This window comes from Allobosea sp. FW305-C-101 (assembly GCF_058783685.1).
The window spans coordinates 108,911-163,712 of record NZ_JBYSYT010000004.1 but is presented as its reverse complement, the minus strand read 5'-3'; the positions used below and the strand labels follow the sequence as shown (position 1 = coordinate 163,712).

Annotated in this window: 57 protein-coding genes, 1 tRNA gene and 1 pseudogene (1 of these 59 only partly in view); 26 read left to right on the top strand and 33 right to left on the bottom strand. The window is 63.4% G+C overall.

Annotated features, from left to right (window positions below):
- The 3 genes in view from AC3WMA_RS18335 to AC3WMA_RS18325 are tightly spaced (at most 10 nt apart) and all read left to right on the top strand, a layout consistent with a single transcriptional unit that may run on beyond the window.
- Positions 1 to 862, top strand: the end of a protein-coding gene (locus tag AC3WMA_RS18335) for a TonB-dependent receptor (RefSeq protein WP_492286787.1). The gene continues 1,313 nt to the left of window position 1, outside the view; only the last 862 of its 2,175 coding nucleotides appear in the window; its start codon lies beyond the left edge, outside the window; the stop codon is at positions 860 to 862.
- Positions 862 to 1,971, top strand: a complete 1,110-nt coding sequence (locus AC3WMA_RS18330; protein WP_492286786.1) for an ABC transporter substrate-binding protein — start codon at positions 862 to 864, stop codon at positions 1,969 to 1,971. Before AC3WMA_RS18335 ends, AC3WMA_RS18330 begins: the two co-directional genes overlap by 1 nt.
- 10 nt (positions 1,972 to 1,981) lie before the next feature.
- Positions 1,982 to 2,293: a DUF2218 domain-containing protein gene (locus tag AC3WMA_RS18325; protein ID WP_492286785.1), complete on the top strand. Its 312-nt coding sequence runs from the start codon at positions 1,982 to 1,984 to the stop codon at positions 2,291 to 2,293.
- 59 nt (positions 2,294 to 2,352) lie between these two features.
- Here the strand turns inward: AC3WMA_RS18325 and AC3WMA_RS18320 are convergent, their stop codons facing one another.
- The 3 genes from AC3WMA_RS18320 to AC3WMA_RS18310 all read right to left on the bottom strand — a co-directional run bounded on the left by AC3WMA_RS18320 (position 2,353) and on the right by AC3WMA_RS18310 (position 10,421).
- On the bottom strand, positions 2,353 to 8,172 hold the full coding sequence (locus tag AC3WMA_RS18320; protein ID WP_492286784.1) for an autotransporter domain-containing protein: 5,820 nt from the start codon (positions 8,170 to 8,172) through the stop codon (positions 2,353 to 2,355).
- Positions 8,173 to 9,333 (bottom strand): D-alanyl-D-alanine-carboxypeptidase/endopeptidase AmpH, encoded by a 1,161-nt coding sequence (gene ampH, locus AC3WMA_RS18315; RefSeq protein ID WP_492286783.1) that lies wholly within the window; start codon positions 9,331 to 9,333, stop codon positions 8,173 to 8,175.
- Between the two features lie 221 nt (positions 9,334 to 9,554).
- Positions 9,555 to 10,421, bottom strand: a complete 867-nt coding sequence (locus tag AC3WMA_RS18310) for a LytTR family transcriptional regulator DNA-binding domain-containing protein (RefSeq protein WP_492286782.1) — start codon at positions 10,419 to 10,421, stop codon at positions 9,555 to 9,557.
- 356 nt (positions 10,422 to 10,777) lie between these two features.
- Between AC3WMA_RS18310 and AC3WMA_RS18305 the strand changes: the two genes are divergently transcribed.
- Positions 10,778 to 12,355: a putative bifunctional diguanylate cyclase/phosphodiesterase gene (locus AC3WMA_RS18305; RefSeq protein WP_492286781.1), complete on the top strand. Its 1,578-nt coding sequence runs from the start codon at positions 10,778 to 10,780 to the stop codon at positions 12,353 to 12,355.
- Here AC3WMA_RS18305 and AC3WMA_RS18300 read toward each other — a convergent pair.
- The 27 genes from AC3WMA_RS18300 to AC3WMA_RS18170 form a co-directional block, all read right to left on the bottom strand.
- Entirely contained in the window at positions 12,280 to 14,580 is a 2,301-nt protein-coding gene (locus AC3WMA_RS18300) for a transglycosylase SLT domain-containing protein (RefSeq protein ID WP_492286780.1), read from the bottom strand. The two genes, AC3WMA_RS18305 and AC3WMA_RS18300, sit on opposite strands and share 76 nt — an antisense overlap.
- Positions 14,580 to 15,506 (bottom strand): tail fiber domain-containing protein, encoded by a 927-nt coding sequence (locus AC3WMA_RS18295; RefSeq protein WP_492286779.1) that lies wholly within the window; start codon positions 15,504 to 15,506, stop codon positions 14,580 to 14,582. The genes AC3WMA_RS18300 and AC3WMA_RS18295 overlap by 1 nt, the downstream gene beginning before the upstream one ends.
- Before the next feature lie 77 nt (positions 15,507 to 15,583).
- Positions 15,584 to 15,967, bottom strand: a complete 384-nt coding sequence (locus tag AC3WMA_RS18290) for a GNAT family N-acetyltransferase (RefSeq protein ID WP_492286778.1) — start codon at positions 15,965 to 15,967, stop codon at positions 15,584 to 15,586.
- Positions 15,964 to 17,763 carry a hypothetical protein gene (locus AC3WMA_RS18285; protein WP_492286777.1) on the bottom strand — a complete coding sequence of 600 codons (1,800 nt, stop codon included), beginning with the start codon at positions 17,761 to 17,763 and terminating at the stop codon, positions 15,964 to 15,966. The genes AC3WMA_RS18290 and AC3WMA_RS18285 overlap by 4 nt, the downstream gene beginning before the upstream one ends.
- Positions 17,760 to 18,443: a phage adaptor protein gene (locus AC3WMA_RS18280; protein WP_492286776.1), complete on the bottom strand. Its 684-nt coding sequence runs from the start codon at positions 18,441 to 18,443 to the stop codon at positions 17,760 to 17,762. Before AC3WMA_RS18280 ends, AC3WMA_RS18285 begins: the two co-directional genes overlap by 4 nt.
- Entirely contained in the window at positions 18,443 to 19,213 is a 771-nt protein-coding gene (locus tag AC3WMA_RS18275; protein WP_492286775.1) for a hypothetical protein, read from the bottom strand. The genes AC3WMA_RS18280 and AC3WMA_RS18275 overlap by 1 nt, the downstream gene beginning before the upstream one ends.
- A gap of 86 nt (positions 19,214 to 19,299) precedes the next feature.
- Positions 19,300 to 19,815 (bottom strand): hypothetical protein, encoded by a 516-nt coding sequence (locus AC3WMA_RS18270; RefSeq protein WP_492286774.1) that lies wholly within the window; start codon positions 19,813 to 19,815, stop codon positions 19,300 to 19,302.
- Between the two features lie 12 nt (positions 19,816 to 19,827).
- Complete coding sequence (locus AC3WMA_RS18265; protein WP_492286773.1) at positions 19,828 to 20,841, bottom strand: phage major capsid protein; 1,014 nt, start codon at positions 20,839 to 20,841, stop codon at positions 19,828 to 19,830.
- 21 nt (positions 20,842 to 20,862) lie between these two features.
- Positions 20,863 to 21,999 carry a hypothetical protein gene (locus AC3WMA_RS18260; RefSeq protein WP_492286772.1) on the bottom strand — a complete coding sequence of 379 codons (1,137 nt, stop codon included), beginning with the start codon at positions 21,997 to 21,999 and terminating at the stop codon, positions 20,863 to 20,865.
- Positions 22,000 to 22,230: 231 nt separating this feature from the next.
- Complete coding sequence (locus AC3WMA_RS18255) at positions 22,231 to 22,554, bottom strand: hypothetical protein (protein ID WP_492286771.1); 324 nt, start codon at positions 22,552 to 22,554, stop codon at positions 22,231 to 22,233.
- A 31-nt stretch (positions 22,555 to 22,585) separates the two neighbouring features.
- The gene (locus AC3WMA_RS18250; protein WP_492286770.1) at positions 22,586 to 23,761 is read right to left on the bottom strand and encodes a hypothetical protein; all 1,176 of its coding nucleotides are present in this window, start codon (positions 23,759 to 23,761) and stop codon (positions 22,586 to 22,588) included.
- Positions 23,761 to 24,747 carry a hypothetical protein gene (locus tag AC3WMA_RS18245; protein ID WP_492286769.1) on the bottom strand — a complete coding sequence of 329 codons (987 nt, stop codon included), beginning with the start codon at positions 24,745 to 24,747 and terminating at the stop codon, positions 23,761 to 23,763. Before AC3WMA_RS18245 ends, AC3WMA_RS18250 begins: the two co-directional genes overlap by 1 nt.
- Complete coding sequence (locus AC3WMA_RS18240; protein ID WP_492286768.1) at positions 24,747 to 27,095, bottom strand: hypothetical protein; 2,349 nt, start codon at positions 27,093 to 27,095, stop codon at positions 24,747 to 24,749. Before AC3WMA_RS18240 ends, AC3WMA_RS18245 begins: the two co-directional genes overlap by 1 nt.
- A 9-nt stretch (positions 27,096 to 27,104) precedes the next feature.
- On the bottom strand, positions 27,105 to 28,460 hold the full coding sequence (locus AC3WMA_RS18235; RefSeq protein WP_492286767.1) for a hypothetical protein: 1,356 nt from the start codon (positions 28,458 to 28,460) through the stop codon (positions 27,105 to 27,107).
- Positions 28,450 to 28,740 carry a hypothetical protein gene (locus tag AC3WMA_RS18230; RefSeq protein ID WP_492286766.1) on the bottom strand — a complete coding sequence of 97 codons (291 nt, stop codon included), beginning with the start codon at positions 28,738 to 28,740 and terminating at the stop codon, positions 28,450 to 28,452. The genes AC3WMA_RS18235 and AC3WMA_RS18230 overlap by 11 nt, the downstream gene beginning before the upstream one ends.
- Positions 28,724 to 28,897: a hypothetical protein gene (locus AC3WMA_RS18225; RefSeq protein WP_492286765.1), complete on the bottom strand. Its 174-nt coding sequence runs from the start codon at positions 28,895 to 28,897 to the stop codon at positions 28,724 to 28,726. Before AC3WMA_RS18225 ends, AC3WMA_RS18230 begins: the two co-directional genes overlap by 17 nt.
- Positions 28,897 to 29,136, bottom strand: coding sequence for a hypothetical protein (locus tag AC3WMA_RS18220; RefSeq protein WP_492286764.1), 240 nt, complete (start codon positions 29,134 to 29,136; stop codon positions 28,897 to 28,899). Before AC3WMA_RS18220 ends, AC3WMA_RS18225 begins: the two co-directional genes overlap by 1 nt.
- A gap of 220 nt (positions 29,137 to 29,356) precedes the next feature.
- Positions 29,357 to 29,938 carry a hypothetical protein gene (locus tag AC3WMA_RS18215; protein ID WP_492286763.1) on the bottom strand — a complete coding sequence of 194 codons (582 nt, stop codon included), beginning with the start codon at positions 29,936 to 29,938 and terminating at the stop codon, positions 29,357 to 29,359.
- Between the two features lie 3 nt (positions 29,939 to 29,941).
- Positions 29,942 to 30,211, bottom strand: a complete 270-nt coding sequence (locus AC3WMA_RS18210) for a hypothetical protein (RefSeq protein WP_492286762.1) — start codon at positions 30,209 to 30,211, stop codon at positions 29,942 to 29,944.
- Positions 30,208 to 30,582, bottom strand: a complete 375-nt coding sequence (locus AC3WMA_RS18205) for a hypothetical protein (RefSeq protein ID WP_492286761.1) — start codon at positions 30,580 to 30,582, stop codon at positions 30,208 to 30,210. The genes AC3WMA_RS18210 and AC3WMA_RS18205 overlap by 4 nt, the downstream gene beginning before the upstream one ends.
- A 573-nt stretch (positions 30,583 to 31,155) precedes the next feature.
- Positions 31,156 to 32,094 carry a hypothetical protein gene (locus tag AC3WMA_RS18200; protein ID WP_492286760.1) on the bottom strand — a complete coding sequence of 313 codons (939 nt, stop codon included), beginning with the start codon at positions 32,092 to 32,094 and terminating at the stop codon, positions 31,156 to 31,158.
- Between the two features lie 602 nt (positions 32,095 to 32,696).
- Entirely contained in the window at positions 32,697 to 33,359 is a 663-nt protein-coding gene (locus AC3WMA_RS18195) for a DNA-methyltransferase (RefSeq protein ID WP_492286759.1), read from the bottom strand.
- Positions 33,356 to 33,730 carry a hypothetical protein gene (locus AC3WMA_RS18190; RefSeq protein ID WP_492286758.1) on the bottom strand — a complete coding sequence of 125 codons (375 nt, stop codon included), beginning with the start codon at positions 33,728 to 33,730 and terminating at the stop codon, positions 33,356 to 33,358. Before AC3WMA_RS18190 ends, AC3WMA_RS18195 begins: the two co-directional genes overlap by 4 nt.
- Positions 33,727 to 34,263, bottom strand: a complete 537-nt coding sequence (locus AC3WMA_RS18185; RefSeq protein WP_492286757.1) for a helix-turn-helix domain-containing protein — start codon at positions 34,261 to 34,263, stop codon at positions 33,727 to 33,729. The genes AC3WMA_RS18190 and AC3WMA_RS18185 overlap by 4 nt, the downstream gene beginning before the upstream one ends.
- Before the next feature lie 3 nt (positions 34,264 to 34,266).
- Positions 34,267 to 34,698 (bottom strand): hypothetical protein, encoded by a 432-nt coding sequence (locus tag AC3WMA_RS18180; RefSeq protein WP_492286756.1) that lies wholly within the window; start codon positions 34,696 to 34,698, stop codon positions 34,267 to 34,269.
- A 391-nt stretch (positions 34,699 to 35,089) separates the two neighbouring features.
- Complete coding sequence (locus tag AC3WMA_RS18175; RefSeq protein ID WP_492286755.1) at positions 35,090 to 35,350, bottom strand: GapR family DNA-binding domain-containing protein; 261 nt, start codon at positions 35,348 to 35,350, stop codon at positions 35,090 to 35,092.
- Entirely contained in the window at positions 35,347 to 35,562 is a 216-nt protein-coding gene (locus AC3WMA_RS18170) for a hypothetical protein (protein ID WP_492286754.1), read from the bottom strand. Before AC3WMA_RS18170 ends, AC3WMA_RS18175 begins: the two co-directional genes overlap by 4 nt.
- A 28-nt stretch (positions 35,563 to 35,590) precedes the next feature.
- Between AC3WMA_RS18170 and AC3WMA_RS18165 the strand changes: the two genes are divergently transcribed.
- From AC3WMA_RS18165 to AC3WMA_RS18105, 13 genes are all read left to right on the top strand, one after another.
- Complete coding sequence (locus tag AC3WMA_RS18165; protein WP_492286753.1) at positions 35,591 to 36,355, top strand: S24 family peptidase; 765 nt, start codon at positions 35,591 to 35,593, stop codon at positions 36,353 to 36,355.
- A 64-nt stretch (positions 36,356 to 36,419) separates the two neighbouring features.
- Positions 36,420 to 36,686 (top strand): DUF7303 family protein, encoded by a 267-nt coding sequence (locus tag AC3WMA_RS18160; protein ID WP_492287096.1) that lies wholly within the window; start codon positions 36,420 to 36,422, stop codon positions 36,684 to 36,686.
- Positions 36,686 to 36,991: a hypothetical protein gene (locus AC3WMA_RS18155; RefSeq protein ID WP_492286752.1), complete on the top strand. Its 306-nt coding sequence runs from the start codon at positions 36,686 to 36,688 to the stop codon at positions 36,989 to 36,991. Before AC3WMA_RS18160 ends, AC3WMA_RS18155 begins: the two co-directional genes overlap by 1 nt.
- Entirely contained in the window at positions 36,991 to 37,209 is a 219-nt protein-coding gene (locus AC3WMA_RS18150) for a hypothetical protein (RefSeq protein ID WP_492286751.1), read from the top strand. The genes AC3WMA_RS18155 and AC3WMA_RS18150 overlap by 1 nt, the downstream gene beginning before the upstream one ends.
- 190 nt (positions 37,210 to 37,399) lie before the next feature.
- A complete protein-coding gene (locus AC3WMA_RS18145; RefSeq protein WP_492286750.1) occupies positions 37,400 to 37,651 on the top strand; it encodes a hypothetical protein in 252 nt (83 codons plus the stop codon).
- The gene (locus tag AC3WMA_RS18140; RefSeq protein WP_492286749.1) at positions 37,648 to 38,145 is read left to right on the top strand and encodes a siphovirus Gp157 family protein; all 498 of its coding nucleotides are present in this window, start codon (positions 37,648 to 37,650) and stop codon (positions 38,143 to 38,145) included. The genes AC3WMA_RS18145 and AC3WMA_RS18140 overlap by 4 nt, the downstream gene beginning before the upstream one ends.
- Entirely contained in the window at positions 38,142 to 38,852 is a 711-nt protein-coding gene (locus AC3WMA_RS18135; protein WP_492286748.1) for an RAD52 family DNA repair protein, read from the top strand. The genes AC3WMA_RS18140 and AC3WMA_RS18135 overlap by 4 nt, the downstream gene beginning before the upstream one ends.
- A complete protein-coding gene (locus tag AC3WMA_RS18130) occupies positions 38,849 to 39,253 on the top strand; it encodes a recombination protein NinB (RefSeq protein ID WP_492286747.1) in 405 nt (134 codons plus the stop codon). The genes AC3WMA_RS18135 and AC3WMA_RS18130 overlap by 4 nt, the downstream gene beginning before the upstream one ends.
- Entirely contained in the window at positions 39,243 to 39,602 is a 360-nt protein-coding gene (locus AC3WMA_RS18125) for an HNH endonuclease (protein ID WP_492286746.1), read from the top strand. Before AC3WMA_RS18130 ends, AC3WMA_RS18125 begins: the two co-directional genes overlap by 11 nt.
- A gap of 245 nt (positions 39,603 to 39,847) precedes the next feature.
- Complete coding sequence (locus tag AC3WMA_RS18120) at positions 39,848 to 40,453, top strand: hypothetical protein (protein WP_492286745.1); 606 nt, start codon at positions 39,848 to 39,850, stop codon at positions 40,451 to 40,453.
- Complete coding sequence (locus tag AC3WMA_RS18115; protein WP_492286744.1) at positions 40,450 to 40,605, top strand: hypothetical protein; 156 nt, start codon at positions 40,450 to 40,452, stop codon at positions 40,603 to 40,605. Before AC3WMA_RS18120 ends, AC3WMA_RS18115 begins: the two co-directional genes overlap by 4 nt.
- A 231-nt stretch (positions 40,606 to 40,836) precedes the next feature.
- On the top strand, positions 40,837 to 41,256 hold the full coding sequence (locus AC3WMA_RS18110; RefSeq protein ID WP_492286743.1) for a hypothetical protein: 420 nt from the start codon (positions 40,837 to 40,839) through the stop codon (positions 41,254 to 41,256).
- Positions 41,257 to 41,442 carry a helix-turn-helix transcriptional regulator gene (locus tag AC3WMA_RS18105; RefSeq protein ID WP_492286742.1) on the top strand — a complete coding sequence of 62 codons (186 nt, stop codon included), beginning with the start codon at positions 41,257 to 41,259 and terminating at the stop codon, positions 41,440 to 41,442.
- Here AC3WMA_RS18105 and AC3WMA_RS18100 read toward each other — a convergent pair.
- Both AC3WMA_RS18100 and AC3WMA_RS18095 read right to left on the bottom strand, forming a co-directional pair.
- Positions 41,437 to 42,666: a tyrosine-type recombinase/integrase gene (locus AC3WMA_RS18100; RefSeq protein ID WP_492286741.1), complete on the bottom strand. Its 1,230-nt coding sequence runs from the start codon at positions 42,664 to 42,666 to the stop codon at positions 41,437 to 41,439. The two genes, AC3WMA_RS18105 and AC3WMA_RS18100, sit on opposite strands and share 6 nt — an antisense overlap.
- A gap of 172 nt (positions 42,667 to 42,838) precedes the next feature.
- A tRNA-Ser gene (locus AC3WMA_RS18095) sits at positions 42,839 to 42,928 on the bottom strand.
- 192 nt (positions 42,929 to 43,120) lie between these two features.
- Between AC3WMA_RS18095 and AC3WMA_RS18090 the strand changes: the two genes are divergently transcribed.
- The 3 genes and pseudogenes from AC3WMA_RS18090 to AC3WMA_RS18080 all read left to right on the top strand — a co-directional run.
- Positions 43,121 to 43,441, top strand: a complete 321-nt coding sequence (locus tag AC3WMA_RS18090; protein ID WP_492286740.1) for a hypothetical protein — start codon at positions 43,121 to 43,123, stop codon at positions 43,439 to 43,441.
- Between the two features lie 82 nt (positions 43,442 to 43,523).
- Positions 43,524 to 44,180, top strand: coding sequence for a peptide-methionine (S)-S-oxide reductase MsrA (msrA, locus tag AC3WMA_RS18085; RefSeq protein WP_492287095.1), 657 nt, complete (start codon positions 43,524 to 43,526; stop codon positions 44,178 to 44,180).
- Between the two features lie 116 nt (positions 44,181 to 44,296).
- Positions 44,297 to 44,947: pseudogene (locus AC3WMA_RS18080) on the top strand (magnesium chelatase domain-containing protein); the annotation flags it as partial.
- Between the two features lie 454 nt (positions 44,948 to 45,401).
- Here AC3WMA_RS18080 and AC3WMA_RS18075 read toward each other — a convergent pair.
- Positions 45,402 to 45,902, bottom strand: coding sequence for a helix-turn-helix domain-containing protein (locus tag AC3WMA_RS18075; protein WP_492286739.1), 501 nt, complete (start codon positions 45,900 to 45,902; stop codon positions 45,402 to 45,404).
- Positions 45,903 to 46,026: 124 nt separating this feature from the next.
- On the opposite strand from AC3WMA_RS18075, the gene AC3WMA_RS18070 reads away from it, so the two are divergent.
- The 6 genes from AC3WMA_RS18070 (at position 46,027) to AC3WMA_RS18045 (ending at position 54,074) form a co-directional block, all read left to right on the top strand.
- Positions 46,027 to 46,335, top strand: a complete 309-nt coding sequence (locus tag AC3WMA_RS18070) for a DUF6634 family protein (RefSeq protein WP_492286738.1) — start codon at positions 46,027 to 46,029, stop codon at positions 46,333 to 46,335.
- Positions 46,336 to 46,337: 2 nt separating this feature from the next.
- Complete coding sequence (locus AC3WMA_RS18065; protein WP_492286737.1) at positions 46,338 to 46,949, top strand: hypothetical protein; 612 nt, start codon at positions 46,338 to 46,340, stop codon at positions 46,947 to 46,949.
- 80 nt (positions 46,950 to 47,029) lie between these two features.
- Entirely contained in the window at positions 47,030 to 47,959 is a 930-nt protein-coding gene (locus AC3WMA_RS18060; RefSeq protein WP_492286736.1) for a DUF4357 domain-containing protein, read from the top strand.
- Positions 47,952 to 49,862 carry an AAA family ATPase gene (locus AC3WMA_RS18055; RefSeq protein ID WP_492286735.1) on the top strand — a complete coding sequence of 637 codons (1,911 nt, stop codon included), beginning with the start codon at positions 47,952 to 47,954 and terminating at the stop codon, positions 49,860 to 49,862. The genes AC3WMA_RS18060 and AC3WMA_RS18055 overlap by 8 nt, the downstream gene beginning before the upstream one ends.
- Complete coding sequence (locus AC3WMA_RS18050) at positions 49,862 to 50,218, top strand: antitoxin Xre/MbcA/ParS toxin-binding domain-containing protein (protein ID WP_492286734.1); 357 nt, start codon at positions 49,862 to 49,864, stop codon at positions 50,216 to 50,218. The genes AC3WMA_RS18055 and AC3WMA_RS18050 overlap by 1 nt, the downstream gene beginning before the upstream one ends.
- 676 nt (positions 50,219 to 50,894) lie before the next feature.
- Positions 50,895 to 54,074, top strand: a complete 3,180-nt coding sequence (locus tag AC3WMA_RS18045; protein ID WP_492286733.1) for a hypothetical protein — start codon at positions 50,895 to 50,897, stop codon at positions 54,072 to 54,074.
- Positions 54,075 to 54,802: the final 728 nt, after the last annotated feature.

Here is a 54,802-nt window from a genome sequence, read left to right as displayed (position 1 = left end):
TCTCGGCATCTACGCGCAGGCGCGATTGAAGCCGTTCGAGCGCATGCGCCTGTCCTTCGGCCTGCGTGGCGACCGGCAATGGTTCACCGGCACGGCCGGGCAGGAATTCGATAATTCCGGCCTGTCGCGCAACATCTCGGCCGAGTTCGACCTCATCCCCGAGCACCTGACCGTTCGCGCCGGCTATTCCCATGTCTGGGGCGGCGTGCAGCTGGCCGAGAACTTCATTATGAACACCGCCTGGCGCTATGGCCGCGGCGTCCGGCCGGTCCATTCGGACAACGTGATCGCCGGCCTCGTCGGGCGCTGGAACGGCTTCACCCTGGAAGGCTCGGTCTTCCGCACCGAGCTCGAGAATGCCCGCGCCGCCCGCTTCGCCGTCGCCAGCGCCACGCTGGCGCGTGAGATCGAGTCGCAGGGTTACGAGATCGGCCTCGGCTATGCCTGGGAGGACGGCTATATCCGCGGCAAATATGCCAGCGTCGATGTCCGGATCGACGGTCAGCGCGCGGATTCCGATACCGGCACCTATCTCGGCACCCCGATCGGCGACGTCTTCACCTTGACGGCGGCCCATACCTTCAAGCAATGGGGCGTGACCGTCGGCGCCGATGTCGAGATCGTGCGCGACTACAAGAAAGTCGCTCCGGGCAACCTGCCGCTCAAGGGCTACGAGGTCGTCAACCTCTTCGCCGAGTACAAGCCGCTGCAGATGCCGAACCTGACCTTCCGCGCCGAGGTCAAGAACCTGCTCGACCAGACCTATGCCGACCGGGCCACCTACGGCCAGGAATTCGGCACGGTGACGCCGCTCTACCAGACCGGCCGGGCAGTCGTGCTCAGCGCCTCGGCCCGCTTCTGATGCGCCTGGCCGGCATCCTCGCCCTGCTGGCCCTGCTGCTGCCGTCGCTGGCGAGCGGGCGGGAGCTCGTCGATCTCGCCGGTCGCACGGTCGCCGTGCCCGACAAGGTCGAGCGCATCATCATCGGCGAGGGGCGCCATCTGCCGGCCCTCGCCATCCTCGACCGGGCCGATCCCGTCGCGCGGCTCGTCGGCATGATGGGCGATTACGAGGCGGTCGATCCGATCAGCTACCAGCGCTATCGCGAGCGCTTCCCGGCGCTCGACGCGGTCAAGCGGATCGGGCGCAATACGCGCGACACCTTCAGCATCGAGCAGGCGATCTCGGCCGCGCCGCAGGTCGCGGTCTTCGGCCTGTACGGCCATGGCCCGGATACCCGCTCCGGTGAGGTCATCCGTGCGCTGGAGGCGGCCGGCGTCGCCATCGTCTTCATCGATTTCCGCAGCGATCCGCTGGTCAACACGCCGAAATCCATGGAGCTTCTCGGCGCGCTTCTCGGCCGCGAGGCCGAGGCCGCCGAATTCATCGCGGCCTGGCGGGCGGCGCTGGCCACCGTCACGGACCGGCTCGCCGCGGCCAAGCCCAAGCCCGCGCGCGTCTTCGTCGAGAGCCGGGTCGGGCTCGGCACCGGCTGCTGCGAAACCATGACGCGCGGCATGATGGGGCGCTTCGTCACGGCGGCCGGCGGCGTCAACATCGCCGACGATCTCATTCCGGGCGAGGCCGGCGTGGTCAATCTGGAATGGCTGATCTCGAATCCGCCCGAAATCTATATCGGCACGGCGATCGGCAACGGCTTGCAGCCCGCCGACGCGCCCTGGCTCGCGCTCGGCCCCGGGGTCGATGCGGCGCGGGCGCGCGAACTGCTCGCCCGCTCATTGACGCGCACCGGCATCGCCGGGCTCGACCCCGTCCGGCAGGGACGCGCCCATGCCGTCTGGCACCATTTCTACAACTCGCCCTTCAACGTGGTCGCCGTGCAGGCCTTCGCGCAATGGCTGCATCCGCAGCTCTTCGCCGATCTTGACCCGAAGGCGCTCTTGGCGACGATGCAGCAACGCTTCCAGCCCGTGCCGCTGGACGGCACCTATTGGACGAGCCTGCGCTGAGGTGAATCCCATGACTGAGACATCGAGCCGGCAGCACAGCCATGCGGAGGTCGCGACCGCCAACGCCTCGCGCTATCTCCAGCAGCTCTGCAAGCATTTCGGCCACAAGGTCGAGGCCAGTTTCGACGAGAAGGCGGGGATCGTCCGGTTCTCGATCGGCGATTGCCGGCTCCTCGCGGAAGGCGAGGTGTTGCGCCTCGTGCTCGACGCGCCCGATGCCGAGGCGCTGCTTCAATTGCAGGACGTGGTTGCAAGCCACCTCGTGCGCTTTGCCTTCCGCGAGCCGCTGATCGTCGAATGGCGGCCAGGGTCGTCCGCATAGGCGCCGCCAAGGACCGGCGAGCCGGCCCGGTGCCGCGAGGCGGGCGCTGAAGCTGCGGCTCAGAACCTGACGGCAAGCCTGGCATTGAAGGCGTGATCGCTCGCTCGCTGCGCGAGCTGGCCGTCATAGGCCATCGAAATCTCCGCATTGGATGTCAGGTTCGCCGCCAGGCTGGCTCCGAGGGTCAGCGCATTGCGCGCGATCGGCGTGCCCGCGATCGAAAACGGCGCGCCGCCGGAGAAGGCATGCTGCGACAGGGGCGTCACGTCGCCCGTCGCATGCCGCCAGCCAAGCGTGCCGCCCAGCCGCATGACCGTGTTGCCGAGATCGAAGCGCGTCTCGGCGCGCAGGCCGAGCGTGGCGAAGGTGACCGCCGTGCTCTGTGCCCTGGCGGAGAGCACGGCGACGCCGCCCGTCTCGGCGAAGTCTCCGCTGCGGAGATTGATATAGGCGAGATTGGCGAAGGGCTCGAAGGCGACCCGGCCGAGGTCGAAGCGATGGGCGATCTCGCCGAAGGCCTGAAAGCTGCGGGCGTCATAGTCCGAACGCAGCGCCTCGCCGAAGCCGGAAAAGGCAGCGGTGCGCCGCGTCACCAGTTCATGCCAGGCATAAGTGACTGCGCCGCTCAGGCGGAAGCCGCCGAGTTCCGCACCGCCGTAGAGGCCGACATGGTAATTGTCCGCCGTGCCCTGCGATCCGCGGCCCGCGACCTCGAATGTCGAGCGCGAATAGCCGGCCAGCGCGCCGATCCGCGCTCCCGATGCCAAGGGAACGTCGAAGCCGGCAAAAAGCCCGCCGCTCGATCGCGTGACGGAGGCGGCATTGCCATCGCTGCGTGCCTGTCCCCAGGAGCCGAAGCCGCGGGCCCACAGGGCAAAGCTCTCGGGAGCCGGCGCGGCGACGGCGCCTTGGCCGGAGGCATAGGCCAGCGTCGCGATGCGCGGGGCCCCGATACCGTCGAAGACGGCGCGGATACGGTCCGATACGGCGCTCCGCGCGGCCTGGCTACCCTCGATCAGGACGGTCTTGGCCGTGGCGTGAATCTCCCCGGATAGGCTGTCATAGGCGCGCCGCGCTTCCGCCGCGTCGCGCAGCTGCGTGAAGCTCAGCCAGAGCGGATGCGTATCGCCGAGGCTTTGCAGGCCGAGCGCCGTCTGGGCCTGGTTGCGCGTCTGCGCGATCGCGACGAAGGACAGGTCGTTGCGCAGCAGGGTCAGGCTGACGGTGTTCGCGTCATAGTCGAGCCGCGGATCGAGGAAGAGATAGCGGGAGCTCACCCCGTCGAAGCGGCCCTCGACGCCCTGATCGGCGGAGAGGATGGTGTAGCGCTGGTTCGGCCGGTACAGTCCGTCTTCGCCGACATGCACAACCGAGCCGCCGAAGAGGCGCGCCTTGCCGCTGGCGTGGATCAGGTCGCTCGATGCGCCGCCCGGGCTGACCTCGACCTCATAGGTCGCGCCCCGCTCGAAGCGGATATCGCCGGTGACGGAGAGCGTGCCGATCGAGTTGCCCGGGGCGATCGCCCCGCCGGCCTGGATGATGGTCGGGCCCACGGTGCCGCTGCCTTGCAGCCGCCCGCCAGCCAGAACGTCGAGGCCGCCGCCGAGCGCGCCGTTGACCACGAGCGTGCCTGCGGACACGGTGGTGGACCCGGCGAAGCCGGAGCTGTTGCCGGTCAGGGTCAGCGTTCCCCGCCCTTCCTTGACCAGGCTGCCGTTGCCGCCGATCGAGCCTCCGAGGATAAAGCCGGTGCCCGCGGCGGTCTCGATCGTGCCCGTGCCGGAAACCGTCACCGAGCGGTTGCTGGCGATGTCGGCGAGCGTCGCCAGGCGGCCGCCGCCGTCGAAGGCGAGCGTCGAACCGGCATGGCCGAGATTGGCGTCGGCGATGACGGCAAGCGTGCCGTCGCGGATCACCGTGCCGCCGGAATAGGAGTTCGTGCCGGTCAGGAGCAGCGCTCCGGCGCCCTCCTTCAGCAGGCGGCCGGTTCCCGTGATGGAGCCGGCATAGAGGCTGTCATCCGTCTGGCGGACGGTCAGGTCGGCGCTGCCAAGCGCGATCTCGCCGCCGATGCCGGCAATCAGGCGCATCGACAGGTCATGGCCGTTGAGATCGAGCTTGCCGCCGGTCAGCAGCCAGTCGGTCATCACGGGCAAGGCCGTGCTGGCGCCGGCCTGCACGGTGCCGGCGGTGATCAGCGTCCCGCCCGCCCAGCTGTTGTTGCCGGTGAGGAGAAGCGTGCCGTCGCCCCATTTGATCAGGCCGCCAACGCCGCTCACCGGGCCGGTCAGCGTCAATGTCGTGCCGGAACTCGTCTCGATGGCGCCGGTGCCGCGCAGCAGGACAGTCCGACCGGTCACCATGTTCGCGGTGGTGTGAAGCGCGCCGCTGTCGAGGGTGAGGTCGCCACTGCCTGCGCCGAGATTGCCATCGGCCGAGACCTGCAAGGTCCCGCCCGAAATGATCGTGCCGCCGCTATAGCTGTTCGTGCCGCCCAGGATCAGCAGGCCGTCGCCAGTCTTCTCCAGTCCTGCCGTACCGGTGATCGTGGCATTGATCCGCGCCGTCTCGCCGTCGAGCACCCGGATTTCCGGCGTCGTGATGACGACGCCGCCATTGTTGTAGCCATGCAGGTCGAGACTGTCCCCGGTCAGCGTGTAGTCGCCGCCTGCGAATTGCAGCCCGACGGCACTGAGCGGCCCGTTGCTGTCGTCGAGCGTGACGATGCCGCCTGGGCCGCGGAACACGCCATACGCGCCGCCCCATGACGTGGTCGTCGCGCCGCCGAGATTGAACCAGTTCGGGTCGTTGGCATTCCAGACGCCGTCCGCGCCGCCAGCCGATGTCGTGCCCCAGAGCTGCAGGATGTTCAGGCCGTTGGCGGTCACGAGGACATCGACCTTGCCGGTTTGCGAGGCATCGACGCCATAGGTGTAAGCGAATGGACCGGTCGACGGCATCGTCCCGATGATGAAACTGCCGTTCGACGGACTCAGTGCGCCGCTATAGGTGATGACGCGATGGTAGCCGATCGCGGGCTGGGTACTGCTGCCGAGATTGAGCGTGGCGTTGTTCAGAATGAGATTGCCATTGACCCGCGTCGTCGCCGAGCCCAGCGACGAGGCTCCATAGCCGTGCAGGCGGTAGTCGTAGTTGCTGCCGGCGTCGAGCGTCAGCGTGCCGTTGACGATGAGCGGGGCCGCATCCGACGGCCTGATCGTGCCGCCGCCACGGGTTGTCAGGTCGCCATTGACGATGAGCGACGTCAGGCCCGAGGGCGCGAGCGTGCCGCCGTTGTTGATCGTGGTCGCGCCGATGCTGCCGCCGCCGGCGACGATGCCGCCGTTATCGATGGCGACGGTTCCGCCGAGCTGCGCGGTAGCCGCCATCTGCAAGGTGCTGCCCGCGACCGTGGTCTGCCCGGAGAAACGGCTGCTGTCGGCGGACAGAATGGTCGTGCCGGCGAGCAGGTTGATGGCGCCTGCGCCGGAAAGCGCATGAGCAAAAGTGTAGCCGGGGGTGTTGTGGTTGAAGACGAGCCGGCCGTTGCCGGCGCCGAAATGGATGCCGCTGGTCAATGTGCCCGCTGCGGCCGCTGCCTGCCCCGCCGCCGCGCCGATATTGATGGTGCCGAAGCTGCCCGCGTTTCGGGCGAGTTCGATGGGGCGGCTGCCACCCGCGCTTACCTTGCCGCTATCGGTGACGGTCAAGGTGCCGCTGCCGGAATTGCCGACAGTCAGGGCGGTTGTTGCCAGACTCGCGCCAGCACTCACCAGTGCCGATCCCGCGCCGCCATCACCGAGAGTAAGAGCTCCGGTACCGATATGCGAGCCGTTGCCGATGATGCTGATCGTGCCGCTGCCGCCGGCCGCGGCGCCTGCACTGATCGTACCGGCCTGGACATTGCCTCCGGCAGGAACCGCCAGGCTGCCCTGTCCTTGGTTGCCGATCACGAGCAGCCCGTCCACGGTCCATCGTGCTCCGGCGCCCGCAACCGAGACGGCCGCGGACGAGACCGCACCCTCTGCGATCCCGGCCTTCGCGGCCGTCAGCTGCGTGCCGGGCGCGAAGGCGAGGGCGCCCGCCCCGATCGCCATGTTGCCGCGAAAGGCAGTTGGGGCGCCGCTGAGCGTCCAGGTGCTCGCGCCCGTTTTATTGAGATCCGAAAAGCCCAGATATTGCTCGCCCAGTCCGGCGAGGTTGAAGCCGGCATTGGTGCCGCCGCCGAGGATGAGGGTCGCGTTGCTGCCGCCATTGACCTTGCCGACGAGGTTGTACCCCGCCTGCAGCTCGACCGTGTTGCCGCTGCCATTGAGGGCGATCGCGGCGCCTTGGGAGCCGAAGACAGGGCCTTGGCTGTCGCCACCGCGCACCTCTCCGGCGATGATCAGGGACGTGCCGCCGCGCAGGACCTCGATGCCGGAACCGCCATTGCCGCCGGGGCCGTTGGACGATGTTTGCCCGAGCCCACCGCGCCCGCCCCTGACCTGTGCGCCGCTCTGGACGGTGATGGCGGCCCGGCCGTCGATGAAGATGCCGGCACCGCCGCCACCGACCGACTGCGTGCGGTTGGCGTCGCCGCCGCTGCCGCCCATCACGATTCCACCCGCTACGATGGTTGCGTCGCCGGTGACGCGGATGCCGTCGCCGCCCCAGCCGGGCAGGCCGAAAGAGCCGCCACGTCCGCCCGCGCCGCCCAGCGCCTGGCTGTCCGAGGACAGCGAAATGATCGTGCTGCCCCCGCTCGTCGCCAGGACCTCGATGCCGGAGCCGCCATTGCCGCCGTTGCCGTCGGTGCCCAGATTGCCGTTATTGGCTTGCGGCATCGGGTAGCCGTAGGTGGAGCCTGGAGGCCCGCCGCCGCCGCCCTCGCCTCCGTCGCCGCCATTGCCGCCGCGGGCGGTCGTCGCGAAGAGGTTGAGCTGCCGCCCATAGACCGAGAACAGGCCGGCGCCGCCCACGCCGCCATTGCCGCCGCCGCCGCCGGCTCCGCCATCGCCGGGGTACCAGCGCCCGGTGACCGTGCAGATGCCGCGGCCATAGCATAACGTCGTTTCATAGGCTCCGGAGCCCGAGCCTCCGTCGCCGCCATTGCCGCCGCGCCCGCCATTGCCGCCCTGCAGCATCGCACTCGTGGTCGTCACGACGAGATTGGATGGCGTGACCCAGTGGATGCCGCCCAGGATGGGGTCGATCACGAAACCAGCGCCGGGCAGCGCCAGTCCGGAACCTCCGCCGCCGCCGCCGCCACCCCCGCCGCCGCCGGCACCCCGGTGCCCGATGAAGGGGTCCCTGTAGGAGTTGCCGCCATTCGCTCCGGTCCCGCCGACGCCACCGTTGCCGCCGGTCAGATTGATCGTCTGGCTCGCTGTCAGCAGCGTGCCGGAGAAGTCGAGGCCGGCCGCTCCACCGCCGGCGCCGCCGCCGCTGCCGCCATCATGTCCCGGCGCGCCGTTCCCGCCATGCGAGGGCGAGCCGCCCGCCGAGCCGGACTGCCCGATATGCCCGGTATATCCGGGCGGGATCGAGGACAGGGTGGATGCGCCGTTGACACCACCGCCAGGGCCGCCGCCATGGCCATGCGCGCCGCTGCCGCCCTTGCCGCCGGAGGAGCCGGAGCCGGATTCCGCATTGGCCCCGCCTCCGCCCCCGCCGCCACCGCCGGCATGTGCGCTTGCGGTGCCGCCATCGCGGCCGGCCGTGGGGTGGCTGGCGCCATGGGCCCCGCCGGCCCCACCCTTGCCGCTCACCTGTCCCCAGGCCGGCAAGGCCAGTGCAAGCGGGGCGCAGGCGCCGGCCAGCGCAGCCAGAACGCGCAGCATCGCGGTCGAGGAGGCGAAGCGGCCTGATCCGCGGACGGGGCGGAGCCGGGCGATCATTTACGGCCCTGCCGGAGCCAGCTCGGCCGCCAGATCGCGGATGGCGGTTCGCAACCCCTCGAACATGGCGAAATCGACCTTGCTCGCGACGACGAAGATGCCGAGCCGGCGATTGGGCGAAAGCACGACATAGCTCATGAAGCCGCCGATGCCGCCGCTCTTGCCGAGGAGAAGCGGCACCCGGTCCTTTGGCCGGCTGACGATCCAGCCCAGCCCCATGCCTTCTGAATCCGTCACCTCGACGCCGACCAGCCGCTGGAGCCCGTCATGCGGCCGCCAGAGCGCATGCGCGAGAGTCCGCGCCGGCCGGCCAGCGGCGTCGTCGGCAAGGTGCCAGCGCATCCAGCGCACCATGTCGTCGGCGGTGGTGTAGATGCCGGCGCTGGCCTGCATCACCTCGCTCGCCTCCCAGTTCGGATCGGGCTTGCCGAACGGGTCGAGCCCGGTCATCAGCCGCGTCTTCTGCGCATCGGACAGGCGCAGGGTCGTATCCGCCATGCCGAGCGGCCGGGCGATGCGCTCGCCGACCAGTTCCGCGAACGGCTTGCCGCCGGCCTTGCCGAGCGCCTCACCGAGCAGGCCATAGCCCAGATTGGAGTAGATCGCGGTCGTGCCCGGGCGATAGGCGGGCCGGTTTCCGGCGATCCAGTCCCAGTAATAGGAGGCCTTGTAGGTCGTGAACGGATTCGGTTCGCCGGGCGGCGTCGCCGGATCCGGCAATTCGCGCGGCAAGCCCGCCGAATGGGTCGCGAGGTCGAGCAAGGTGATCGGCCGGTCGTCGAAGGCCAGCGGCGCCTTGCCGGGCGGAGCATAGCGCGCAAGCGGCGCGTCCAGCGCCAGCTGCCCGCTTGCGGCCATGGCCGCGAGCACGTCGGTGGCGAAGACTTTCGAGACCGAGCCGACACGGACGATCGAGCGGCCGTCCGGCTCCTTGCCGCTTCCAGGCGCCGTCTCACCATAGCCGGCGATGAAGCTGTCCTCGTCGCGTATGACGGCCAGGACCAGGCCCGGAGCCCGCGCATTGAGGAACATCGCGACGCCCGCCATCGACGCCGCCTCGCGCAGGGCGAGGTCCTCAGCGACGGCGCGCTGCGGGCCAGCGAGTGCGGCGATCGCAAGTGAGAATGGAAGGGCGAAGCGTGTGACCGCGCGTATCGTCATGCGTCGCGGTTTCGAGCCGTTGAGAAGAGGCGAACGGCGAAAGGGCATAGGCAGGGCAAGTCCGTTGCAGAATCCCCGCATTGAGATCGCGCGCTGGCCGAGCGACAAGCGCTCTTCGACGAACCGACATGCAGGTTCGACGAACGGCGCGGCGAGCCGAATTCATCGTGAGAAATCAGTTAAACGATCGGGGTGGGAGCCCTGCGAATCAGCGGCGGTGTTCACACGCCGAGACGATTTCGCAGCTCCTGGCGGTACGGACGCGACACCGGCCAGGGGGCCGCCACGCGGTTGAGCCCGATCGTCCAGGTTTCGCCCGCGCGCCGGTCGAGGCCGTTGACATGCTGCAGGTTGACGATCGCCGTCCGGTGGATGCGCAGGAACGATGATGGCGGCAGCATTCCCGTCCAGAGCGCCAGCGAACGCAGGTCGAGCACGGCCGAGCCGTCCTGCAGCCAGACCTTCACATAGTCCCGCGCCGAACGGACGCCAACGATGGCCTGCGGCTCGACGCCGATGGTCTGCCCCGGCCGGCGCAGATAGATCAGCGGGACGAACGGTCTTGATGCATCGGTGCGGGAGCGCCCGCCCGGAAGCGAGCCGTAGCGCGCCAGGGCAATCAGGTCGGCGCACTGGAAAAGGGCAGCTATCTCCGTGTCGAGCCAGCGCCGGGGGGTGAGGGTCGCGTCGAAGCCGATGCAGGCCCGCAACCGTCCGTCGTGGAAGACAGGAACGCTGAGCACGCTCTTGTCGTTCTGCCTGAGCATCTCGACCTGGAGCGCGCGGGCCGGGCGCGGCAGATCGGCGACGCGGTTGATCATCACGGCATGGCCCTTCACCAGGAACTGGTGGAGCCAGGCGATCATCGCCACCGGTGTGTTCTGCAGGTCCTCGACATAGGATTTGACGCCCTGCCGGCTCCATTCATGCGTGTTCCGGAAGCGCAGCAGATCGGCGTCGTACTCGAACATCCAGGCCCGGTCGGCTCCGGCCTGCGCGCCGATCTCGGCCAGGGCCGCGGTGATCGCGATATCGACAGGCTCCCGGAACAGCCACCTGGCGACGTGGTAGGGCCAGCTCGGCGCCATGCCCTCTCCGTCGGCGGTTGACGGGTGAATTTCGTAGGCGGCATCGACCGCGGGAGCTGGACACTCCATGCAAGACGGGACCTTCTGTTGGCGATCGCCCGATCCAGTCACAGCCAATCCGGCGGAAAATCAAGACGGGCCGGATCATCGTAGGGCTCGGTCTTTCATCAGCAGCAAAGCGGTGTCCCAAGCAGGGCCGCGTCTAAACTGCCGGGCGAAGATATTTGTCGCACGACCGGAACAGGTCGATCTTGATCTTTTAGGATTTCGAAAGCGCTCGACCGTAATCCTGACCGGCCCCATGCTCGGGAAGAGGTCGACATTTGACGGCTGCAGGCGATGCTCAACCCTTTTCCATGGACAGCACTCTGCTGAATGCTGTCCTGGAGCATGTCGATCAGGGCATCCTGATGGTGGATGCCCAGGGTTACGTGGCCGTCTGCAATCAGCGTGCGATCGACTTGCTCGGCCTGCCTTCCGACCTGATGCGGTCCAATCCGCTCTTCGAGGACGTGAAGAGATGGCAACTGCAGCAAGGTGAATTCGGCACGGTCACCGAGACGTTGCTTCGCGCCATCAAATACGAGGGCATCAACGTCGAGATTCTCGACTACGAAAGGCAGAGGCCGGACGGAACCGTGCTCGAAATCCGGACCAACCGCCTGCCCAATGGCGGAATGGTCCGCACCTTCACCGACATCACCGTCCGGAAGGCGGCCGAGAGCGCGATCCGCGTCAGCGAGGAGCGCCTGCGGCTGGCCTTGCAGGCGAGCCAGATGGCGGCATGGGAGCTCGACCTCGAGACGCAGTGGGTCGATCGCTCCGACAACTCCATGGCGCTGCTCGGAATCGGCTCGGGGCCGGCCTCCGACTTCATCGAGCGGGTTCATCCCGACGATCGGCAGAAGGTGACCGCCTTCTGGCGCTCGGTCATGTCCGAGGGCAGCAACGCGACCGAGGTGCGCTATCGCGCGCCCGGCGGCAGGCAGACCTGGGTGGCGCTCAGGGCCGAGCGAAAGGATGACCGGCGGCTTATCGGCCTCACCTTCGATATCGCGGATCGGAAGGTGGCCGAGGACGCCATCTGGCGGACCGCGAACCATGATCCGCTCACGGGGCTGGCGAACCGCGCGCTGTTCCAGTCCCGGCTCGAAGAGGCGTTGAAGAATGCGGAGCTTTCGGGCTCCGGCGTCGGCCTGCTGCTGCTCGATCTCGATGACTTCAAGGACGTCAACGATACCCTCGGCCATGTGGTCGGCGATCTGCTTCTTCAGGAAACGGCCCTTCGGCTCGGCAATCTCGTTGGCGAGGGAGATACCGTCGCGAGGCTGGGTGGCGACGAGTTCGCCATCGTCCTCGCCGAGGTTTCGGGGGCTTCCGAGGCAACCGCGCGCGCCAGGGCCATCGTCGATGACCTCTGCATTCCCTTCCAGCAGGAAGGGCGGGCGCTCTCGACCACGGTCAGCATCGGGGTGGCAGCCTTCCCGGAGCATCATCGCGAGCCGATCGAGCTGATGAAGGCCGCCGATATCGCGCTCTACCGCGCGAAGGAGCAGGGCCGCAGCCAGGCGGCCGTGTTCACCAGCGCCGCCCGCGCGAAGATGGAACATCGCGTCACTGTCGCCCGCGAGGTCCGTGACGGGCTGGCGGCGAAGCAGTTTCATCCGCACTACCAGCCGAAGGTCTCGCTCACGACGGGCAAGATCGTCGGGTTTGAGGCGCTGGTGCGCTGGCAGCATCCGAAGAAGGGGCTTCTGTCCCCCGCCTATTTCGGTTCCGTCTTCGCGGAACAGGCCATTTCAGCCGCGCTTGGCGAGCAGATGATTCGTCAGGTTGCCGCCGATGTTGAGCGTCGCCATTATTCAACGCTCCATTTCACGCCGGACTTGGTCTGGCCAGTCGGCAGAGCGGTCTTCCCGCGCTGCGGTTTGTAGCTATCGGGCACCTTGTAGCCACTGCCGGCGCCGGCCATCACGCCCTCAATCGCAAGCTCTCGAGCTTCGCGCTTCTGGCGGATAACTTCAGGACTATCTCCAACCTGCGGGAAATAGGTTTTCTCAGCTTGCTCGAATTCGCTGGCACTGATGGCAGCGCCCGATTCCTTACGCAGGATCGCGGTAACGAAGTTGCGCTTCGACTGCTCGAACTTTTGCTTCTCAGGGCTGACAATCTGATTGCCCACATAAGGCACGGCACCCTTGGCGGCCTCAACCTTGTTGGTTCCAACGCTCTCAAGAGCGTTGATCTGGTTGTGGCTCTCGACCATGCGGCCAGCAAAACCCGCATCCTTGCTCTGGCCCTCGGTGGGTTTGCCGGGGAGCGCGTAGGGATTGCTAGGCGAGCCCGTGACGGCGTTGCCGCCCTGAGGTGCCTTGAGCGGAACCCATTCGCCGGTTGCCTGATCCCACTGGAGAGCGACCTCGGAACCATCGGCTTGTTTCACCACCTTCGTGGCGGGGGCTTCATTTTTCCCGAGCGCCTTCTTCTTGCCCTCGATGTCGAGGCGCTTGCCTTCGGTCTCAAGAGGCGCGTTTTCAGCCTCACGCCGTGCGCGCTCCAATTGCAGGCGCTTCATCTCGACTTCGGCCGGGTCTTTGAAAGCCTGCTGCACGATCATCTGCGCAACGGCGCGTTGGCCGGGCTGGGCATAGGGCGAGTTGAGGACACGCATGGCCGAGGCCACGCGGTCAACGCCGGCCGATGGCGCGGAAGACGGCGCCGGTGCAGTCTGAGCCGGCATTGCCTGCGCCACCGTCTGGACAGCGGGCGACGGGGCTGCCGCTGCCTGAGCAGGAGCGCTTTGGCCGCCAAGAGCCGCAGCAACGCGTGCAAACGGAGACTGCGCCGGACCCTGAGCATCCGCCGCGATCTGCGCGCGCATGCCGGCGTCAGGCGAGTTAGGATCGATGACGGGAGCGGTAGGGGGCATTTGCCCTATGGCCGGGACAGCGCCGGGCGCCGGAAGATCAGCCTGAGGCATTGCTAGATCAGCCGGACGAGGCGGAGGCAGCGGCGTGGGAGCCTGTGCTACCTGCACGGGAGCGGGGGCAGCGGCGGGCAACGCAGTGCCCATCCAAGGCTGGGAAACGCCTTCCGTCTGGAAGACAGGGTCGAGAGGCGCATTGTTCGACGCAATCGCGTTAAACGTGCTCGCGTCCATCGAGGGCGGGGGCGCATCAACGGACTGCGGCGCCGCCGCGAGAGCGGGCGGATTGCTAGGCCCCAGCCAACGACCGGTTTCCTGATCGAAGTTGGGCAAAGCTCCGCCGGGCTGCATGATGGGGAGAGCTTCGTTGGCCGGGGCGGGCGGAATGGCGAATCCCGGCGCGGCCCCCGGGGCCTCTGCAATTGCCGCGTCCAGCGCCGGCAGATCAGCCTCATTCGCTGCGACCTTATTGGTCCAGCGTCGCGCGAACTCGGCTGCGGTCATGTTGGCGTTGCCGCCATTGTTGATCACGGCGTCGCGGCCGACAACATCGATTGCACGCGCATTAGGGCTGGCCAAAAGCTTGGAGGCGCCGCCGCCACCCTGCTGATGCGCGAGATAAAGCTCCCCAGCGGTCGGCGCTCGGCCGAGCGCACGCGTCAGCGTCTTGGCATTGTCAGCCGCCAACCGGGCCGCGGCATCCGTGCTCGCGATTGGGTCCATCGGGTTGGCCAAACCATAATCGCGCGCCGTGCCTTTGGTGAACTGGAACAGCCCTCGCGCGCTCGAATTAGGGTTGGCGGCGCTAGGGTTGAAGCTACTTTCGATCTTGGCAACCTGCGGGAGATAGTTCGTGGGGAGCTTGTACTCGGCTTCCTTCGTCGTGAAGACCGGAGCCAGTGCGGCAGGGGTAGCAGCAACGGCGACCGAGGGATTTGCCGTGGGCACAGCAGCGCTTGAAGCAGGGGCACCCGCGCTCGCGGCGCCCGGCAATCCCATCGCCGCAGCGTCAGCCGCAACCTGAGCCTGCGCCGCCTTCTCCTCGCGGTCTAGCTGACCAGCCTCATACCCGCCAAGGAGGGCTTCAGCGACGCGCGCAGCGCCTTGCGTCCAATGCTGGATTGGCGCGGTGCTGGAGCCACGATGGATCATCGCCTGAGCAATACGACGGCGGCGCTCGGAAGGCGTCAGCTTCTCGCCAGCGTTGCCCCAGGTGAAAGCGCTCTCTGCCATCACTGCACCGCCTTGCCGTAATCAACCGCGTCGAAGCCGCTGGGCTGACGATGGACGGCTTCAGGGTTTACCTTCTTCACGTCCTGAGCCATCACGCCGATTTCGGGGGCATCGCTGCCCTTGTACCGATAGGCGTAGACAGGCAGGCCATTATCCAGCGTGCCGACGCGCTCGATGTCCGTCTTCAGGCGCTTGTCGGAGTACTTCAGGCCCGCTGCGCCGATCGTGCCGGCGAGGCCGAAGAGGCCCCCCATCATCGCATTGTTGCTGGCCACCTTCTGCTTATAGGCGTCCATCTGCCCCTGATAGGAGTTGTAGACCGCGCCCTGATAGTCAGTGCCGGCAACTTGCGTCTGCGGCGTGCTGATGAAGTTCGGCATGCTCACCTGCGATCCGCTCATCAGCGCCGAAATCTCGTTCAGCGGCTGGTTGCGCTCTGTCAGCGCTTCCTGCACTGCCTGACCGCGACCGCTCAGCAACAACGAGTTATATGCGTCGTTCTTGCCCTGAGCGAAGTTGTTCATCTCCGCGTCGTAGGCGGCCGAACCGGGGCGCACGCCCTGATTGATGAGGCGAGCGCGCAGAGCGTCCTCTTCCCTCGCGAAACGAGGATCGAGACGCTTGGAGCCAAGCTCCATCAACCGCGCTTCGGTCGCCTCGTTCGATAGGTTGACGTTCGTTCCAAGGATGCCGCCGATCTTGGCGGACTGGTCCCGACCGATGGTCGCGAGATTATACTCGGTCTCGTCGTTGACGCCCTTCAGGCGCTGCCCTTCAGGCGACAGCGTGGTCGTGGCGGTGTAGCGCGGCACCGCATAGCCAGCGCCCGTCAGGCTATCGATCAGCCAATCATCGCCGGTCTTGTTGTAGGTCAGCGAGCCGTCCGGCCCAACTTGGTTGACCATGTTGAGCGTGGCCTGCGTCACCGCAGTGTCGCGATTCACCCCGCCCTGAGCGACTGCCGTGGCGACTGGATCTGGAGCCGGAGGCGGTTTTGGGCTTTTCAAAGGAACCAATCCTTCTTCAATACGCCAATCACGACCCCATCACGGCCTTCGCCGTAGAGGTCGCGCTTGACGCCCTCGATCTTGCCGCCCATGCGGATGGCCATGTCGATGACGTGGGGCTGTTCGGTCTCGATGGTGGCGCGGATGCAGCCGAGTTCGTCCGTCAGGTACTTGCCGACGCGCCGCAGGAAGGGCTTCGTGATGCAGCCTCGATCAGCCGCGATGCTCAGTTGCGCATCCGGCCCGGTCCAGCAATTGAACACGATCCCGGCAACGATCTTGCCGCGGCGCTCGACCCCAAGAGCAGTGAATGGCGGATAGATCGCCGCCCCAAGCCGTTCACCGACAAAGGCCGCGACCCGTTCATCCGACACGATCACGAGACGGCATCTCCGATATCGTACTGCACATCGGTGCGGATCATCTCGATCTCAGGCGGCGCGATGCCGCCGATCGTGAATTGCGACGCGACCGAGCAGGCATAGCCAGAGCCATTGACCGACTGCCACCTCTGGAAGGTCTTCTTCTCCGAGGGCTGGCCCCAGACCGAAGCCCCCCAGATAGCGGAGCCCCACACAGATCCGGACATTGCGCCGGTCGCATCCGGCGAGGCAGGCAACGCCACCTCGAAATCGTACTGACCGGAAAGCTGAGGGCTTGCCTCCGCAGGGGCTCGGTACACGATACGCGCCAAGGTCTGCGTCTTCAGCGCTGCGGGGTTCCGCATGTCATCGAACAGCGGGACGCAAATGGGCACATACGGCAGCCCTTGATCCGATCCGGAAACCTCCGCCTCGACAATCGTCCCCTCCTCGGTCCCCCAGAACATCCGAGAGCCAAAGAGCTGGAGCGTCGTGCCATCCCATGCCGAATAGAAGGTCCAGGCCCCCGTCAGGATGTTGGCGACGAACATTCCGGGCGGCGCCGTATCACCGGGCGGAATAGCCACCAGCAGCATCTGCTTCGTGGGCCAAGCCTCGCAGACCCACGGCCGGGAAGTCCGCTGAGCAACCGCCTGTGACCACTCTTCCTCAATCGGGTTTGAAATCGCAGTCGCCGTCAGAGCCTTGAAATCACGACTTACGGCCTGAGACAGCGCGATGAGCCCGATATCGGTACAGACCGCGATATCACCTCCGGCCTTGAACCACGCGTCCTTGCCTAGTGGTTTCCCGAGGCGATAGACGCCCTTCAACTGCCACGTCGCGGCCGTCGAAGGGTCAGTGCCGGTGTAGACCGCGACCTCGCCCTCGTCGGTGAAGAATGCCAGCGATGCAGAGAGGCCGTTACCCTCGTCAAGCGACCACTCGGCCACGAACATGAGCGATCCGCCGCGCTTGAAGACACCGCCGAGCGGGAATTTGGTTGCTGCGCCGCCGATGCTCTCGACCCCGAGATACCAAGCGTTCAGCGTCTCCTTCTCGACGGCCCAGATGCGGCTGTTGTGCGAGGCGAGATAGGACAAGCGAGAGACATCGACGCCCGTGATGGCGCTCGTCACCTGCACGGCAAGGCCATTTACGACCGCGGCGCCGGGGGAGCCGTTCAACGCCTCATTGTTCTGGAAGGTGCCGACTACATCGACAAGCCAGAGATAGCCGGTCGCACCACTATCGAAGACGCGAAGGATGGTGCCGGTCGCGCCTGATGTGCCGCCGGTGACCGTGCCCGTCGTGAAATTGACCGTCTGCCCGTCGTAATCGAGCTGATAGATCGCCTTGTCGTTGACCGGATACCACGTCAGGCCATCGAAGATCAGGCCATCATCCTGACCATTGACGCCAAGCAGGAAGGTCCCCCCAGCCGTCTCAAATTGCAGCCAGGACCACGCGCCGCCCGTGAGTCCGGTCACTGCCGGAACAGGAGGCACATCGGGATCGACAACGGTGGTGAAGGGATAGAGGTCCGTCGCGGTGGTGGCGAAAAACTGACTGTTGTTGCCCGCCTTGTAGGTGGCGGCCGAAGTCACTGGCTCGCCGTCTTCAGCGGTACCGTATTTCTGCGAACCTGCCCGCATCCGGCAGCCGGTCGGTGTCGGGAACCAATCACGCAGGACGCGCGCGCCTTCAGGCGTCGAGCTGGCAAGGTTTTCGTTTGCGATCCAACCCCGGCGCGGAGCAGCGAACGATTTCGATCGCGACGTTCTGCGCTTGGTCTGGGGCGCAGGCGTCCTCATGTGACGATCGTTCCGGGATAGGCAAGATCGGCGCCGTAGGTGATGCGACGGCGCCCCATTGCGAGAATGCGCGTGCCCTTGTCACGGCCGGCTTCCTCAGCGAAGGCAATCTCGAAATTCCGCAGGTGTTCGGCGTATTCCAGCCCCTTTTGGGCCTTCCAGCGCCAGACGATTCCGAGCGTTAGAAGCCGTTCGGGCAGCAGGAACGCATCGGTATCGTTCGTGAAGGCTGTCTTCCCACCCGATACGATCTGGTTGCCGATGTAGTAGTACTGGGCTGTCGTGCCGGTCGCGATGGCAGGGACAACCTGCATCTGGCCGCCAAGGATCATCCAGTAGCCAGGCGCGCCAATAAACGGGCGGAGCTGGAAATCCAGCCATTCATCCAGATCGCGCGCCTGCGTCAGCGGAGACGAGAACTGACTCGTCAGCAGATTGGCCTTGAGGGGCAGCCGGTCATAATCCGCAGGCAGCGGGAACGCAGTCGTAACCGCGTCACCCGTGAGCGTGGCCTTCTTCGTCAGCACCTGCCATTCGTGCGCCTTGGCGATGGCCGTGGCTGCTTCGTTCGCGAGATCACCAAGCTCCTGCGGGAAAGGCAGGGTCGAGCCGAAGACCGTCGCCGGCCGCGGCTGGTTGAGCTTGGTCGCGGCCGATTGGCAGGCTGACAAGACACTCATCAGCCGGCGTCTTTCTTGGCAGCGTTCTTGGCCGCCATTTCGGCGTTGAGTTCATCCGCGCGCTTGACCAGCGTGGCATGGCCGGCGCGGTTGCCAGGCGCTTCGCCGCCCTCGCTGACGATCCAATTGCGGATATCTTCGTCGTCCCAGTCTTCGAACGGGGACGGCTCGCCGGCCTCTTCGTCGGCTTCGGCGGGCTTCGCCTTGCCCTTCGGCTTGCTGGCAGCCGTCAGCTCCTCGACCTGCTTGCGCATCTCGGCCAGCTCCGCAGCCATGGCGACGTTCTCGGCCGCGATGCGCGTCACGTCGGCGCCTTCGTTGGCCTTGGCGAGATAGGCCATTGCCTGGTTCTTCATCTCGCGGCCAGTCATGCCGAGCTGCTTCAGCGGCTGGCCATCGACCGCGGCGAGAGCCTCCACCGTGTGGACGTTCATCGCCTTCAGCTCGAGGCGCTTGGCCTGCGACAGGAACGGGGCTTCGCTCAGCGGCGTGCCAGACAGATCCTGAGCCTCATTGGCCTTGAATTTCTTGTACTGCTCATTGAAGGCGATGGCGTATGTCAGCTCTTCGGACGAGCCGTCATTGCGGTGAACTCGCTTGAAGACCTCGTGAGCCGGGAAGACGCCCACGGTCTGCTTGTTGGCGGCCATGCGGACTTCGCAGACCTCCATCTCGTCATAGATGGGGCGGCCGGCCTCGCGCGACTTCGCTTCATTCTGCGTGGTGTGCATGTAGAAACGCGGCACGAGGAGATTGGACGTATCGGACATTGTGGGCTCCGTCTGAGGGATTGCGGGCAACAAAAAGCCCGCCGCAGTTCCCCGCGACGGGCCGTGTTGAAGGATGATGTCAGGCGTCAGGCGGCGACAGCGTCGTCCATCCAGGGCCGGGCGATCTCGAACTCGGCAAAGCCCGCGGACGGGGTGCCGATGGCCGAAGCGCCCTTGGCATTCTTGACGCGGTCACCAGCCACGACAGCATCGTCCACGCTGCCGGCCGTGGCCGTGGCGTAAACGTTGGCGTTGTCGACGAAGCCAGTCAGAACCTTGCCGATCGCCTTGCCCTGGATCTGATACCAGCCGTACTGGCCAGCAACATTCGCGGACATGGCGACAGCAACCGGGCCGATGGCGTCAGGCGCCAGAAGCGTGGTGGACCAATCGTCGGCATTGTAGGTCACCCACGAGCCGAGAGCGGTGTTGGCCGCGCCCGCCAGATAGATGAATTCGCCCGTGCCATAGACCGGGTCCTGCGCCCGGATGATATCCCCGAGCCACGGGCCGGGGGTCGAGCGACCGGCCGCCGAGGACGCCGGCAGGGTGGCCGCGATCGGGGGGAACCCGAGATGCGGCGTGTGAGGAACGTAAGCCATGAGTTTTCCTCCTCAAGCGGCCGGGTTGGAATCGTAGAGCTTCCAGGTGAACAGCGGATTCACCATGGTGAGTTCGCCCATGAAGCCGATGTACTGAACGACGGCGTCCTGGTTGATCGGCATCAACTTGCCGCCGATCTTGTCGAAGTTGCGCTCCGGGTGGTAGCGAAGCCGCAGCGATGCGGTTTCGAGGCCATAGGTGGTGTTCGCCGGCATGTTGGAGCCGATGCCACCTTCCTGAACGATCTCGGCCTGACGCCCCGCCCCGAAGTACTTCAGGGTCTGGAAGCCGAGCTTGCCGAGAGCGGTCTCGTCATTGATGCGCTGGATCGCGACGGTAGCGGCGTCGTAGGCCGCATAGTGCTCGGGCGACATCAGGAGCAGATCGGCGCCCCTCTTGCCGCGCGAACGCTGCGTCATGATCTGGTTGAGCATCGGGCGGATGGTCGTGGAATTGACCTGCGTTGCGCCGGAGAAGAACGAGTTGGCGTCGAAGGTCGAGGTACGCCAGATGGCGTTGTCCACGCGGCTGATGCCGCCATAGGTGCCGGCGTTGGTGACGGTCGGGACTGCGAGCTGAAGGCCGCCGAGTTCCTTGCCGCCAAAGCCGGTGCCATTGGAGTGAAGCGACGCGTCAACCACGTCCTCCAGTTCCTGCTCGGCTGCCGAGATATGGGCCTCCATCACGTCCATGAGCTGAGCGGTGCCCTGGTTGTTCAGGATCTCCTCGTTGCTGAGGGTGACCGCGACAGCGACCATCTTCGGCGTGAACTCGGCATCGTTGAAGAGTTCGACCGGGACCGGGTTGAGGAAGTCATAGCCGTTGTACCAAACGGCCGAGCCGGTCTCGTTGTAGAGCAGGCGCTCACGGATGCGCGGGCCGGAATAGGTCTGCCAGAGACCCTTCCGCTTGAGCACGGCGAGCAGAGCGTTGCTGTTGGAAACCAGATCCTGATAGCCCTTGGAGCGATCCTCCAGGGCGAGAGACAGGATTTCCTGGTTCTTCTCGACTGCGGTTAGAGCCATGATGGCCCTCCATGTTTTGGACTACCCCGATGCCGCGATGGCTTTCTTCAGGGCGTCTCGGATGGAAGAAGAGGGCTGTCGGTTGGCCGGGTTTGAGCCGGGACTTGGAGCGCCTGTGATAGAGAGGGAGCCCTTCCGGGTTTGAGCCGTCAGGTCTGGGGCCGGAGCCGGGTTCGGCTCAGGTTCGGGTGCGGGAGCCGCTAGCGGGGCTGGGTTCAGCCGCTCGGCCAGCTTGTAGGCTTCCGCGAGATCGGTGGTTTTGCCGGACTGGAGGAAGAAGGCGATGTCGTCCGCCAGTTCCTCGAAGCGGGCGTGCTCAGGCATCGCAGCGAACGCCGCGATCTGTTCGGTTGTCTGGTTCTCGCGCTGTTGGCTGAAAGTCTTGGTGACGCCGCCGATCTGCTCCGTCAGGCCGGCAATCTGGGCCTTCAACTCGCGGATCGTGGCGTCTTGCTGCGATGCATTCTGTTCGGGCGTCTGGCCGAGGATGTGAGCGGCAACATCGCGGAGCGACAGTCCCATGTTCTCGCAGACGGCATGAAGACCGCGGATCGGGTCCTGCCGCAGCAGACCCTCCAGATTGGTGTAGCGCTCCAGAGCCGCGTCGAGCGTCGTCCCGCTCTGCTTGGCCATGTCAGCGAACCGGCGAACCGGCTCGTACTCAGCGACCGTCTGGCGGTGCTTCTCGATCCCCGCTTCCATCTCCTTGATGGCGCGGGCGGTTTCGGCCTTCACCGGGTCAGGCGTAGTTGACCATGCAGCTTTGGCGTCGGCAGAGAACCGTGCAGGAGCGTCGCTGGCAGGCTGCGCCGCGGTTGCCTGAGGCTTCGGGACCTCCGCTGGTTTGCCGGGCTCCTGTGCCTTCGCAGGATCACCTTCCTTCGGGGCGAACTTGCCGGTGTCGTCGCGGGCCGGGCCTTCCGTCTTGACCGGCGCCGGCTTGTCGGCAGGCTTCTCGGTCGCGTTGACCTTCTCGGCGGCCTTGGCCAGTGCCTCACGGGTCGATAGCGGCTTCTCGGGCTCTGCCTTGGCAGGCTCAGGAGCAGGCTCGCGCTCGGTCGATACCGGGTTGGGGGTGACGACCGCTTCAGCCTCGGGAGCAGACACAGGGGCGCTATCGACGGGCGCGACTGCGCCGCCGGCATCAATATCCGACATGGTGGGGGTTCCGTCTGAGGGAGTGTGGTTAGGCGATATGCGGGCGAGGCAGAGGCGACCGAATAGGTGCCTCGTACTTCGCGGTCTCTTCGGGCTGTTTCACTGCATCCAGCAGCACATGCGAAATCCAACTCAGGGCATTTTCAGCCTTAGGGCAATTCACCCGCACCTCTTCACAGAGGAAGGTATGGAGCATCGCCCCACAGTTCGGGCAGAAATCCCCGTAAAAGGTCATGCCCGCTCCCCCCGCTCAAAGCGCGCCGTGGCTTTCTCGATGGTCTCGCGGACCTTTGCGCGATCGATCTTGGGCTTCTGACGCGGGCGGAGGCGTGCGGGGTCGTTGCCGACCTCGATCACGCCAGCCGCCTTGTATGTGGCCCGCAGAGCGGACTTGCTGTCGTAGAACTTGCCGTCGAGCTGGCTTTGAACCGGCTCCATGGCATCGCTGGCGATGCGGGGGCATGCGAGATGCGAGCGCTTCGGCGCCGGGCCGTCTTCAACGCGACGATAGATCTCCCGGCCATCGCCGAGATCGAACCATGCGTATTCGGTCATAGGCTTATCTGCCCTGCAACGGGTGATGGGTTCAGCGGATCGCCGCCGCGTACGCAGGATCGGGCGTGAAGCCGAGGGCCTTGTCCCACATGGCGGAGGAGTACGGCCCGTAAATCTGTGGCGTCAGGGGTGTGAAGTGGACGCCATCGCTCTGATAATAGGTGCTGTTCGTCGAGTTCGAGGGCACCTTGCACGAGAAGGGCTTGGCGCCCGCGACATCGATCAGTCGGCTGTCGAGAATATGGTCGATGCCCAGCGTCGCCTTCTGCGCGATCATCCGATCGGCGGCGGCGTCGAAATCAGCGTTCAACTGGGTCGCGGTCGATCGAGCGGCCTCCGTCGTGTAGCAGACGATCGAGTTCGGATAGGCGGCTTTCCATTTCGCCAGGAACGGGATCAGAACGTCGTCGATCATGTTGGGTGTGCCGCTGGCGCCGCCCATGCCGGGGTTGCCGTTGTCGTCGGCATACTTGCGGTCGTTCGACATCGCCATGAAGAGGTCGAGAACGAGCTGCTGGCCCGACGCGACCACGAGCTTTCCCTGCTGCTCGAAGTTGTCGAATATGTTGTAGCCCTGCGAATAGGTATAAGCGCCGTAGTTCAGCAGCCGGCCGCTGTCTCGGCCCATGTTGTACTGGAGCCGGGATTTCTCATGTGCCCAGCGATGGGTATAGGCATACTCAGGGCCACGAGGAGCCGTTGCTGTAGGAGCGTAGCTGAACAGCGTCGAAGAGTTTGGCGTGACGAAGGCGGTCAGTCCCGTCCCCGAGCTGACCACGCCTTGGGACCACATGCGCTTCGTAGGATCATTGAATTCGGTGTGAGTGCCGGCGCCGATCGTTGACTGAAGCAGACTGTTGCCGTCGCGGACGATGACCTGCCGGTGCACGCCGGGGTTCCACATCGGCGGAACCTCGGACGTGTTGATGTAGGAGCCCTCTGCCGTCGTCGAATTATAGCGGGCGTCCGAGAAATCAACTCCGGCCAGAACGGCAGCGGCATAGACTGCATCCGGGATAGCAAGCGTGCGCTCGTTGGTGTTCAGCGACCGGATAAGGCCATATTGCGTAGTGCCCTTTGGGACACCGAGACTGGCGCAAAGCCGAGCATGCAGGTTGCGCAGATCGGTCGCTTCAGGCGATGCGTTCTGAGCGATAGCGGCCGAGACGGCAGCGAAAGCCTGCGCGGGGCGGACGTACTGAACCATCAGGGCGCCCCCATGTAATCGAGAAGCGACTGGCGGTAGGCGGCGTTACCGATATCGTCGCGGAAGCCCATTCGGTCGATCTCGCATAGGGATGGGCGAGTTCCACCGGAGTTGTCACCGAAGGCGATGATTAGGCTATCTGAAGCCCCGAACGCGAATGGCGCGGAGCCCGTAACCGGAACTAGGCCATTGTCGACATATGCCGCCGTCGTGCTGCCTAGATAGAATGAACAGGTGCATGGCGAAACGGACAGGTCGAACTCAACGATCAGGTAGTTGAAGGCGTCGTTAGACAACTGAGGCCCGCTGGCGTTCGTCGTGGTCCGGCTATCGCCGGCCGTGGCGCTGTCGGCAATGCCGAAATCGGCAAAGACGCGGCGCCCGGTGGTAGACCCAGTGAGAGAGATCGCCATCCTGATCGTCGATGTGGACGACGATCTGGACACGTAAACGAGCGTGCGAGCGGAGCCGGTTACGGCGAGGTCCGACCGCGGCTTGACCCTCATCCATACGGTCAGCTTGCTCTTGCCGTTGATCAGCGAGTTCTTCAGGGGCGATAGCACATGCGAGGCGATGTCGGTGACGGGGCCACCGCTCGCCCCCTTTAACGGCTGAAGGGACTTGTCGCCTTTGATGATACCGAAGCCGTTGCCTGACAAATCCTCCATAGAGGAAACCGTGCTGAAGCCGATGTTGTCGTTCGTCGTCGATGGCTGGGTGACGCCTTGGCTGTCAGTGAACGTCTTCGCGCTGTCGTACCAGGCCAGAAGGCCCGTGCTCGTGAATGGCGGCGTCGGCAGAACCACCGCGCTCGGCCCGACAGGCGTTCCGCCACCCGACCCAACAACCGGCAACCCGCCAGACGCAACGACCGTCACAGGCGTTCCGAAGCCATTCGCGGCGACATCAACGGGCGTGCCAAAGCCGCTCGTCGACTCAGTGACTGGCAACCCGCCGCTGCTGACGATGACGACCGGCCAGCCCATTACGGTCGAGCCTCCGCCGCGGCAGCTTGCTTTGCCTCGATACCGGCATGCGTGGCGGCAATGCCTGCGTCAGTCTTCGCTGCGGTTGCGTCGATGCTGGCTTCGGTCGTCGCAATCGTCGCGTCGGTCTGAACCTGAATGCGGCCCATTTCCATGTTGATCTTCTCGATCTGAAGCCGGCCCAGATCCATCTTTTGCCCGTGCTCCTGCGCCGATTGCTCGCTCTGCTGCTTCGCGAAGGCGCTCTTCTCGGACATCTCAGTGCGACGGGCGTCCGACGCGTCCATTTCCTGCTGCTCTTTCACGCGGCGACTCAGGTCGGCGTCGGCAGCGTCGCTGTTGGCCTTGATGATCTTGGCCTGAGCGTCTGCTTCCTTCGCAGCGGCGTCCGCCTTGGTGCTGATCGCCTTGATCTGCGCTTCGGCCTCCTGAGCCTTGGCGGCAGCAGCGGCGGCTTCGGCCTCAGGATCGGCTTTCGGCTGGCCGGCCATCTGCTTCATCTGGTCTGCGAACTCATCGATCGCACCATCCAACTGACGCCCGGCGCGGAACTGGCTGGCGGTGTACTTGAGCGATTCAGCCAGCAGCGGCGCAATGCCAGGGCCGAACGCCTGCGTGGCGCCTGCGGCCTGATTGAGCAGGCCACCCACAGCAGTGATGAACTCGGTCGCACGCTGCTTCTGCGCATTTTCATCCGGCGCGATGGTCGAATCCGTCTCGATGTCGAGCACGAAGGGTCGAAGGCGCTGCTCGCGGAGAAGCTTCATCACCGCGTCAACCGTGACAGTGCTCTTCAGCTTGCCGATCTGCTCTCCGAGCTGCTGCAACTGCTGCTGAGCCTGGCCGATGACCTGCTGAGCCTGCTCCGGGTTTTGCTCGGCCATGGCCCGCGTCTCTGGGTCGTTCATGGCCTGCTGAAGCTGAGCCTGCATCTGCTGGGCCTGCTGCTCCAGCGGCTTGACCTGCTTGGCGATCTCCGCGTCGGTCGGCAGGTCCATCTGCGACATGTCCATGAGCGTCTTGCTCTGGAAGTTCTCCGCCATGATCTCCGCGGTGATGCGGGTCAGGTCGCGGGCAAATCGCGTCAGTTCGTCCTGCCGGTCACGAATGCGGATCGAGCCGTACTGGCTCTTCAACTCCTGAGCGCCGAGCGTCTCGGATGCCACGGTCGAGCCGCGCATGATGTCGCTGAGGCCGGTGATCTGGTACACGTCATCAATGAGTTGACGGCGAAGCTCGACAAGCTCCGCGACCGTCTTGGCGATCATCTCGACCGGCAGCCAAGCCAGCATATCGGCCAGTTTACCCTGACCAATCGGCAGACTTGCAATGCCGATCAGGAGCGCGTTCGGGTCCGTGGACTTGAAGGCCGCCTCGATAGCAGCTGTTAGTTCGGGCTCGCCGGCCGGGTAGATTGCCCTGACCTTGATAGCCTCCGACAGCGCATGGATGCGGCCGGTAAGCTCGTTGATCTCCTCCAGCTGGTCCTTGTAGAAGACCATGTCCGGCACAGGGATGAGCGTGCCGCGCTGGACAGTCGAATAGGCCGGGGCCGGGCACGGGAAGAAGCCTTCCAGCTTCAGGTGCGGCTCCACCTCATCGAGGCACTTCTCACTGCCCTCGCCAACCCAGACGACCTTGTTCTGAGAGCGGCACCACAGTTCCCAGATGCCGGCCTTCAGCTTGTTGTCGTCGATCCCGTCGTCAGCGTCCTTGCGGACCGCATATTCCAGTTTCTGGTAGGCATCGCCGGACGCTTTCTTGAAGCGCTTGCGGGCTTCCTTCTTCGTCAGCCAGGAACGCTTGGCGACCCAATCGACCTCTTTCCAGTTGCGACAGACCGAATGCAGGAAGTCGCGGCGGTCGACATGCTCGATGCATGCGCGCTCGCTGTTGGTGCCGCTTTCCTTCTTCGTCTCGTAGCGAACCCATGCCGCACCGCGGGCAATGACGGTCAGGTCATCGCGAACCAGCCGCATGATGGCGTCGATGTTCTCCTGCTCGAACGAGACGATAGAGCAGCGCTCCAGCATCTCAGATGCAGCACGCGGGAGAGGCTTACGATCCTTGAACCGCGGCACGACCACAGGAACAGGCGGCCGGGCGTAGATCGAAGGGCCAAGAACTGACACGTTGGCCCAGAAAAGCTGGAACTGCCGGTCGCGCGTGACGCTGCCAAGCCTGTCGAGATCGGCATAGAGCTTATCGATCTTATCGGCTTTATCCTGATAATCGCTATAGACCCGCTCCGCCTCGCAGATCATGTCGAGCCACGGCTTCGAGTTCTTCGGCTCTTTCGGATCGGTGGCGTCGTCAGCCACCTCGTCGTCTAGAGCTTCATCGGTCATGCGGATGTCCTAAAGTCGGATGCGCGACGCCGTGCTGTGGTCAGGCGGCGCGGGCAACCGCACCTGGCCGGGCTTGATCTTCGGCGTCATGTCGATCGCGGGCTCAGGAACCGAGCGCCACGACAGCGCGAGATAGCGAAAGGCGTCTGCGAGATGGCTCGTCCAGTCGTGGACCTCAGAGGCCCGGAAGGTCTTCTTCTCGTCGTCCCATTCGCGCCGATACTGCTCCAGCGCTGCCATGCCGATGCTCTCGGTACGGGGGTGGAAGACGCAGCGCGCCAATGTCGAGCGAGCGGCCTGGATGCCGTCCATCTTGCTCGCATCAGCGACAAGGCGAGGGTTCAGGCCGTGGGCAATCATGGCCTCCAGCCGCTGCGGCGCGCCGCTGACGGCCCAGACGCGTTGCTTGGCGTCGTGAGGAACGAAGTCGTAGCCGCCCTTCCAAGGCTTGCCGTGAACGACCTCGGCATAGTGATCCACGCCAACGCCTGATGCGGAATAGCAATCGAGGATAAGGATCTGCATGCCGACCACCTGAAACCACCAGATGGACGTGTCGTCTCTTACGCCGATGTCCCATGCCCGGTGGACGGGCTTGCCGGGGATCGGCTCAACCTCTTGAATGCGGTCTTCGCTGCGAACCGCCAGCATCTCGCGGGCGTAGAACGCTCCGAGGATGGCCGCATTGAACGAACACTCATATTCCTGCTGGAACTGCGCTCGGCCAAGGTCTTCGCCGTAGATTGCGACATACTCGGCCAGGCTTTCCTCAATCTGGGCTGGCGAGAGAGCGCCCGTGTGGTGCACGTTCGATATCTCGGCAAACCAGCGCGGGTTGTCCTTCGCCATCTGGTACATGGCGTGCGCATGATTGCGACCGCGGGGCGTGGTGATGAACGCCGCAACCCCGCCGTTCTCCTCCAGCATTGGCCGGTGGTAGGCCCATGCGCTGGGGTTGGCCAAAGCCCATTCCGAATAGGCGATGCCGACAGGGCCAGCGCCAACCGTGGCGTCATACCGATCCGAGCCGATGATCTGCCATGTCGACCCGCATTTGAGGCGGATGAACATCTCGGTATCGTTCGTGTTCTCCCTGATCTCAGGGGGGAAAGCCTCGTCAATCCTTCGCTTGCCGGTGTTCGCGTTGATCGCGGTCCAGATGGCTTTTCGGCCCTGGTTGTACTCGGGCAGGCAATGCCAGTACGAGCCGATGCGCTTGTGTGCCAGTTCGCAGAAGGCGCCTAGGACGATCTCGTCTTTGCCCCAGCGACGATGGGCTATCTCGATGGCGCGCGCGGATGGTGTGTTGACGAGGTATTCATGGAAGGCCTGCTGATACCAGCGGACCCTGCGCTCAATCTCCACGGCGCTCGTACACGGTCTTGAAGGCGATCTGGACCGGGCCGCCGTCTTCGCCTGTCACCTGCATGGGCAAGACCTTGCCCAACAGAGCCATGAACGGACCGGGGTTGGCCTTTGCCTGCGTGGTCAGATAGCCAATGAGGCCTTCCTTATCGCCAGCTTTCTCAGCGGCCTGAAGAATGGCGTCCTTGAGCAAGGCTGTGGTCTTGTTGGGCACGCCCTTGGGACGGCCGGGGCCGGGGCCGGGCAGGTTTGCGGCGCTTTTTTTAACTGCGGCGGTCATCGTTCCGCCTCTTGGCCTTCAGGTGCTGGTAAAGCGCGTTGTTCGCGAATGCCTCTTCTCGATCCAGCACTCGAATGACGCGCTTGTGGTCACCTCTCACGAAATCGAGCCGGATGAAGTCCACGACGATCTTGTCGCCTTCGACCCTCATGCTCATCACGCAGCCCCCGCCATGATGATCGAAGGCTTGTGCTTGGCCTTGATACCCGCGAGCTTGGCGGCCCATTCCTCGGCCGTGGGTAACGGCTCATCGAGCTTGAACGAAACCAGCGTCGGCATGAGCGCCGTGCCAGAGCCACCGAGCTGCCAGCCGTGAATGCCGCTTCGCAGCAGGTCCGTGCGATAGACGACGCGGTCGATCGACGCGAGGTCGTGGGTGATCTGTTCAAGGGTCATGGGGCTCTGTCCGTCTGAGGGACTGCAAACAAAAAGCCCGGCAGCCTTTGGGGCTCCGGGCGGGAAATTCTTTACCGGCTCAGGCACGAGCACGGCAACTTAGCGTGGGCATCTAGCGCTGAGACGAAAGCGCCCGGCCATCTCTGACACGGGCGCAAAACCTCACTGTGCAAATCAGTAGCCGATGGCATGATTATCGTCAAGTGGTGCCATTTGGCATTCACAGGCGGAGGCGATTGGCGATGACATTGAGAGCGCAGCGGAAGGCGCCTAGCTCCACATCGTTCGTAGGATCACGGTCACTGACACAGATGCGGGTCAAGATGCGGTTGCCATCGTAGAGCATGCCGACATCGGCCAAGGCGTCTTGCAGCTCGCGATAGGCTGAGCGAATGTCTGCTGTGCGCTCTTCCTCGGTGCGCATGATCTCGTCTGCGATGCGGCTGTCTGTTGGCGCAGGATCGCGGTCGCGTTGGAACTCCAGGTCCAGCTTGACCATGTTGGCCAGCGGGCTCGTGAAGTTCGGCAGCGTGCCGGTGATATGCTTCATGTGGCGGATGGTGCGCGTCATGTATATCTCGGCTGCACGATGCTGGCGGCTGTCGATCTGTCCGCCGAGGAAGAGACGGCCGAAAGCGTAGCCTGCGAACTGCGATGCGTTGCCCCTGCGATGGGGCTGGGCAAGGGCGACAGCCATGATCTTCTCCGGCTTCTCCGCTTTGGGCTCGCGGTAGGAGTGGACGATCTGCCCGCTGGGATAGCGGGGGACATTCTGCTTCGTGGCCGGGCCTGCCTTCGCCATGGTTCAGTCCTTTTCGATGAGGGAGCGGATGTCGTCGCGAACCTGTCGAAGCTCGTAGGCAACCACGGTGTCGGTCACATCGAATTCGGGGTCGGTGTCGCTATCCTCGAAATCCAGAATGCGAGCCGTGATGCGCTTCGCCGCCTCCTCCAGCTTGTCGTTCTGTGCCTGGGTGATGGCTTGGGTGATGAGGGGGATAGCCTCTGCCTCAGACGGCCAGCGAACCTCCAAAAGGCTTGCCAGCAGCTCCTTCGCCCTCTCTGCGCTCGTCATGGGAGGAGATCTTTTTTTGTGGCATCCGCGAGCTGACTGCCAGAACCTTCCAGCGCCTCGTCTATGACGCGCCGAAGTTCGCGCAGATCTTCCGCCTCGAAGACGAGGAACAAAGCTTCCTCGTTGAAAGAACCGTCGCGCCCGTAAGCATCGTTGATTGGGTAGCTCGCTCCGCTTTCCAGCATCTCGTCGAGGCGGTTGAACCACTCGCCGCTGTCGTATGCCGCAATGCTCTGGAGATCTCGCTGGACGAAGTCCCGCTCCAGTGTTTCGCCCTTGACATGGAGCGTGCCGAACGACCAGCGCTCGGCCTCGCAGAACAGCGTGCCTTCCGGCAGCTTCCTGAATTCATCGAGACGGTACACCCTCATGCTACTCGCTCCTGTTCGGGTTGGGGGTGGTGGGATCGGGCTTACGACAGGCGCCGCTCTGCCAAGTGCCGCCAACACGGACACACTCGACGGAGGAATCTCTTCGGCTTGGATCGAAAATCGTGCAGGTCGTCAGGCTGGTGCAGACAATCGTCCAAAAGCCCAGCCAGAAAATCATGTCGCGCCTACTCACCCTACCGCCCTCCTGGTATGAGAGGATTTTTGGAGTTGGCATCCGCTAGGTTCTGGCCAGTGCTCTCAATAGCGCTGAGCCTGAGTACCCCGACTTCCTCCAGCAGAGCTTCGTCCACCGCTGCGTCGTGGAACGTGTAATAGGCTGGTTCGCTACTCGCGCGGCGCCGCTGAACCCGAGCGCGAACGCGATCAACCAAGTCAGCTAGAGGCATTGCCTGTGGGTCGTGCTCGCTCAATTCAACGTCCTCGGGATTTTCACGCGTGATATCTCAACCCAGCCCCCGCCAGCGTCCTTCTCCCAAAGAATGCGCCAGACACCATCAGAGGTGATTTTGCGAAATCTCTTGGTCAATCTTTGAATGCCATCCCTAATCTCACTCATGCCGCGCGCTCTCCCTTGTTCCAGGTGTCGAACTGCTCGTCAGGGCTGGGAACCACGCGCTCCGAAAGCTCCTCACGGAAGATGGCGCGAGCCTCGTCAGAGAGCTGATAGCTGCCATCTCGGAGCTTGGCGGCAGCCTTGGCCACCTCGCGGTCACGCTCAGCCCTGAGAGCCTCAGGCATGGCTTCACGATCGACGACTGTCTCTCCGGTCGAGGGCTTGATGCCGAACCTCTCGCGGGCTGCATCGGCTTGGGCTTTGCGACGGGCCAGAGCCTCGGGGCTGTCGTCGGGCTCGAAATCCTTGGCCGGTGGCGGCAGGCACTCGCTCTTGCGGATGTGCTCCGCGAGGAGACGGCGCCCGCTGGTCTGGGCCTCCAAATCCTTCTGCACATCGTGCCAGGTGGGCCACCACTGGCCATCAGGACGATGCGGCCAGTTCTTGAGGGTCATGAGGACGATATCGGCCGGGAAGCGCTGGAGGTGCTCCAGCCAGATCATGCCCTCGGCTTCGCGGTCTGCGTCCGTGCGCTGGTCTCGGCCTCGGGTCATGATCCGCAGCGTGTAGAGCGCCGCTCCGATATCCTCCTCGCTGGCCGGACGAAGGGCAAACTCAACGGCGGACAGAGCCTCATTCCGCTGGGATGCCGTAGTGCATGCCCAGCTCGCCGTCTCGGTTATCGAATACGCCGGCCCGTTGGCGGGAAACATCATTCGACGCCCGAACACGGGACGCCGCCCGCTGATACGCTCCAAGCAGGCTTCCATCCGAGCGTTGGTTTCCTGCGGGGTAAGCTTGGCGAGGGCGAAGGCGGGCTGCGTACTTGCGGGCAGCATTCCTGAGCGTAGCTGGCCAATCGCATTTGAGGCCGCGGCTCCCAGGGACGCCGGTCCAGAAGTCTCCGAATTCGGCGAAACATTCGTCGCAGTGGTCATCGGTCATTCCCAGATTTTGCTTGCACCAGTCCCGCTCGTCATCGCCGGGGAAGCCGGGCGGTATCCGGCAACCCCTCGCTGCGTTGGGCGGTGGTTTGGGCTTGGCGATGGGGGGGAGGAGTTCGCCGGTCAGCGGCAAATCGGCCGGCTGGGGCTCCACCGAAGAAGCTTTAGCTTCTGAGGTGGTGGGGTATGTAGTTATATTAGGTTCTGGTTCCGCGTGCGTAGGCGCGTGCTGAATATCGCGCGAGGGCGTAACGGAAGTAACGTTACTCTCGTTACTCGTTACGGCGTTACGGGCCGCCTTTTGACGGGCGCGAAACTCAGCCTGCCGCTCAGCATTCGACTTCGCAGAGCCACGCTTGGCCTCGTCCATCTTCTCGATGGCAAGCAACGCCTGATCCAGCGTGAAGCCAGCGGCCATCATGCCTCGGATCGCTTGGGCCACGGCAGCACTCATCGCGCGACCCCGCATTCGCAGCGCCACATAAGAACGGACCAAGCGCCATGCGTTGGGCCAAGGTCAGCGGCGATCATCCAACCGCGACGGTGGAAGGAATCGACATCGCCATGCCGCACATACTGAAAGGTGCCTGTGCGCGTCATAGCTGCATGGCCTCCTGAACGGGCTGTGGGGCAGGCGTCAGGTCGAGGCGGGGGCGCTTCAGCTCGTCGGCAATGCGACGGCAGGCGATATCGAAGTACCGGGGCTCTAGCTCAATGCCGGTGAAGGCTCGGCCAAGCTGAACGCAGGCAACTCCGGTGGTACCCGAGCCCATGTAAGGGTCGAGGATTGTCTTGGCCTTCGGAACAAATCCGAGCGTCCAAAGCATGAGCGCAAGCGGCTTCTGGGTCGGGTGGCCAAATTCAACGCGGCCAACATTTCCGTCCCAGCGTTTGCTAGGTCGATCGAGATTGGTCCATGCCGTCTCGAAGTCAGCCATGGTCGGAACAGCGTTCAGCTTGTTCCACATGAGCCAGCAGCGCGCCGGGGGTAGGTCGAAGTATTGGCCGCCCCAGAAGACAGCGGCGTCTGAATGGTCGACGAGAGCCTGCAAGGTGGCCTCCGCAGGCGCGGTGGCGTCCCAAGTCAGCATCTCTTTAAATCCAGCCTTTGCGCCCCAGGTACCGCCCTGCATCTTGTCGCCAAGCCCATAAGGTGGGTCAGTCACAACCGCGTCCACGCGCGGCAAGCCCGGCAGGATCTCGCGGCAGTCACCGAGATAGAGCGTCACGGAGTCGGACAGGTGCTCCACGCGGCTCATGCGGCCTCCTTCGTCTCGTAGACGAACACGCGGCAGAAGCCGGGCTCGACATCAGAGCCGCGCGCTACGGTCGCTGTGTGGGTGTGCTTATCGTCCGCGACGATGCCGGCCGGCTTCTTCAGCCAGTCCTCGACGGCCTTGATGCGGTTTGTGATGTCGCCCCGCATCTTGAGCGGGAGCGTGATCTGGATATCGAAGGCGCCCTCGAATCTCGGAAAGCCGCCCTGAGGTTTGCTGAGCCACGCGAAGTTGAGCGCGGTCTTGGACCACGTCCGATAAAGCTTCGTCCTCACGCGCCCTTTCCCTGGAACATTTGCGTAGAGCTTGTTCGTGCTTGGCGGCAGAGGGAGGTTGAGGACGAGCACCTTCATTGCTCGCGCCCTTCCTGCGCCTTGGCTTCGACCTCGGCGGAGAGCGTGCGCATCAGCGCAGCAAAATCCTGATCCTCAGACATGAGGAACTTGATCTTCCTGAAGCCGCTGAGGACGGTCGTGTGGTCACGGCCGCCGATGCGATGGCCAATGCTCGGAAGCGATAGTCCGGTGTGTCGCCGCATGAGCCAGTAGGCCATCTGGCGAGCGCGGACGAGCGGTGCGTGACGGCTTTCGCTAATGAGAGCGACGCGGTTATAGCCCGTATGTTTCGCCACGATATCAAGGATCATCGAGGCGGCGGAGGCCCGAACGGAGCCCGGCGAGGCCAAGCTCAACCAGTCGCGGATAGCCTGCTCCCTCTCGTCGATCGGCGCAGGCTCCGGTTCCGGTTCAGGTGGCGCTACAACGACAGGCTGGGGGGCCTTGGCTGGCTTCGGCGCAGGTTTGCCGTAGAACTGCGCGCGGAGAGCCCGCCTTGAGGCGAGCAAGTCTGCCGCGTCGGTGAACTCTTTGACCGGGACGAGGCTCATGGCTTACGCCTCCCCGCAATCAAGGAAATTGCGCGCTTGGCTTGCCAGCCTACGGAGGCGAGCCACTTCCGACCGATTGCCTTCCGGATCGACACTAGCCAGCCGCGCAGCATAGAGTTCCATCGTGTTCGCATGGTTCTGGATGTCCCGAGTGATGATGCGCTCAGCGATGCGGGCGCGAGCGGCTTCCAAAGCGTGGATCTCGTCAGCGAGAACAGCGCGGGCTTCCCGGTTCCAGAGAGCGCGAGCGCGGCGGGCGTTGATGCCGATGAATGCCGCCGCCCTCGGCAATGCCGACTTGAGCGGGAGCTGTGGTGCAACGAACTGGAGCACGGCGCCGATATGGGCGCGTGCCTGGATGGCTATCGTCATGTCAGGCTTACTCGACTGATAGACCTTGGCTGATCCAGCCAAGCGGTTGGTCTGAGCTTCCATGTGCGCGGTCCTTCGAAGGGCGACGTTGAGGGCGTCACCGGACGAAGGAAGGACGGCTCATGGAGCGGCTTGGAGACATCGTGGCGCGGGTTCTTGCAGGGGTTCGCGCTACGATGGATGGAGAAATGGCAGGCGAGGCGGCGGGGGAGGACGCCGCCTCGCCACTCGCGCAGCGGCTGGGGAGTAAGGACCGCGCGAGGGTGGGTGATGCTCATCCGCGAAGCTCCAGCAGGCGGATGGCGAAGAACGCCACCGGGCTGGACGATAGGATCAGCATGAAGCGATAGGCGGTCATGCGAGGTCATCCTTCGCAGCAGCCAGAAGGCCAGCGAGAACGACACCGATGCAGGCGCCAAGGGAGAGGCAGACGAACGAGCCGATGATGGTCATGTCAGGCAGCCTCACGTGCATGCGTGTGCGAAGCGTCGTGGGCCGCGAGATACGTGGCGACGAGGCCTTCGCGCTCTTCGATGACATCGGCGCCGAGCTTGGCGCGCTTGCGGATGATGGCGATGGCCGCGCCCATGGCGGTCTTGTCGCCGCCGTCAGCCTTCTCCTCCGCGTAGACCTCGCGGATGACTTCCTTGATCTCGTCGATCTCGGTCAGGAGATGGAGAATACGCTCCATGCGGTCTTTGGCTTGACCGCTCATGCCGCCACCTCGGATTGGGGCTTGGCGATGGGGCGCGACATGAAATCGGTCACGCGCTTCATCGTCTGGCTGCGGGGCTCCCGGTTCTTCTTGCGGATATCGAAGACGAAGCGGGGGTCACCAGCGGCCATCATGCCGAACCTGGTGGGGCTCATGCCGGTGATGGCGAGATATCGCTCAATCTCGGCGCGAAAGGCGTCTGGCGTGCTCATGCCCTCCTATCTATAGGACTATTCCTCTTTGCGCAAGATATTTCCTATTGGCGGTTCCTACGAACTGCGCGCTATGCCCGTGCGCATGGATTCGGTGCGTAAGCTGCTGTCTGGTTTGATCGCGGATCGAGGGCTTAACCTCTCCGACGTGTCGAAGAAGCTCGGCAAAAATCACGCCTACATGCAGCAGTTCATCAAGCGCGGCATTCCTGAGAAGCTGCCAGAGGACGTGCGCTCCAAGCTGTCGGAGATGTTCGGCATTGATGAGCACCTGCTCGGCGCGCCGCTGCGACAGGCACAGGCGCAACCCCAGACGCTGGTTGTGGGCAGCCCGCCGTATTTGAAGGAATACGCGGTCAAGGGCGGCGGCGCCTATGGCGGCGGGGTGCTTGACGATGGCGACTGGCAGCAGGGCGGCGAGCCGTCGCAGGAAGTCATTGCGCAGTGGGCATTGCCGCCGTCCTACGTGCGCAACGAGCTGAACCTCTCCTTCGACACGGCGGACATCATCTCGGTTCGCGGGGACTCGATGGACGATGGGTCCAAGTTTGGGCTCAGCTCAGGCGACCGTGTGATTGTTGACCGCGCAGACCGCGACCCCAGCCAGGGCGCTATCTTTGCCGTCTGGGATGGCAGTGGCGTTATCGTCAAGCAAGTTGAGCCCGTGCGCGGCTCCGACCCGCTACGCATCATCTGCAAGTCACTGAACTCGCGCTATGAGCCGTTCGAGCTGATTCTCGACGAGAACGCGCATATCATCGGCCGGATCGCCGCCAAATTCTCCCGTATGTGACCCAATAGGAATGAGCAGGAAAAATCCTCTCGCATCCTATTGACATAGGAATAGGACTTATCCTATCTTCTCCTCACAAGCCGAGGAGAGGCCCATGAACGCCTATTCGCAGACCTTCATCATCGAAAAGAACGTTCCGCTCCCTGATCAGCGTGGCCGGGGCGCCAACAGCAAATACCCATTCGCTCGAATGCAAGTCGGAGACAGCTTCCTTTTTATGGGGCCTTCGACACGTATTCGTTCGGCCTGCGCCGTCTCCGCAAGGCGTCATAGTCGACGTTACTCGGTCCGCGCAGAAGGCAATGGCTACCGCGTCTGGCGGGTGTCGTAATGTCCCCCGTCCCCTTCGAAATTCAGGATAGCGAGCTGAACGTCGGCCCCGTCGCGCTCTGCGCTGACTGGTGCATCGCCATCGAAGGCGACGGCGGCTCGTTCGAAATCACCCATGTCTGGGTCGACGGCAAGCGCGCTGACGAGTGGGAGAAATCCCTCGCCAAGCGCTGGTTCGACGGCGATCTGGCTTCGGCCAAGTCCCGCGTTCGCGCCAAGTACGAAGCATCCCTTCCCGACGATGGCCAGAGCTACGCCTACACGGCGCCGGCTGAGCATCGGTCGATCTGGCAGGCGGTGGCGTGATGGAGGTCAAGAACGGAACCACCGTGCATCGCATCTGGAAGACCCTGCCTGACGCCGAGTTGCGGGCAGTTTTCCAGTATGAGTCCGAAGCGAAGACCTTTTGCCGGGCCATTATCGAGGAGCAGCCCGAAGGGTGTTTCTTGGTCTGCGTCGACCACTACAAGGGCGCGATGTCCTGCTTCCACAAGGCGGCGGACATAGAGGCGGCGCGGCAATGACGCCCCTCATTCGCCGCGCCCTCATCCTCTGGCGAGCATGGCGCGCTCGCAAGGTAATCGGTCCTCAGATCGAGGCTTTGCGCCAAGCAATCGAGAGAGCCCGCAAGGCCCACAAGCCCCGCTCTCATCTCCTCCGCCGCCTTCGTGACGCCCGCTGCGCTCAACTGCGCATGGAAATGGGGATCAAGCAATGAGCACCCAAATCGAAGCCCTGCTGCCGAGCGCCATGGAGCGCTTCTGGGATGCCGATGGCGGCAACGAAGCTGGCGTTCGCGCTGTCCTGTCCGGCCTGATCGACGATCAGGGCAACGACGTGTCCGCCGAGGTCATCGAGTGGTCTGCCCGTCAGGCTCTTGAGGAGTACGCCCGCATCACGTCACCGGCCAAGGCTGCCGCACTGGCGGGAGAGTTCATCACCTCGGCTCTGAGGGGTGCGCGATGAACCCGCAGCTTGTGTTCCGCGTCGTCCGAGAGATCAGCGACCTCATCGCCGTCTATCCCGAACTGGAAGAGGACGAGACGCTTCGTGCCGACGTTCTCGAAGGAGAGACGGACATCAACAACGTCCTCGCCAAGCTCGTTCAGGAGCGCGAGGCGGCCTATGCGATGGCCGAAGGCGTCAAGGTCCCCGTCAACGATCTGAGGGAGCGCAAAGCTCGCCTTGAGCGTCGTGGCGATGGCTATGGCGAGGCGATTGAGCGCGTCATGGCGGCAGCCGGCTTGTCGAAGGTCACGCTGCCGAGCGCCACCATCTCGGTAAGCCAAGCGGCTCCGTCTGTCGTCATCGAGGACGAAGATTCGATCCCCGAGCGCTTCATCCGCATCAAACGCGAGATCGACAAGACCGCCATCAACGCCGCCGTGAAGGCTGGCGAGGAAATCCCCGGCGTCGTCGTCAGTAATGGCGGATCGCGCCTCACCGTGAGGGTGAAATGACCTTCAGCCCAGAACAGATCGAACAGCTCTCCGCGAAGCTCGACTCCTCGCACGTCAAGTCGCGAGAACAGGCAGGCCGCAAGCTCTCGTACATCGAAGGCTGGCATGCCATCGCGGAAGCCAACCGCATCTTCGGCTATGATGCCTGGACGCGCGAGACGCTCGAAATCCGCATGGTCGCGGAAGGCGCTCGGAAGATCGGTCGCCCCCCGAACCAGCGCGCCGGCTTCGGCGTGTCCTACATCGCGAAGGTCCGCGTGATCGTCGATGGCGTGGCGCGTGAAGGTATCGGCGCGGGCCATGGCGTGGATGCCGACCTCGGCCTTGCCCACGAAAGCGCGATCAAGGAAGCCGAGACGGACGCGATGAAGCGCGCCCTGATGACCTTCGGCAACCCGTTCGGCCTCGCTCTCTACGACAAGACGCAGGAGAACGTCGAAACACATTCCGCGCCGTCCGGCCGGAACGCGACCCCCGCTGTTCCTCGCACTTCCAGCGGAACGGTCGCGCCCCTTTCGAAGCTAGGCGAGACGTACAAGTCCGTCATGCTTACCGCCAAGACCAAGAACGATCTTGGCGCTTGGATGAACGCCAATGCCGACGAGCTGAAGGAAAAGCTCGGAGAGGTTGAAGCGTCTGTGATCCGCACGATGGCGGCGGCCCGTTATCCGAACCTGCCGGAAGGCCAGCAGGAGGCCGCGGAATGAGCCGCGCCCTTGTCATCCTCGATAGCCCTATGGCTCGCCAGCGCGCCTCGTCCTGGGTCATGAAGGCGCCGCACGGCACCCGCTGCGAGTTCAAGGCCAGCAAGCGCAGCCTCCCGCAGAATGACCGCATGTGGGCGATGCTGACAGACATTGCCCGGCAGGTGCCGTGGCACGGCCTGACGCTGAAGCCCGATGACTGGAAGCTGATTTTCCTCGATGCGCTCAAGCGCGAGCTGCGCGCTGTTCCGAATTTGGACGGCACCGGCTTCGTCAACATCGGCCGCTCGTCGTCTGACCTCACCAAGCAGGAGATGACGGACCTGATCGAGCTGATCTTCGCTTTCGGCGCGAAGCATGACGTCGTCTTCTCTGACGACCGGGAGGCCAGCCATGCGGCGTAAGCGCTCAGACACCGCCCGGCGCGCCATCTGGGAGCGGTTCAACCGCATCTGCCAGATGTGCTTCCAGCCGACCGACGAGCGCGGCTACGACCTCGATCATCATATCCCGCTGGAGATCGGCGGAGACGATAGCGACGACAACCTTCGCCCGCTTTGCCGGCCGTGCCACCGGCTGAAGACCAAGGGCGATGTGACCGACATCGCGAAGGCCCGTCGCCGCCAAGATCGCCACACCGGCACACATCAGCCGCGCGGAGAACTGCAATCACGAGGCTTCGACAAGAGGCCACCGCAGCGCAGTGCGTCGCGCTTCCTCGCCAAGCTTCTGCCACCTCGGAGGCTCGGATGATCCCGGCCCGCACGCTCAAAACCCTATCCCGCGTCATCTCCAAGGACGCCTCTCGCAACCTTAAGGGCCGAGCGAAGAAGCGCCGTCTCGTCACGGCTCGCGAGCTGAAGGCCATCGCACGGCAGATCGATGCTGTTTCTACGGAGAGAAGGACATGAACGCCCTCGCCATCACAGCCAAGCTCGCCGCCTTCAGCTTCTTCATGGGCTCTGTCGGCGCCTTCATCTCGATTTGGGGGGCGTGAGATGCCAACCGGATACACCGCAAAGGTTGAAGACGGCTCGGTCACCGAACTACGCGACTACATGCTGATTTGCGCCCGTGCTTTCGGTGCCCTGGTCATGATGCGCGAGGACCCGATGGACGCGCCCATCCCGACGAAGCTGGAGCCTGATACCTGCTATTACGATAGGCGCATCACGGAGCTCGCGGCGGAAATTGCCAAGCTATCGACCATGTCGGCGGACGATGTGCTGACGGAATCTCTTGCCGCAAACAACGAAGCGCGGCGGCGTCACCGTGAGTATGAGGCCGAAGATAAGCGGCGCCTGGAGCGTCATCGCGCGATGGCGGCCAAGGTCGAGAAGTGGCGCCCGCCCACTCGGGAGCACGTCGAATACAAGCAGTTCATGCTCCAGCAGCTTGAGGTGTCCTCTCGGCATCTCGGCAGCACGCTTGATCTGCCCGCAATGCCCATCGGCGAAGAATGGCGCACGAAGCGTCTTTCCGATCTCCAGTCGCAACTGGCTCAGAACCACCGGAGCCGAGACGAGGAGATTGAGCGCACGGGTGGCCGCCAGAAATGGCTTGACGCCCTGTTTGCATCTTTGCCGGAAGGAGACTCGGCATGAGCACGACCATCATCGCCCTCTCGATAGCCATCACGTTCGCGGCCTGCCTGATCCGCTTTGCGGTCTGGGTGATGTTCCGGCGAAAGGTCGAGATAGATCCCCTCTCCGAGCCTCATGGAGATGTGGTGAATGCTCCTAGGAGGTCAGTGTGAGTGGGGGCATCCGCGAGATTCCCCAAGAGCCTCCGACCGCTCCGCTGAACGGCAAGCAAATCAGTTGCTCGACCTGTGACGGTCACGGCATTCGCTCGGTCTGGTCATTCGGTGGCGTCAAAGAGCCTGACGAGTGCCCAGACTGCGGCGGTAGCGGCCGGAACTGGCAGTATCCGCGCGGCGCAATCGCTCGGTACTACGGCGGGCCGCTCATCGGACGGGAGCCCCGCCATGACGCTTGACCCTCAAGCCCTGACGACGGCTGCGCTCTGGGAAGCAAAACACTCGTACTACATGACCGTGGGCAATTACCACGCTAGCGATTGCCACCACAGCGTTCGCTCTTGGGCCGAGTTCATCGAGAACATGGGCGAGAGCGACTTGGACCTGAACTATGTCGTCCGCTGGGATTGGCTGGAGGACGACGAGTTCAACGGTGACGCAAACTACCGCAACGGTCGGTTGCTGATCCAGTTCGTTGGACAGCGCAAGGCGGCGCTCTGGTCCTACGAGGTGAGCGTCTGCCGCGCCGACGAGCCTCGCGTTCGCGAGTGGCTTCAACCGCGCTTCGCCTATGCCATGGCTCTATGGGCGCCATTCGTGCTCGCGGATGCCAACTCCAAATCCCCCATACAGGCAAGGGAAGAGTAGATGGGCAACCGTCTCATCGACCTGAAAGAGGTCAGCCACAAGACATCGGTCGGCAAGTCCTGGATCTATGCCGAGATGAGGGAAGGGCGCTTTCCGAAGCCGGTTAAGCTTGCCGAGCGCTGCGTGCGCTGGCGCGAAGCGGACATCGACAAATGGATCGAGGACAAGTTCGCCAAGGCATCATAGCGCGGGCAGCAGCCGATCAGCAGGGGGCGAACCCTCCATCAGAAGATCGGCCCAAATCTGCGCAAGCTCGCCACGGCGCTGGATATGCAGAGCGCGGTTATAGGCGCCCTCAACCTGGTCCTTCGGAGAGTGCGCCAGCATCAGGTCAATGACCTGTCTGTCCTTTGGGTAGCGTTCGTTCATCACGGTCGAGAAAGTCGAGCGCCAGCCATGGGCAACATGACGATCCTTGTACCCGGCCTTCGCCAACATCAGCCGCATTGCACCCTCGGTCATGGGCTTGTGCGCGTTGCGATAGTTCGGGAAGACGAGCGGGCCGTACTTGGTCAGCGTACGAGCGGCCTCGATGATCTCTATGGCTTGGCGAGACAGCGGCACGACATGATCCCGCGCCGTGTCGGTCTTGTACCGGAGCGCGAGCTTCATGCGCTGAGCGGGGATCGTCCAGAGCGTCGCGCCTTGCGGGAGTTCGGACCACGGCAAGCCAAGAATGACACCGGGTCGAACGGCAGTCAGCGCCAGCAGGCGGTGCGCCAGTTTGGTCAGCGGGTGGCCGGACATCATCTCGAAGCGCTGGACCAGCTCGCGCGCATCGTCGAGCGTCGTGACGGCTGGCTGCCGACCGCGAACGAATGGGGTGAGGGCGCCAGCAACGACAAGGGCCGGGTTTTGATCTGCCTTCCCCGACGCAATGGCGAACGCGAAGATCGCAGCGATGCGCTGCCGCAGGCGCCGCGTCGTCTCGAACGATTCGCGGGCTTCAACAGCGCGAAGAGCCGCCAGCACATCGGGTACGGTGATGTCCCGAACCGGGTATCCGCCGATTGTCGGGAAAACGTCCCTGACGAGAGAGGCCAAGATGTCGTCAGCGTGGACGGCGGACCAGCGCGGCGTGTTGGTTCGGTGCCATTCACGGCCGATGACCTCAAAAGTCTCGGTCGATTGCTGGCCAGTCGCAAGGCGCTTCTGCTTTTTTGCGATGCTCGGATCGCGGCCTTCCGCGAGAATCGCCTTCGCCTTGTCTCGCGCTGTGCGGGCTTCAGCGATTCCAACACCCGGGTATTTTCCGAGCGTCAGCAATTTCTCTTTGCCGCCGATCTCGTATCGGAATCGCCACGATTTTCCGCCTGCCGGGCTGACGAAAAGGTGCAAACCGCCGCCATCGGCCAGCTTGTAAGCCTTGTCGGATGGTTTAGACTTGCGGATAGCAGCGTCGGTCAGCACAGCCAGGGGCTCCGAAAATACCCGGTTTCGTGCTTGATTTACCCGGAAATATACCCGATAATCAACTGGATTGACGGCGACGCTTGCGCACTGGTGCGCACCAAGTTCGGCCCTAACTCTCTAGGAAACAACCCGAAAACTGGAACGGAGAATACCGTGCTGGAAGCTGCGATGGCGGACAGGGCGGGATTCGAACCCGCGATACGGTTTCCCGTATACACACTTTCCAGGCGTGCGCCTTCAACCACTCGGCCACCTGTCCGGCGCGCTGCTTATGACTGCCGGCCCGCCATCTTTCAAGGCCCGAGATGCAGGGTTTTGCACAATCGCGGTAAATCGTGCCCACCCGGTTGCGATCTCCGGCGGGCAAGGCCACATCTGGTGGCTTGAGCCGGCATGCCGGCCGACGGCACGCGGCGCAGCCTGTCGCGGCGGATGCGACAGGGAGCGGGTGGTGCGGTTTCTTCTCCGGTTGATCGGGTATCTGGCCGTCGCTGCCGGCTTCGTCGCGCTGGTGATCGACGGTGCCAGGTCGATCGCGAACGCTGGTCTGCGCTTCACGCCGGTCGGCGAGGTGCTGAGCGCTGTCATCCAGGAACGCTATCAGCTCATCCAGCCGACGATCGAACGCAACATCCACCCCTGGCTCTGGGACCCGGTCCTGCTGACGGTCCTGCGCTCGCCTGTGGCCCTGGCCGCACTGCTGTTCGGCTTCGCGTTGCTCTGGCTGGGGCGGCGTCCGCAGGAGGCTATCGGCATCGTCACGCGTCGGTGATGGCGCGTCCGCATTCCCACCCCTGTCCGAACGGGCTCCAGGCGCTTACATAGGCGTCGAGCCCGAACGAACGGAGCCAATGATGTTCTCCCTGCGCAAGAAGACCGAGATTCCGACTGCCGCCGAGGCGCTGCCTGGCCGCCCCACGGCGATCCGCACCGCCGAAACTCATTTCGTCAACGGCCGCCCGCTGGCCGGTCCCTACCCGGAAGGACTCCGCAAGGCCGTCTTCGGCCTCGGCTGCTTCTGGGGCGCCGAGCGCAAGTTCTGGCAGAGCGGCGAGGGCATCTGGGTCACGGCCGTCGGCTATGCCGGCGGTTCGACGCCCAACCCGACCTATGAGGAGGTCTGCAGCGGCCTGACCGGCCATACCGAAATCGTCCTCGTGGTCTTCGATCCCGCCAAGATCGCCTATGAGGATCTGCTCAAGATCTTCTGGGAGAACCACGACCCGACCCAGGGCATGCGTCAGGGCGGCGATATCGGCACGCAGTATCGCTCGGCGATCTACACCTATGACGCCGAGCAGCAGGAGGCGGCCGAGCGCTCGCGCGCCGAATACGCCAAGGCTCTGGCCGCTGGCGGTTACGGCCCGATCACCACCGAGATCCGCGCGGCGCCGACGCTCTATTTCGCCGAGGACTACCACCAGCAGTATCTGGCGAAGAACCCGGGCGGCTATTGCGGCTTGGGCGGCACCGGGGTCGCCTGCCAGATCGGCCTCGGCGTCGAGGCCTGACGACAAGGGGAGGCATTGCCTCCCCTTTTTTTTTGCCCTGTTGAGTTCCTGATATGTTCTTGCGTTGCTGCTGAAGCTTCGCTAGCTTTCCCGTGGGGCAGGGGAGCGAAGCCGAAATGGTGGCGCGGGTCGCGACGGTGGCGTTCGAAGGCATCGAGGCACGCGCCGTCGACGTTCAGGTCCAGATCGCGCCGGGCGGCGTCGCCTTCGTGCTGGTCGGCCTCCCCGACAAGGCCGTCGCAGAGAGCCGCGAGCGGGTGCGTGCTGCACTCCTTGCTTCAGGGCTCGCCCTGCCAGCCAAACGCGTCACCGTGAACCTAGCGCCGGCTGATATGCCCAAGGAAGGCAGCCATTACGATCTGCCGATCGCGCTTGCCGTGATGGCGGCGATCGGAGCGATTCCCGCCGATGCCCTCGCGGGCTATGCGGTGCTCGGCGAACTCGCGCTCGACGGCTCGATCGCGCCGGTCGCGGGCGTCCTGCCCGCGGCGATCGCGGCCTACGCGAAAGGGCAGGGGCTGATCTGCCCGGCGGCTTCGGGCCCGGAAGCGGCCTGGGCGGCGGCCGATATCGACATCCTGGCGCCACGCTCGCTGATCCAGCTCGCCAATCACTTCAAGGGCACGCAGGTGATGGCCAGGCCCGAGCCAGCGGTGGCGCGTCAGGCCGGGCCCTTGCCCGATCTCGCCGACGTCAAGGGTCAGGAAAGCGCGCGGCGCGTGCTCGAGATCGCGGCGGCCGGCGGGCACAACCTTCTGAGGTTTGGGTACATTTCTGACCGCGCCGTAAGCGCCAGATATCATTAATGTATTCGGCCGGTCAAAAGGATTGACGGCGCAGTTCTTTTTCGCGAGCTTCGACGGGCTGGGGATGGCCTTGCGCTGCCCCCTAATTCAGCTCCGGCCTAACAGCGCATAGCCAAAAAGTGAGGAGCGTATCCACCTCTTCACGAGCAAGAACTGAGCTTCTCTAACGTGTGAGAGGTAACTTACCGGCGTACATGTCCTGCCTTGGATCGGCGACCTCGTTTGGAATGTCGAAGAAGCCGTCCGACTTCGCGTGCACCGCTATCGCATGGCTTCGTATGATCTGACGGTCCAACGGTCTGTCGGCCAGGCGGCGGCGATCGAGACTAAACGGGCCGCCCGGGCATTATATGATCCCGGAATGCTGGTAACGATTTCTTAACACTTCCCACGGATAGTGTGGGGCATGAATTCCTCAGCGCTTCGTGAGGAACTCGTCTGAGAACCACTCGATCGCCGCGGAAGCTATGATCTCCCTCGACCAGCCGGCTCTCACGGCGCGGTCCACCACCGAGCGTAGGGACGGGTCTAGCGCCCGCTTGGCGCCTTGCTTGCTCGTGTAGTCTAGTGGTGTTTCTGGGTTTGGCGAGGGAATGGATGCCCTCAGCATGTCCGTGAGAATGTGCGCGAGGAAATCTGGGGGGCCTATCCGCACCCAGTTTTCAACCGTCCGGATGTGGATCCGATAAGCCCGCGAAAAGCTGGCCTGGGTGTAACCCAGCTCGCCCAGCATCGCTTTAAAGGCTGCCCCGTCCATCCACCAACCCGTTGCGTTGCGCAAACCGCGAGCTTCGTTCGGCACTGGTAGTGCCCGACACGTTCCGCAGTTCTCGGGCAGACTGCAAGCTCCAGGGTTAATCAGTCCTTGCTGATCAACAGCTGAGTCCTTCGGTTGCATTAAGGATTTGAGTGCCAATCCCACACTCCATGTGGGATCGCGTCCGGATCGCGGGCAAGGCGAGCGCGCTCTCCCCCTCCACATCCACACACGTCGACCGCACCATATGCTGGTGTCGGTCCTATAACGCCTCGAGGACCCTATGGCCTTCAATGATGCGACGACACGCGAACATGCCCTGGAGAGAATTGAGCTCCTTCGGACCTTAAGCTGGGATTTGGCTGCCATCTTTGATGGCGGGATGCCCACCACTGAGCAGCTCCGAGAGGCACCGCTTCTGCGCGATCACAAATTCGCGGAGCACCAAGTGACATGCATAGAGGGCGTCGTTGTTGGCCACCCGCTTCTGGGAGACGGCCGCAGGATCAAAACGTCCCAGATCTTCTGCGTTGATCCCAGCATGCGGTGGATCAGGTCTCTATCACGGTTCTATCGCTTGGAAGGCGCATAGCCATGAAGTTGCGGTCGTCAAAGGCAGCTGGATCGTTCTGCTGCGCCAAGCTCGGCAGTTTTGAGCTGCTCATCAATATCGAAGCTGACCCGCGCATCCACAGCTTCTGCGAGTTCGACTTCCATGCCGAGCTCCCTCCAACCGAGGCCAGTGAGTTCGGCTTTCTCGCCGCTTACTTCCTTCGCCACCAGGCCGGGAGGTTTGTCATTTGTGCGGATCCGCTGCTGGATAGCCGTTTATCTCGCCTGAGAGACAGCTGGGACAAACTCGACTCCGCGCTGGCGCAAAAGGAGACGTGGCTCTTCGCGGTCGATCCCGAGAAGCTGCGCCAGGAACCCGGCTGGCATAATGCTTTGGAACTCGCCAGGTGCGCCCAGGCTGAAATCGATATCGAGGATGAGGAACGGGTCCGGCAATATGTCCGGAGCGTTGGCCGGTGCACCATCCGCGAGGTCATGAAACTCTGCCGCGCGAGCGCGGACTCATTTGACGCGATCCTGAAGCTGATCGCTTCGGGCATCCTGGTTTGCGAAGACGAATTCGAGCTCTCGCCCGGCAGTCGTGTCGGCCCGACGTCTCCTCATTCTCCGACTGGGTCTCTCGGCTGGTTCTAGCCGACACTTCTTCCTCTGACAGTTGCGTAGCGTGGCATCGGCCGCTCCAGGCGGCTCGGTGCGCTTCGGGAGTGCCGAATATGAATTCCGACTGTCCCGAGCCCAGGCGACCAAAGGCCGTTCAGGTCTCACTCGAAGGCCCGGACGCGCTAGGCCCATCTGTCAGGCGACTCGCAAACAGCTCGGCCATTGCGGTGACCTTCCCAAGAGATGCGCTTAAGAGGGTCTCGGCCTGGCCAGAGCTCAGCCGCCGCGGTGTCTATATCCTCATAGCGCCAGCCGCCGGCGACCACGCATTCAGAGTCTATGTCGGACAGGCCCAGAACGTCCTGCAGCGGCTCAAGAAGCACGAGCGCAATCGGGAGTTTCCGCGATACTTGCAGGTTGCGGTCGTCGTCAGCACCGACGATCAGATGCGGGGCGATGTCGCCTTTTATCTTGAGCAGCGGATGATCCAGGCCCTGGTGATGGTCGACATGGTCATGGTCGAGAACCGATCGCTCCGCTTCCCGACGCTGCACGAAGCCGATCAGATCGTCGCCGAGCAATTTTTTCGTGACGCGCTGCTGCTGCTCGGTCCGGTCGAGCCCATGGCCGCGATGGTCGCCTCGACCATCGCCAGCCTGGAACGCAGGAATGAGCTGTTGGACCTGAATGCGCACCGAGGCCGGCCGTTTTTGCAGAGCGATGTCATCTATGAGTTCCGCAGGGACGGGTGCCAGGCTTTCGCGATCCATACCGAGGGGCGCCGTATGCGTGTGCTCGCTGGCGCCAAGATCCTCGACGAAGAGCATTGTTCGTTGCCGCTTCGATACCGACAGCTTCGCGACCGTCTCCGCGCCGCGCAATCCCTGGTGCGGGGCCCTGAGGATGGCTGGTTGATCCTGCTCACGGACGTCGACCTGAACTCTCAGCTCGGGGCTGCCGACTTCGTCGCTGGCCGCCGCATGTCGGGCACACGGCTCTGGAAACTCGCTGATTTTACCTTCGAGGACGAAGCAGATGTCTGAGTCTGACCTGCCTGAGCTCCTCATCGACGATGACGATGTGCCAATCGAGGGGACGGCCACCTTGTCTCGCCCCAAAGGTCTCCGGGACCGCTTCATCAACGGAGGCCTGAAGCCGGCCGCGCTCCTTCCGCGCTTGATGCTGTGGGCAGCTTGTGGCGCCATACTTCGGCGGGAGATCGAGATCCGCAAGATGATGGTCATCGTCATCGGAGTACCTGCGGGGGGCTGGGCCGATTGCTGTCTTGAAGCTGCGAAGGCCTTGTTTAGCCGTGCCGTGCTGGTGTCGGCTGACAAGAGCACAAAGGCGGGGGAATATGCAGTTTCGGATCTCGACTTGCGTCTCGCGGTCTCTGCTGGACAATCGTTGGTGATCCTGAGCTCGAATGGGTTGGTACGCATCAGCCCTGCGGTTCAGGCGTCGGTCGATCATCACGTCCAGCTCCTGCCTCCGACCTCAGCCATGATCGGCGCGACCATTCGCGCGACGTATGGCAACAAGAGCGTCTCGGGCGTGCCGAAGCTCGTCGGGCAGAATGTGCCCGCGAGCGCCATCTTGGCTGCGATCAGGCCTGGAGAGAATGCAGCGCGGACAGTGGCGCGCCTGGTCGACCTGGACAGGTGGTTCACTGATAAGGCGGCTGCTGGCGTGTCAGCGGGGCCAACGCTCTTGGAGCTGCATGGATATGGTGAGGCGAAATCTTGGGGCCTCGATCTGGCAGCAGATATCGCAGCCTACCGTGCGGGGCAATTAAAGTGGTCGGCAATCGGTGGCGCTGCTGTCCTTCATGGGCCCCCCGGATGCGGAAAGACGTACTTCGCCTCAGCGCTCGCCCGGAGCTGCAATATGCACCTGGTGACCACCAATCTCGGAGCGATGTTCAACACAACCCAGGGCTACATCCACGACATCGTCCGGCAGATGACGGATGCCTTCAGCGAGGCTCGCAACAAAGCACCGAGCCTCCTTTTCATCGACGAACTGGATTCGATCCCGGACCGAGCCACGCTCCATCAACGCAACCGCGACTACTGGACGACGATCATCAATCACTTCCTGAAGCTCATCGACGATAGCCGCGAAGGTGTCGTCGTGCTCGGGGCGACGAACATGATCGACCGGATCGATAGCGCGATCTTGCGAGCAGGCCGCTTGGAGCGTCATTTCGAGATTGGGCGCCCCGCCGAGGCCGACCTTGTCGGCATGTTCCGGCTTCACCTGGGTGATGACCTCCCGGGTGCGAATTTGGAGACACTGGCTCGGTTCGCGTCCGGGTCGACGGCCGCAGAAGTCGAGTTGTCAGTGAGAAGCGCGAGAGCGACTGCACGACGCGCCGATAGAGATTTGGCGCTGGATGACCTCTTTGATCAATTCAATCGCGAGGACGTCTCGCCCGATCTCCTTTGGCGAGTTTGCATTCACGAGGCTGGGCACGCGGTGATGGCGTCAGTCTTTGGTCGCCGAGTTGAACTCGTCTCGGCTATGAGGAACGGCCCAGCGGGAGCGCGGGCTGTCTTTGCCGGGCTGGAGGGCGGCGCGACACGCGAGGACCTTGAGAACGATGTTGCCATCAGCCTGGCCGGGCTGGTTGCGGAACGGCTCGTCCTGGGATCGGCATCGACCGGCTCGCACGCTGACCTGGCAGTCGCGACACGGATGCTAGCCGCGCTGCATGGATCTTTCGGATTGGGCGCGAGCCTGGCCCGAAGGATCGCCCCCGACCGGGCAGAGGAATTGCTGGATGAGCGGACGTTCCGCGAGCTCATCGACGATGAGCTTCAGAATATCGAAGGTCGTTGCTCCGAGTTTCTCACGGACAGACTCTCTCAGTTGCACACAGTCGCGGAGGCCCTGCGCACCAAGCGGGTATTGGGGGCTGCCGAGTTCGCCGAGCTTGTCGCCTGATGACCTTCGAGGAGAAAAGGGCTCTGGTCCGCGCCGCCCTCCAGATATTCCACAACTGGAAAGTCGATGACGCCCGAGCGTGCCGGATACTCGGGATCGCACGATCCGGCCAGTTCGCGGTTTTGCAGGAAGGCTCCATCGACGGAGTGTCTGCGGACGTCTTCGATCGCATGGCGCTGATCCTAACGATCCATACCAGCCTCAGAATATGGTTTCGTGATCCGGCTCGCGGCTATGGCTGGATGTATCGCCCCAACCTCGTTTTCGACGATTGGGCTCCAATCCAGATGATCGAAACGGAAGCCGGCGCGCGCCGGCTCAAAGCATATTTGGATGCGAGCATCGTAGCTGGCTGAAGGTGCATTCGCGGGCGGCAGGCAACATACAGAGTGTGGCTACCCAGCGATGACCGGTGCCGCACCAAACTGCCTTCAGCGCCTGCCGGCGCTTTGATTCACACAACGGAGGCTGGCGTGAGAGTTGTGTCGCGCGCGTTGGCAATTTCGTTGGATGAAGAGCGACTCCTCGCAGCATGGCGCATGATGGGGCCGAATGCGCTTCTCGAAACGATCGACAGCTGCGTGAACATTGCGAAGAAGGTGCTCTCGGCGCCTGTCGGCTCTGTCGTTCGGCCACTCTCGACCAATCGAGTTCTGGCCAGGCTGGCTATGCGGCACTTCTCTACGCCGCGCCAGTTCGATGCGCTTTGGACGCTTATCGCGAAGGACGCGCTTCGCGGTGACCCAAAATGCAAATCCTTGATGGCAATCGAGCTGGCTTGTGCGCCGCTAGGAGCTGAATTGGCGGCGTCATGGCGAACGGTCGTGGCGCCCGGACTTCCTGCTATCAAGGTCGACCTGACCGGTCGCAAACGGCTTCGTAAGCGCCCGCGGCTACGGAAGCACCATCGGTCGCGTGGAAAGTAATCACCGCTCTTCTAGCTCCTTCTGCGGCCAGAAAATCGGCGCCGATCGCATTCCGCTATCCACGGATATCTGAGCCTACGCACGGGTTTGGCTGCGGGTACTTAAAATGCAAGGAATTTCGTCAGTAGATTATTATATCGGCAATCGTGAGCCTCGAGGCAGTCTTGATATCGATTTGCCCGAAGAGAAGAATTTGCGTCGGCCCCTGAAATCCATTGATCAGTTTGCTTTCGATTTTGCAGCTGCCCGAATTGGAGCGGTCGAACCGGAAGAACACGCTGCGTCGATTGTACAGGGCGATAAGCCAGAATTTCCGACGACCTCTTCCCTGCCGGTTTCAAGTGCGGTTCCTGAATCGCTGCCATGTGACGGATCCGACTGCAACTCTCCGGCGATCGGCAAAAAGCCACGCGTCCAGTACGGACCGAAAGCGGTCCAAGACACGTTGGTCATGCTCGAAGCACTGGAAGTACGCCTGATCGCAGAAGGGCGCCGCCTTCCGCGTCGGCAGCGAACAGTCGAAGACAAGGTATCGATGGCGGCGCTCGCCATGGAACTCGGTGTGTCAATAAACCGATTGCATTTGCCCGGCATTCCGGAGGCGATTGCCGCGATGGCAAAGCGGGTTGGGATCGAGCCTGTTGAAGAACGGGCTTACGTCAAAGACATCCTTGAACGCGTCGAGAATTTGGCGGGAAGCCTGCGCGAAACGGGCGGCAAGATGCCGCTCAATGCGATGACGCCTTCCGAGCCAAGCTACAAGGCCGTTCGTAGGCTGCTCGGACTGCCTCAGGGCAACCGACTGCCGCTACCTGTCGAACGTCGCATTGTGGAACTGTACAATGAGTTCGGTGTCGAAGACGCCCCTGATCCAATTGCCAAACGCAGGTTGCTGGCTTGGGGGGAGCGAGCCAGAGCTGAACGGCTTCAAGTTTTGGCATGTTCTTCAAAGCCGGAAGAGCCCTTCATTCCCGCTTGCGCCGAGTTGATGGGGGTCGACCCGCATGAGCTCTATCACCCGCCAAATCGGGCTATTCTCACGGATTTGGGGCGCGAGCTCGGTTTCGAGATCGTTGCGACAGCCCGAGAGCTGCGTCCGATCCCGAGCGTCGTTCTGGTCGAGGAGTGGGCGAAGCGAGAAGGACAGAAGGTCCCCCAGCATCCGTCCTATCCTGGCCGTCCCTATTTTGCCGTAGCCTGCGAGCAGATCGGCATCAGCACAAAAAGCGCCCTACGGCCTGCGGTCCGAGATGCGATCATCAAAGCCGGTACGACTTTAGGTTACGAGACCGTCATCGCGTCAGTTGAGCCGGAGGCTGTGCTTCTCCAGGAGCTGAGTGAGAAGGCGATCATTATGCGTCGCAAGGAGGTACTGGGCACAAAGTCCGAAAACGCTCAGATCGACAATCTGAAGTGGCGACTGAGACAGCTGGCCGAGCTTCATCCTGACGGTGATCTGGCCAATGCGAAGCTGCTGCTGGCTGAAGCGTCAACGATCAAGCCCAAGGATTCCAAATTTCACGGCGAGATGGACGTTCTGCAGCAATGCCTGAATCAGATCGAACTATCTCGGAGGCTGCCAGACGATTTTTGCCAGGCACTCAGCGAGCTCTGCAAAAGAGCGAAGATGTCCTACAAGGCCACGTCCCGAGAGGCAGGGCTTCCCAAAGGGACCATCGGGGCATGGGTAAATGGTTGCCCGGCCCCCAATCGTCGCCGTGAGGTTGAGCTTGTCGAGCGAGCACTGAAGGCGGAGCCGAATACGCTCGTCGGCCGTATGGCTGGGAGTTCGCGGCGGCCGAAGTACGTCCTGCTTTCTCGTTTTCCAGAGCACATGCGCTCGAACAATGCGCTCCGCACTCGCATCAAGAGGCGACTGGATCCTACCGATTTCGCTCTTCCGGACGAGGATTTTTTCGCTCGTTGCCTGGAAATCGAGCGAGAGCTCATTGCCGAAGCGACGAAGCCGATATCTGCCTTTGTGAAGGCAGCTGAACACGCTTTGCCCTTCTTGCCCGAGCACGTTGATCGTCAGTTCGCTATCGTCTGTGCCATCGCTGATGCCGATGGTCCGAGGCGCCGTGACGCCATGAAGCGATACGGTGTTTACGACGATGGGCTTCGTTGGGTTCACTCAACTGTGGAGGGACATCAGCGAACGCTCAGAGCTTTTTTGGGATATCTGTCCCAGAGCATGGAAGGCCGACCAGCGATCGCCGAAACTGACATGTCGCTGGCGTTGGCGCTTGTTCCAGAGCTCTCTGTGGACTACGCCATATGGCTCCCCTCCCAAAGAACAGCGATTATCCCGGGCCGGACGGTGAGCGTGACCGATACTGCAGCTATGCGGCTGTTTGGAACGCTGCTGCGTGAGAAAGGCATTTTGCGGAAGATGCCCCAGCTCGCCGAAACGCTGAGCCCGATCCCAGGGTATCTCGATCGCGCTAGAATCCAATGGATCGAGGCGAACTGGGAAGCAGCTTGCCAAGCTGCGTTCGAACGATACCGGAGCATGTGCAATAGCTACTCCGATGACGAGTTCGATCGATCGATTGAGATCGCGAGCTTGATGCCGATCCTCAATCTTTCAAATCCTAGCCAGGCTGTAACGCATACCATGCTGCGCCGATTGGGCGAGCAGCGTCGCCATCTGGCCGAGGGGACCGTCACGTGGGCGCTCGCTGTCCGCAACGAGATGTATCTGCATACCCAGGATCAGATGGCACTTCGTGGCGGTACATTGCGTCAGGTTGGTACCCGCCATTTTCGCGCCGCAGGCAACGGTATCGATCTCCATCTTCCACGGGAGTTCTTCAAGAACCGCCTGTCTGAAAAAGTTTGGAAGAATGGTCGAACGTGGATCGATTTTCAGCGTACTTTTGACGATGAGCTTGGAGGTCACGCCGTCTTCGATCTTTACGTGAACGATGCACGCCCCATTCTCGCCGGCGTAGCCGATAGCGATTGTGGCGCGTTTTTTCTGAACTATGACGGTACGGCCAAGCAGGGATTTTCCCAGCTCGCGACAGAACTGAGCAAGGCTCTTTTGATTGATTGGCCCGACACTGACTTATTCTGGAGGCAGCAGCGCGCTCTCCGCAACCATGATTTTCGGCATATTTTGGCGACAAGCATCCTGCGTCGTAAGGACGATATGAGGTGGGCAGCGAGAGCGCTGATGGACACGATTGAGACGACGGAGAAGACCTACGCATTCGTGCGCGCCGAAGACGAGAATGCGAGGTTCCAGGAGGTCATGCGGGGGCGCGGCGGGGCGACTGTCTGAACCCGGCACGCCTGAAGATAGTTAAAGCTCCAAGAAGGCCGCCTCCAAGGGCGGCCTTCGTCGTTTCCGCCGGGCCAGAATGCTGAGTTCGGGATAACGTCGGGTGGCCAGAGGCCAACGCGAGCGCCTCGCCGCGACGCTTCGCGGGAGTACGGCTTTCTGCCGCCGAGCGATTTGAGCTGAGCTTGTCAAAATCTCACTGACGGATGAACGCAGAACGTTTGGCCATATTCTGTTCACACTCGCAGAGCGGTTCCAGCTTCTCTGGAACAAATGAAAGTTACGACCGAACGGCACGGCTTAGCTACCGTATGCTTGCAAAGAGTGTCACCAACTCGAATGCCAAAATGAGGAATTGCAAGCACTTGATCGGTTACCGCGTTATTTAACGATCTTGGGCCAGCACTCACCCTGTTAGGATAAAAAAATCCCGGACGATGCCCGGGGTTTCGCTTCACTAATGCCGTGCGCCCGCATGGCTCGCTAGGCTATGCCTCCGCCCCGGAGGTCTTCGTCCCCGCCATAGTCGTGCGGGCGACTGCGCAACTCGGACCAACTATGCCGTCCGCCTAGCCTCCAAGCCAGCCGTCCACCAACGATCGGGTTGGACCAGCCAGCAAGGGTGGATCAATCTGGTTGCTCACCGGCGTTATAGGGAGCGGCCGACTACGGCGCGAAGACGAACTCTGCTCCGTTTGGCCTAAAGAAAAAAGGCCGGCGTCCCAAAG

Bases quoted from the DNA above. Each gene is read 5' to 3' on its own strand.
- AC3WMA_RS18330 (WP_492286786.1), top strand. From the start codon at position 862: ATGCGCCTGGCCGGCATCCTCGCCCTGCTGGCCCTGCTGCTGCCGTCG.
- AC3WMA_RS18325 (WP_492286785.1), top strand. From the start codon at position 1,982: ATGACTGAGACATCGAGCCGGCAGCACAGCCATGCGGAGGTCGCGACC.
- AC3WMA_RS18320 (WP_492286784.1), bottom strand. From the start codon at position 8,172: ATGATCGCCCGGCTCCGCCCCGTCCGCGGATCAGGCCGCTTCGCCTCC.
- ampH (WP_492286783.1), bottom strand. From the start codon at position 9,333: ATGACGATACGCGCGGTCACACGCTTCGCCCTTCCATTCTCACTTGCG.
- AC3WMA_RS18310 (WP_492286782.1), bottom strand. From the start codon at position 10,421: ATGGCGCCGAGCTGGCCCTACCACGTCGCCAGGTGGCTGTTCCGGGAG.
- AC3WMA_RS18305 (WP_492286781.1), top strand. From the start codon at position 10,778: ATGGACAGCACTCTGCTGAATGCTGTCCTGGAGCATGTCGATCAGGGC.
- AC3WMA_RS18300 (WP_492286780.1), bottom strand. From the start codon at position 14,580: ATGGCAGAGAGCGCTTTCACCTGGGGCAACGCTGGCGAGAAGCTGACG.
- AC3WMA_RS18285 (WP_492286777.1), bottom strand. From the start codon at position 17,763: ATGAGGACGCCTGCGCCCCAGACCAAGCGCAGAACGTCGCGATCGAAA.
- AC3WMA_RS18280 (WP_492286776.1), bottom strand. From the start codon at position 18,443: ATGAGTGTCTTGTCAGCCTGCCAATCGGCCGCGACCAAGCTCAACCAG.
- AC3WMA_RS18275 (WP_492286775.1), bottom strand. From the start codon at position 19,213: ATGTCCGATACGTCCAATCTCCTCGTGCCGCGTTTCTACATGCACACC.
- AC3WMA_RS18270 (WP_492286774.1), bottom strand. From the start codon at position 19,815: ATGGCTTACGTTCCTCACACGCCGCATCTCGGGTTCCCCCCGATCGCG.
- AC3WMA_RS18265 (WP_492286773.1), bottom strand. From the start codon at position 20,841: ATGGCTCTAACCGCAGTCGAGAAGAACCAGGAAATCCTGTCTCTCGCC.
- AC3WMA_RS18260 (WP_492286772.1), bottom strand. From the start codon at position 21,999: ATGTCGGATATTGATGCCGGCGGCGCAGTCGCGCCCGTCGATAGCGCC.
- AC3WMA_RS18255 (WP_492286771.1), bottom strand. From the start codon at position 22,554: ATGACCGAATACGCATGGTTCGATCTCGGCGATGGCCGGGAGATCTAT.
- AC3WMA_RS18250 (WP_492286770.1), bottom strand. From the start codon at position 23,761: ATGGTTCAGTACGTCCGCCCCGCGCAGGCTTTCGCTGCCGTCTCGGCC.
- AC3WMA_RS18245 (WP_492286769.1), bottom strand. From the start codon at position 24,747: ATGGGCTGGCCGGTCGTCATCGTCAGCAGCGGCGGGTTGCCAGTCACT.
- AC3WMA_RS18240 (WP_492286768.1), bottom strand. From the start codon at position 27,095: ATGACCGATGAAGCTCTAGACGACGAGGTGGCTGACGACGCCACCGAT.
- AC3WMA_RS18230 (WP_492286766.1), bottom strand. From the start codon at position 28,740: ATGACCGCCGCAGTTAAAAAAAGCGCCGCAAACCTGCCCGGCCCCGGC.
- AC3WMA_RS18225 (WP_492286765.1), bottom strand. From the start codon at position 28,897: ATGAGCATGAGGGTCGAAGGCGACAAGATCGTCGTGGACTTCATCCGG.
- AC3WMA_RS18220 (WP_492286764.1), bottom strand. From the start codon at position 29,136: ATGACCCTTGAACAGATCACCCACGACCTCGCGTCGATCGACCGCGTC.
- AC3WMA_RS18215 (WP_492286763.1), bottom strand. From the start codon at position 29,938: ATGGCGAAGGCAGGCCCGGCCACGAAGCAGAATGTCCCCCGCTATCCC.
- AC3WMA_RS18210 (WP_492286762.1), bottom strand. From the start codon at position 30,211: ATGACGAGCGCAGAGAGGGCGAAGGAGCTGCTGGCAAGCCTTTTGGAG.
- AC3WMA_RS18205 (WP_492286761.1), bottom strand. From the start codon at position 30,582: ATGAGGGTGTACCGTCTCGATGAATTCAGGAAGCTGCCGGAAGGCACG.
- AC3WMA_RS18200 (WP_492286760.1), bottom strand. From the start codon at position 32,094: ATGACCACTGCGACGAATGTTTCGCCGAATTCGGAGACTTCTGGACCG.
- AC3WMA_RS18195 (WP_492286759.1), bottom strand. From the start codon at position 33,359: ATGAGCCGCGTGGAGCACCTGTCCGACTCCGTGACGCTCTATCTCGGT.
- AC3WMA_RS18190 (WP_492286758.1), bottom strand. From the start codon at position 33,730: ATGAAGGTGCTCGTCCTCAACCTCCCTCTGCCGCCAAGCACGAACAAG.
- AC3WMA_RS18185 (WP_492286757.1), bottom strand. From the start codon at position 34,263: ATGAGCCTCGTCCCGGTCAAAGAGTTCACCGACGCGGCAGACTTGCTC.
- AC3WMA_RS18180 (WP_492286756.1), bottom strand. From the start codon at position 34,698: ATGGAAGCTCAGACCAACCGCTTGGCTGGATCAGCCAAGGTCTATCAG.
- AC3WMA_RS18175 (WP_492286755.1), bottom strand. From the start codon at position 35,350: ATGAGCGGTCAAGCCAAAGACCGCATGGAGCGTATTCTCCATCTCCTG.
- AC3WMA_RS18170 (WP_492286754.1), bottom strand. From the start codon at position 35,562: ATGAGCACGCCAGACGCCTTTCGCGCCGAGATTGAGCGATATCTCGCC.
- AC3WMA_RS18155 (WP_492286752.1), top strand. From the start codon at position 36,686: ATGTCCCCCGTCCCCTTCGAAATTCAGGATAGCGAGCTGAACGTCGGC.
- AC3WMA_RS18150 (WP_492286751.1), top strand. From the start codon at position 36,991: ATGGAGGTCAAGAACGGAACCACCGTGCATCGCATCTGGAAGACCCTG.
- AC3WMA_RS18145 (WP_492286750.1), top strand. From the start codon at position 37,400: ATGAGCACCCAAATCGAAGCCCTGCTGCCGAGCGCCATGGAGCGCTTC.
- AC3WMA_RS18140 (WP_492286749.1), top strand. From the start codon at position 37,648: ATGAACCCGCAGCTTGTGTTCCGCGTCGTCCGAGAGATCAGCGACCTC.
- AC3WMA_RS18135 (WP_492286748.1), top strand. From the start codon at position 38,142: ATGACCTTCAGCCCAGAACAGATCGAACAGCTCTCCGCGAAGCTCGAC.
- AC3WMA_RS18130 (WP_492286747.1), top strand. From the start codon at position 38,849: ATGAGCCGCGCCCTTGTCATCCTCGATAGCCCTATGGCTCGCCAGCGC.
- AC3WMA_RS18125 (WP_492286746.1), top strand. From the start codon at position 39,243: ATGCGGCGTAAGCGCTCAGACACCGCCCGGCGCGCCATCTGGGAGCGG.
- AC3WMA_RS18120 (WP_492286745.1), top strand. From the start codon at position 39,848: ATGCCAACCGGATACACCGCAAAGGTTGAAGACGGCTCGGTCACCGAA.
- AC3WMA_RS18115 (WP_492286744.1), top strand. From the start codon at position 40,450: ATGAGCACGACCATCATCGCCCTCTCGATAGCCATCACGTTCGCGGCC.
- AC3WMA_RS18110 (WP_492286743.1), top strand. From the start codon at position 40,837: ATGACGCTTGACCCTCAAGCCCTGACGACGGCTGCGCTCTGGGAAGCA.
- AC3WMA_RS18105 (WP_492286742.1), top strand. From the start codon at position 41,257: ATGGGCAACCGTCTCATCGACCTGAAAGAGGTCAGCCACAAGACATCG.
- msrA (WP_492287095.1), top strand. From the start codon at position 43,524: ATGTTCTCCCTGCGCAAGAAGACCGAGATTCCGACTGCCGCCGAGGCG.
- AC3WMA_RS18070 (WP_492286738.1), top strand. From the start codon at position 46,027: ATGGCCTTCAATGATGCGACGACACGCGAACATGCCCTGGAGAGAATT.
- AC3WMA_RS18065 (WP_492286737.1), top strand. From the start codon at position 46,338: ATGAAGTTGCGGTCGTCAAAGGCAGCTGGATCGTTCTGCTGCGCCAAG.
- AC3WMA_RS18060 (WP_492286736.1), top strand. From the start codon at position 47,030: ATGAATTCCGACTGTCCCGAGCCCAGGCGACCAAAGGCCGTTCAGGTC.
- AC3WMA_RS18055 (WP_492286735.1), top strand. From the start codon at position 47,952: ATGTCTGAGTCTGACCTGCCTGAGCTCCTCATCGACGATGACGATGTG.
- AC3WMA_RS18050 (WP_492286734.1), top strand. From the start codon at position 49,862: ATGACCTTCGAGGAGAAAAGGGCTCTGGTCCGCGCCGCCCTCCAGATA.
- AC3WMA_RS18045 (WP_492286733.1), top strand. From the start codon at position 50,895: ATGCAAGGAATTTCGTCAGTAGATTATTATATCGGCAATCGTGAGCCT.